Below are 48,921 nucleotides of genomic sequence, written 5' to 3' on the forward strand. Positions count from 1 at the left end.
AAGACGTCCAGACCGACCTCCTCGGCCTTCAGCGCGATGGCGACCATGGCCTTGATCCGCTCGCGCTCGGTCGGCGTACGGCCCGTGGTGGGGTCGAGGGTCACGTCACCGACGGTGAAGATGCCGAACTGCATCCGTCCTCCCCTCCAAGAGGTTGACGTTTCAACTACACCCCTGCAACAGGGTCGCCCCCGCGCGTATTCCGCTGCCCGGCCGAGGTCGGCGGCCTGCACCGCCCGCACGGCCCGGCCACGCCCCCGCGGCCCCGTACCGTCACCCGCCCGGCCCGCCCCGATGGCTGCCGTCCGGCCCGTACGCCAGGGTTTCGAGCAAGAGCCCGGTGCCGACGCCGAAGGGACCAGTGATGCGCCGCTGTCCGCCCCTCGCCGAGCGGGGTCCCGCCGCGTGCCCGCAGACCCGCGCGCCGGTCTCCTCCCGATCCGCGCCCGGCCCCCTGTGCTCTCCCCCGCCCGACTCGCCGGACGTCCTCCCCGCTCACCACACGGTCGGGCACCTGCCACGCCGGAGAGGCAGTCGGGGAGCGTGCGGGGCGTCTCGCGGCGGACGCGCAGTGCCAGACAGGCCCTAGGACCGGCGATGTCGTCGCCGTACGACAGCGAGGACCTGTCGGCCACCGTGCTGGAGGCGTTGTTCACCCAGGCCCCCATGGGGCTGTACGTGTTCGACGAGCAGGTGCGGATCGTGCGCTACAACACCGCGGGCCGCGCGGTGCGCGGACTGCCCGGCGACGCGGTGCTCGGGCGGCGGCTCGACGAGATCGCGGAGGGCTTCCACGATCCGGAACTGCTCTCGCTCGCCCGTCAGGTGCTCGCGGGAGAGGCACGCGTGCGGGGCCGCCTGATCCGCGGCCGGCCCCCTGGTGACCCGGGCCGGGAGACGGTGCTCTCGGTATCGGTCTTCCGGGTCCGTCCGGGTGACGGGCCCGCCCTGGGCGTCGCCGTCGTGGAGGACGTCTCCGCGCGGCAGCACACGGCGGACCGGCTGGACATCCTGCACGACGCCCATCACGCCATCGGCACCAGCCTGGACGTGCGGGACACGGCGGACGCGCTGGCCGAGGTGGTGGTGGGCCGGTTCGCGGACGCGGTCTCGGTGGACGTGGTGGACGAGGCCGTGCGCGGCGCCGCGCTGTCCGCGGGCCCGGTCGACGCGGACGTACCGCTGCGCCGGGTCGCCTTCCGCTCGGTGAACGACCCCGCGCGGAAGGGCCCCTCGGGCACACTGGACACCTTTCCCTTCCCCACGCCCTTCAGCCGGAGCCTGCAGGACGCCTCACCCCGGCTCGTCGCGCACCTGACGCCGGACGAGCCGTGGCTGGCCACCGACCCCGAGCGGGCCCGGCTGCTGACCGACGCGGGCGTGCACTCGCTCCTGATCACCCCGCTGGTGGTGCGCCACACCGTCCTCGGGGTCGTCTGCTTCTACCGGCACCGCGACCCTCGGCCGTACGACGAGGACGATCTCTGCCTGGCCGAGCAGCTCGCCCAGCGCACGGCGCTCAGCATCGACAACGCCCGCAGCTACGCCCGCGAGCGCACCATCGCGACCGGCCTGCAGCGCCATCTGCTGCCCCGCACCCCGCCGCGGCTGACCGCGGTCGACACCGCCGCCCTCCACCTGCCCGGCACCCGGGGCGGCGGCGGGGACTGGTACGACGTCATCCCCCTCTCCGGCAGCCGGGTGGCCCTGACCGTCGGCGACGTCACCGGCAGCGGCATCGAAGTGGCCGCCGCCATGGGGCAGTTGCGCACCGCGCTGACGACCCTCGCGGTCCGGGACCTGGCGCCGGAGGAACTGCTCACCTGCCTCGACGAGACCACCGCCGCGCTGACGCGGGACGCGGGCGGGCCGGTCACGGCGTCCTGCCTGTACGCGGTGTTCGACCCGGTGACCCGCGCCTGTACGGCCGCCAGCGCGGGGCACGCGCCCCCGGTGGCCCTCGGCGCGCTCGGCGACCCCCTGGTCCTCGAACCGCCCGCCGGCCCGTTGCTCGGCACGGGGCGCTGCGAGTACGAGGCGGTGCGCGTCGAACTGCCCGACGGCAGCCTGCTGGCGCTGTACACCAACGGTCTCGTGCGCGCGGCGGCGAACGCCCGGCAGACCCTGCTGCGCGTCCTGAGCCATCCCGGCCGCCCCCTCGGCCGCCTCGCCGACGACGCGGTGTACGCCCTGCTGCCCGGCCAGGGCGAGGACGACGCCGTGCTGCTGCTCGCCCGCACCCGCGGCCTGGCGGAGGACCGGCTCGCCGAGTGGACGCTGCCCAAGGACCCGGCCGTCGTCGGCACCGCCCGCCGGCTCGCCGAACACCAGCTCGCGGCCTGGGGGTTGGCGGACCTGGCCTTCACGACCGCGCTGATCGTCAGCGAACTGGTCACCAACGCCATCCGGTACGGGAGCCCGCCGATCCGGCTGCGCATGATCCGCGACCGGACCCTGATCTGCGAGGTGTCCGACGGCAGCAGCACCGCACCCCACCTGCGCAACGCCCGCGCCATCGACGAGGGCGGCCGGGGACTGGCCCTCGTCGCCCGGCTCGCCGTCCGCTGGGGCACCCGGTTCGGACGGCGGGGCAAGACGATCTGGTGCGAGCAGGAACTGGACGGCGGCTGAACACCGGGGCCGTTCCGAGCCACCGTGGCCGGTCGGTACCGTACCTGCCCGGGGGGTCCCGTGAACCGGAGGTTCCGGCAGGCGTACGGCATGCTCCGGCGGGAAGGACCCGAACAGCGCGCCCGGGTACGGGGCGCGAGGGGTACGGACGGGGGAAGGGAGCGGGCGCATGCGTGCGACCGTGCTGGATGTGGTGCGGGACGTCGTCGACCGGCACGCGCCGGACGAACGGCCGCTGGCCGACGACCTCGCGGGCCTGGACTACGGCCTGATGGTGCGGCGGATCCGGCAGGCGTCCTCCGGCCAGCGGTCCGACCCGCTGGGCTTCGGTCTCGACACCGTCACGGCCGTGGTGACACCCGTGGTCCTGCTGGCGGTCGACGAGGCGTGCCGCGCCGCCGTCGCGGAAGGCACCGGGCGGCTGGTGAACCGGGCCGCGGCCGCCCTCGGACGGCTGCGCCCGTCCGCCCGCCGCCCGGCCGCCGCGCCCGAGGTGCCCCACCTCTCCCCCGCGCAACTGGCCTCGGTACGACGGCGGGTGCGCGAGGAGGCGGCCCGGCGCGGCTTCGCGGACGCCGACGGCCTCGCGGACAGCGTGGTCGCACGGCTGGCCCTGGCCGGCGCGGAGGACCCGGGCGACGACCAGCCGGACGAGCCGGGCGAGGGCGAAGGCCGTCAGGAGGACGGGGCGGTCCGGTGAGCGGAGCCACGCAGGCGGCCGCACCCCGCCCGCCGGCGCCGCCGGCCCCCGACCCGGGCGTGCTGCCCGCCGGGACCTCCTTGCGCTTCCTCGTCCTCGTCGTCGCCATGGCGGCGGCCACGGTGGAGATGCTGACCGGTCTCCTGCGGCCGTACCCCGCCCGCGACGTCGCGTTCCTCTGCGAGTTCGCGGCGGGCTACGACCCGGGCGGCAACGTCATCGACAACGTGACGCGGAGCAGCGCCCACGCGGAGGCGATCAAGGAGTGCGCCAAGGGCGCCCCCGTGACGCCGGAGTGGTACGGCCTGGCCGGCAGTGCCGTCGTCCTGCTGGTGGCCGCGGCCGTGTACCTGCTGCTGCCGCTCCTGCGGCGGCGGCGGCACGGTCTGGTGCCGCTGCACGGCCGGGACCCGCGGGGCGAGATCCGGGCCGAGATCGCCCGGCTGGCCGCGGTCGCCGGCGTGCGCGCCCTGCCCGACCTGGTGGTCGACCTGACGGCTTTCGGCGCCGGCGCCGTCGTCTTCGGCCGGGCGGGCAGGCGCACGCTCTGCCTCGACAACGGCCTGCTGCACGTCCGGCGCTCTGACCCGGCCCGGTTCCAGGCGGTGCTCCTGCACGAACTGGCCCATCTGCGCCACCGGGACGTGGACATCGCGTACGCCGTGACGGCACTGTGGCGGGCCTTCCTCGTCCTGGCCGCCGTCCCGTTCACCCTGGTGCTCGGCGGGAGCCTCGTCGCGGCGCAGTTCGGCTGGTTCATGGGCGCCGACGCCGTCTTCTGGCCCGCCTCCCGGCCGTACCTGGTCCGGGAGATCGCGACCGCCGGGTTCCTGTTCCTGCTGGTCGTCCTGGCCCGCGCCGACACCCTGCGCCACCGCGAGCTGTACGCCGACCGGGGGGCCGTGGCGCTGGGCGCCGATCCCGGGGTCTGGCGGGCGCGGGCCGAGGGAGCCGGGGCCCGGGGCCGCCCGGCGCGGAGCGTCCCGGCGTTGTGGCGCAGTCACCCGTCCTGGGCGGAGCGGCGGCGCGCGCTGGAGGACCCGGCGGCCCTGTTCGCGCTGACGGACGTGCCGTTGTTCCTGCTCGGGGCGGTCACCCTGGTCTCCTGCAACGCGCTCGGCGACCAGTGGGACGCGCTTCCCGCCGCCTGGGTCGTCGGGGGCCCGGCGGCGGCCCTCCTGGCGGTCTCCGTCTGGCGCGCGGCCCTGTACGCCGCGCACCGGGGCGTTCCGGGCCCCTCGGGTGTGCGGGCCGGCGCGGTGCTCGGACTGGGCCTGGTCTGCGGGGAGTTGCTGTCCGGATCGAGCATCGGTCCGGGCTGGTGGCCCGCGCACCCCGAACCCCTGCTCTTCCCGTTCCTCGGCGGCGTGGCCTACGTCTGCTGGCTGGCCCGGTGCGCCCGGCTGGGCCTGCGGGACACCCCGGGCACGCGGCGCGCGCTGCGCACGGCGGTGCTGGTCGCGGCCGTCGCGGGAAGCGTGGTGGCGGCGGCCGGTCTGAGCTGGTGGCTGGGGGCGGGCAAGCTGTGGCTGGCCGGGGACCTGTACCGGGCGGGCGGTCTGGAGCAGGACATCCGCCAGCTGTTCCCCGGCCCGTGGGGGACGCGGCAGTACGCGGCCGTGCTGCCCTGGATCGCCTCGGTCCTCACGAGCCTGAGCGTCGCGGGCTCGACCCCGGTGGTCGCGGCGGCCGCGGTGGTGCTGTGGGCGTACCCGGCCGTGCTGCTGCTCAGGCGGCCACGAGCGACGGGACTGCGCTCCACGCTCCTCGCCGGCCTCGCCGGGGGCGTGCTCGGGGTCGCCGCGGTCGCGGTGGCGATGGCGTACGTCCACTCCTGGCGCCCTCCGCTCGGCGAGCGGGGCACGGCCTTCGGGGTCGTCTCCCTGTGGTGGCGGACCGTCGCCCTGTGGGCCGGCGTGACCGTGACGGCGGCCGTCGTCGCCGTCACCACCCGCGCCCACCGGCTGCCCCGCGCCCTGACCGCGGCCGGCATCGCCCAGGTCCTGGCGCTGGCGGGGCAGTTCCTGCTCCAGTCCGCCGACGGCTGCCTGGGGCCGCTGCGGGTCATGGGCGACACCTGCCACTGGCTGCCCGGGGCGTCCTGGTCGCTGACCGGACTCCTGGTGGCGACGACGGCACCGGCGACGTTCGGGGCCGTCCTGGCCGCCGCGCTCCTGTCCCGGGTCCCCCGCGCCCCGGTGCGTTCCACGCCCGCGGAGGACGTACGGCGGTCCTGGCCGGCCCGCGCCGCCGTGGGCGCCGTCGCGGTCCTGGCCGTGGCGTCGTCCGTCGTGGCCGTGCGTTCGGTGACCGGCCCCGGCACGGCCCTGGCGGTGCCCGCCCACCCACCGGCCGCCGGCACCGACGCACGCGTGCGCGGCTTCCAGCTGCTGGCCTGGTTCAAGACGAGCGGCCAGGCCGACATCGTCGCCGTGACCGCTCGCTACACCGCGTTCGCGCAGTGGTTCAAGGAGTCGACGGACGCCACGACCGGTGCCGTGGACGGTGACAGCCTGCGCCCCGTCTGCGCCGGCCTCGCCCGCGACACGGCCACCGCCCAGCGCCATCTGGGCGTCCCCGACCCCGAGCTGGGCCGCGCGTGGTCCGCCCTGCTGTCCAAGGGCCGGGACGCTGCCCGCGAGTGCATGTCCGTGCTCGACTCGGACACCGACGACGTGCGGCGCACCACGAAGATGCTGGAAGACCTGGTCGCCGCCTACGAACAGGCGACGAAGACCGTCCCGCCCCTGACGGAACGCGTCACCACCGCGCTGGAGCAGTGGCCGCAGTGGAAGAGGACCGGCTGACCGGCCCGCCACGGCACCAGCCCCACGGGGCGGCTCGTCGCACCGGAGGCCCGCGACGGCCCCGGTCGCCGGGGCCGTCGCGCGTGCGGTTGTCGTCCGCAGTCCGGCACGGGATGCTGAGGGAGCACGGAGGGAAGCGGTGCCATGGATCGTTTTCCGCATGCCGCCGACGTCGACTTCCACAGTCCGCTGGACCTCTCCAAGGCCGCCGCCGCGGTACTGGACGCCGAAGGCCGCGTTTCCGGATGGGGATCCGCGGCCCAGCGCATGCTCGGGCATTCCCCCGAGGACGTGCTCGGGCAGCCGGCCGCCCGGCTGCTGGCGGCGGCCCCCGGACAGCGGCTGTCCGCCCTGTGCAAGCTCTGCAAGGGGCCCGGGCCCCGCAGCACCGTCGTGGACCTGTGCCGCCGGGACGGACGGACCCTGCGCACGGCCGTGACCTTCAGCCCGCTCGCGCACCGGGGCGCCGCCGCGACCGTCGTGGTCGCGGCCGACCTGGACGCGCTGCGCGGCTGGGAGGCGCAGCTGGCGATGCTCCAGGGGCTGACGACCGAGTCCGCCGTGGGTCTCACCATCTTCGACACCGACATGCGCGTCGTCTGGGGCAACGTCTCCACCGATCTGGAGCTGGCGGGGATCGCCCAGTACATCGGCCGGCCGGCCGCGGATCTCTTCCCGGAGGGCGAGTTCATCTCCCGCCACCACCCTCCGGACGAGGACCAGATCATGGAGCACGTGCTGACGACGGGCGAGCCGATCCTGGGCATGCACTACCGCGGGCGCGCCCCCGCCGACCCGGTGCGCGAGCACGTCTGGTCCTGCTCGTACCACCGGCTGGTGGACGCCCGGGGCGAACTGCTGGGGGTCTTCGAGGAGTCCCTGGACATCACCGACCGCTACCGCGCCCAGGAACGGCTGTCGCTGCTCGTACGGGCGGGCAAGCGCATCGGCGCCTCCCTGGACGTGCGCCGTACGGCCGCCGAGCTCGCGGACGTGGCGGTACCGCAGCTGGCCGACGAGGTGCTGGTGGACCTGCCGCCGGCGGTCATCGAGGGCCGGCAGCCGCCCACGGGCTCGGCGCCGGGGCACGGCCTGCTGCGGATGCACGGCCGGACGCCGGAGGAGTTCCGCACCAGTCCCGTCTCCTACCCGCCCTCGTCGCCGCAGGCGCAGAGCCTGGCCACCAGCCGCCCCGTCGTCTCCACCGACGCGTCCGGGACACCGGACGGGCCGGGACCGGCCGCCTCGCGCTGCTGCCTCTTCGTCCCGCTGCTCACCCGCAACGCGGTGCTGGGCCTCGCCACCTTCCGGCGCAGCAGCAACCCCGACCGCTTCGGGCCCGAGGAGCAGACGCTCGCGGTGGAACTGGCCGAGCGGGCCGCCGTCGGCATCGACAACGCCCGCCGGTACACCAGTCAGCACGCGGCGGCCCTGGTACTCCAGCGCAGCCTGCTGCCCCGGCACCTGCCCGAGCAGAGCGCGGTCGACGTGGCGTACCGCTACCTGCCCGCCGACAGCCGCGTGGGGGTGGGCGGCGACTGGTTCGACCTGATCCCGCTGTCCGGCGCCAGGGTGGGCCTGACCGTCGGCGACGTGGTGGGCCACGGGGTGCACGCGGCCGCGACCATGGGCCGGCTGCGCGCCACCGTACGGACCCTGGCCCTGCTGGACCTGGACCCGGCCGAGCTGCTCACCCGGCTGGACGGCCTGGTCGCGCAGGACTCGGACTCCGACGCCGACGACGGGCTGGGCGACGAGACGCTCGGGGTGACCTGCCTGTACGCGATCTACGACCCGGTCGGCGGCCGGTGCGTGTGGGCGAGCGCGGGCCACCCCCCGCCGATCGTGGCGGATGCGAGCGGCTCGGTGGCCTTGTCGGCGCTGGCGCCGGGACCGCCGCTCGGGCTGGGCGGCCTGCCCTACGAGAACGTCGAGCTGAGTCTGTCCGGCGGCAGCGTGGTGGCGTTGTTCACCGACGGGGTCGTGGAGGACCGGCACACCGACATCGATACCGGCATCGACCGCCTGGCCCAGGTGCTCACCTGGCAGCGGTGCCCGCTGGAGGAACTGTGCGACCGCGCGCTCACGGCCCGGCCGCCCGGTCCGCAGACCGACGACGCCACGCTGCTGCTCGTGCGCACCCGGCGGCTCGGCGACGACCGCGTGGCGGACCTGGAGCTGCCGCCGGACCCCGCCATGGTGGCGCGGGCCCGTACGGGTACCGAGCGCCAGCTGGCGGACTGGGGCCTGTCCGAACTGTCCTTCGGCGCGGCGCTCGTGGTGAGCGAGCTGGTCACCAACAGCATCCGGTACGCCACCGGGCCCGTCGTACTGCGGCTGATCAGGGACCGCTGCCTGCTGTGCGAGGTGTCCGACAACGCCCACACGGCACCCCACCTGCGGCGGGCGCGCCGGGACGACGAGGGTGGCCGCGGCCTCTTCCTCGTCGCGCAGATGTCCCAGCGCTGGGGCACGCGCTACACCGCGTCCGGGAAGACCATCTGGGCCGAGCTGGCCATTCCCTAGGAGCTCCCAGGAGCGCCGTGCCGCGGCGTACGGCTGTCCCACAGTGGTGTTATCAAGGGTGTATGGAGGTATTTTCCGGGCGTCCTCGGACCCCGGAACGACATCCGCCCCCGGGCCGCCCGCGTGAACGCAGCGCTTCCCTGCTGGACGTGCGCAGTGCGGCCGGTCAGGTGTTCCTCCTCCAGGTCGTCATCGTGGTCCTGCTGGTCGTCGCCACGGTGGTGGGCATGATCCTCCAGGCGGCGCGGGACGCCCTGCAGCAGGGGCGGCGCGAGTCGGTGATCGCGGCCCAGTCCTTCGCGAGCGCGCCGGGCACGGCCGCGGCGCTGCGGAGCCGGGACCCGTCGGCGGTGCTCCAGCCGCGGGCCGAGGCGGCGCGCAAGCGCGCGGGCATGGATTTCGTCATCGTCATGAGCACGACGGGGATTCGCTACACATACCCCTACCCGGGGGAGATCGGGAAGAAGTTCGTCGGCACCATCGCGCCCGCGGTGCGGGGCCGTACCGTCGTCGAGCAGGCCGGCGGGCCGCCGCTGCCCGCGGGCAGGGGGACGGACGTGCAGGCCGTGGTCCCGGTGACCGACCCGCGCGGCACGGTGGTCGGCCTGGTCTCCGCCGGGCTCACGGTCAGGAACGTCGCCGCACTGTGGCTGCCGCAGCTGCCGATCATCCTGGGCAGCGGCGTGGCCGCGCTGGCGCTGGCCACGGCCGGCACGACGCTGGTGTCGCGGCGGCTGCGGCGGCACACCCGCGGTCTGTCTCCGGTGGAGCTGGCGCGGTTGTACGAGCACCACGACGCGGTCCTGCACGCGGTGCGGGAGGGCGTGCTGATCACCGGTGACGACGGTCGGCTGCTGCTGGCGAACGACGAGGCGGCCCGGCTGCTCGGGCTGCCGGAGGACGTGCAGGGGCGCCCGGCGCAGGAGCTGGGACTGCCGGAGCCGGTCATGCGCCTGCTGTCGTCGCCGGAGGCGGTCACCGACGAGGTGTACCGCGCGGGGAACCGGTTGCTGGCGGTGAACAAACGGCCGACGTACCCGCGGGCCGGCCGGGGAGGCAGCGTGGTGACCCTGCGGGACACCACGGAACTGGCGGCGGTCTCGGGCCGCGCCGAGGTCGCGCGGGAGCGGCTGGACCTGCTGTACGAGGCGGGGGTGAGGATCGGCACAACGCTGGACGTGCAGCGTACGGCGCAGGAGCTGGCCGAGGTGGCGGCGCCGCAGTTCGCCGACCTGGTGACGGTGGATCTGCTCGACGCCGTGCTGCGCGGGTGGGAGCCGACCGCCGAGGGCTGGCGGCGACTGCGCCGGGCGGCGATCGGCGGCGCGCAGCGGATGATCCCGGTGTATCCGCTGGGCGAAGTGGTCGCCTTCTCCCTCCGGAGCCCGCAGATGCGGACGCTCCAGGAGGGACGGGGCGTGCTGGAGGCGGACCTGCGGCGGGCCCACGGCTGGCTGGAGCAGGATCCGGAGCGCTCCCGGACGGCCCTGGCGAGCGGGCTGCGGTCGCTGGTCACCGTGCCGCTGCGGGCGCGGCACGTGGCGCTGGGGGTGGTGAGCTTCTACCGGACGGCGGGATCCCCGGCGTTCGAGCCGGAAGACCTCGCCTTCGCGGAGGAACTGGCCGTACGGGCGGCGGTGGCCATCGACAACGCGCGGAGGTTCACCCGGGAGCACGCGATGGCGGTGACGCTCCAGCGCAGTCTGCTGCCGCGCGGGCAGCCGGACCAGGACGCCCTGGAGGTGGCCTGGCGGTACCTGCCGGCGGAGGCGGGCGTGGGCGGGGACTGGTTCGACGTCATCCCGCTCCCGGGGGCCCGGGTGGCCCTGGTGATGGGCGACGTCGTCGGGCGCGGCCTGCACGCGGCGGCGACGATGGGCCGGCTGCGCACCGCGGTGCACAACTTCGCCGTCCTGGACCTGCCCGTGGACGAGGTGCTCGGCAACCTCGACGACCTGGTCGTCCGCATGGACGACGAGGAGCGCGCGGGTGATGCCGCGGGAGAACACGAGGGTGTGGGCGTGACCGGGGCGACCTGCCTCTACGCGGTCTACGACCCGGTGGCGGAGACCTGCACCATGGCCCGCGCGGGACACCCGGAACCGGTGGTGGTGCGCCCGGACGGAACCGTGGGCTGCGCCGGGGTGCCGGCGTCGGCGCCCCTCGGTCTGGGCGGCTACCCGTTCGAGACCGCCGAGCTGTCCCTGCCGGAGGGGTCCCAGCTGGTGCTGTACACCGACGGCCTGGTGGAGGACCGCGCCCAGGACATCGACGCCGGGATGGAGCGGCTGCGCCGTGCGCTGGACGGGTCCGGGGACCGCACCCCGGACCAGACGTGCCAGGCGGTGATCGACGCGCTGAAGCCGTCGCACTCCTTCGACGACATCGCCCTGCTCACGGCGCGTACCCGCGCGTTCCCGCCGGCGCGCGTGGCCGAGTGGGACGTGCCGTCGGACCCCGCGCTGGTTCCCTCGGTGCGCGCGTGGTGCGGGGAGGCGTTGCGGACATGGGGGCTGGAGGAGGCCGGATTCGCCACGGAGCTGATCGTCAGCGAACTGGTCACGAACGCGATCCGGTACGGCTCGCCGCCGGTGGGCGTGCGGCTGCTGCACGGACGCTGTCTGATCTGCGAGGTCTCGGACGGCAGCGGCACCTCGCCGCGCCTGCGGCGGGCGGCGACCACGGACGAGGGCGGGCGGGGGCTGTTCCTGGTGGCGCAGTTCGCCCAGCGCTGGGGGACGCGGTACACGCCCCGCGGCAAGGTCATCTGGGCGGAACAGGTCCTCCACGACGGCACGTCGGCCGTCCCGCGCCTCGCACCGGTCGACTTCCTCCTCGACCAGTTCGACCCCGACGAGTTCGACGGCCCCGGCTCGTGAGCCGGGGCCGGCCCCGGACACCGCCCTGTCCGGACGTCCTCGGCGCGTCGGCCGCCTCGCGGACGGCGGCCCGCACGGACCATGGGGGCACGCGGGCCGTGGACGCACGCGACACGAAATCCTTCGAGGAGCTTGGAATGATCTTCATCACCGCGAAGTTCCGGGTGCTGCCGGAGCACGCCGGCCAATGGCCGCAGATCTCGGCCGCGTTCACCGAGGCGACCCGTGCCGAACCGGGCTGCCTGTGGTTCGACTGGTCCCGCAGCCTCGACGACCCGACCGAGTACGTGCTCGTCGAGGCGTTCCGCGACGACGAGGCGGGCGCCGCGCACGTCCGTTCCCAGCATTTCCGCGAGGCGCAGCGGACCCTGCCGCCGCATCTCGCCCAGACGCCGCGCATCGTCAACGCGACGCTTCCCCAGGAGGACTGGTCGCTGCTCGCGGAGATGGCGGTACGGGGGCGGGAGTGACCTGGGTGCGCACGCCGGCCGCCCGCAACCGCTGAAGAAGCACCCCGCTGAGAGGAGACTGGGAATCAGGGGCGCCCCCGGCCCGCTCCCGGCAGGCGTGTAACAGGCCAGGGCGTCGTCCGACCAGGGCACCCGTCCCGTCAGACACGAGGTGGCCGACATCATGACGAACATCCGCCGCAGGGTCGCGTCGATCGCCGGCGCGGTGCTGCTGGTGACGGTCGCGGGCACGGCCGGCCCGGGCGCGTTCGCGGCCGTGCCGGGCCCGTCGTCGTCGGGCGCTGCGGTGTCGCACGGGGCCGCCCGGTTCGGCGCCGGCGCGCCGGTTCGCGTCGTCGACTGCCGGGTCGCCAGGTGTGTCGCGCTGACCCTTGACGACGGACCGACCGCGTACACGGCGGCCGTGCTCGGCACGCTCGAGCGCCAGCACGCCGTGGCCACGTTCTTCCTGATCGGACCGCACGCTCTGCGGTACCGGGCGGATGTACGGAGGGAGCAGCGGGACGGCGACGCGATCGGCGACCACACCGTCACCCACCCCCACCTCACCCGCCTCACGCCCGCCCGGATCGACTACGAGCTGGGGACCGCGGCGGCGCAGATCGCCTCCGTCACAGGGCACCGGCCGACCCTGTTCAGGCCGCCCTTCGGAGCGTGGAACGCCAAGGTGCGTGCGGCAGCCGGTGCGGAAGGCCTGTCGGTGGTGATGTGGAACGTCAGCTCGCAGGACTGGAAGTACCACGACTCCCGCCTCATCGAGCGGCGCGTGCTGGCCCGGGTGCGATCCGGCGCGATCGTCGTCCTGCACGACCGGTACGCGACCACCCCGCCGGCCGTCCCCCACCTCGTCCAGGCGCTGAAGGCCCGCGGCTACGTCCTGGTCACCGTCCCCGAGATGTTCGCCGCGACCGGCGGCCTGCGTCCCGGGGTGGTCTACCACCATGGGCCGCGGCCGGGCCCGCGTGCGGCGGCAGCACATTCGAGTCCTGCCGAGCGGCGGCCGGGCACGGCGTGAGCGCCCTGGCCCGCCGAGATCACGGTCCACGGATCACAGCCCCGTGCCGCAGCTCAGCGGCCGGCCGCTGCCTGGGCGACCTCGATGTCCTGGTGGACGTGGAGCGCGCCGGCCGCCGCGGTGGCGCAGGACAGGAGCGCGCAGGCGGCCAGCAGGGCTGCCATCCACGACATGGCCCGCGGGGTGTGCGGGGCGGGGCGGAGGAGGGCGGTCACGCGCTGCGGCACGGGGCCGGAGGTGGCCGCGGGGGTGGCCGCCGGCCGGGAGGCGTCCGCCGCATGGGCCGCCAGGGCGGCGCGGGCGATGGCGCGGGCGATGACGCGCCGGTCGCCGACGGTGGCGGCGGCGGTCTCGTCGGCGGCCCGCTCGGCGGCAAGCCCGATGACCTCGCGGACCGGGCGCAGCGCGGGGTGGCAGTGGGCGGCGAGTTCCGCGGCCAGCAGGAAGTAGTGGTGGCCACCCCGGTTGTGGGCGCGCTCGTGCGCGAAGAGAGCCTCGCGCTCGAGTGCGTCGAGGCTGCGCAGCATGGCGGTGGTGACGACGATGCGGGGCGGACGGCCGGGCAGGGCGTAGGCGTCGGGGCGGGGGGACTCGACGACGCACAGGTCGCCCGCGGCGGGCCGACGGCCGGCCTGGGTCCGGGCGGTGCGCAGCCCGGCGGCCTGCCGTACGGCGGAGCGGCCGACGGCGAGGACGGCTGTCACGAGCAGGCCGGCCGCCAGGGCCGCCAGGAACAGGACCAGTCGCGAGGAGGGCGTCGGCAGCGGGCGCACCAGCTCGGCGAGGACGGCGAACGCCGGAATCCTGAGCAGGCCGGTCAGGGCGAGCGTGCCGAGCGCCGTCACGGTACCGGCCGCGAGGAGCAGCACCGAGAGGGTGAGCGTCCACAGCGCGGCCCGCGGTGAGCAGCGGTCGAGGTGCCGGCCGGCGGGAAGGAGCGCCGCACAGGGCAGGAGCAGCGGCAGGAGCAGCATCAGCAGCGTCACGGGCCCTCCTCCAGCAGCCGGCGCAGCACCTGCTCGTCATCGGAGCTGAGCTGGGCGACGAAGCGGGCCAGGACCGTCTCGCGGTCGCTGTCGCGGTCGAGTTCGCTGTGCATGCGCAGCGCCGTCAGACCGTGCGGATCCTCTGTCGGGCGGTAGGCGTAGCCGCGGCCTTGGCGCTCCCGTCGCAGGGTGCCCTTCTCGTGCAGGCGGGACAGGATCGTCGTCACGGTGGTCCTGGCCAGGCCGCCGGCCAGTCTGGCCTGGACCTGCGCGGGAGTCAGCGGGGTGCCCGCGGCCCACAGCGCGGCCATCACCGCGGCCTCCAGTTCACCCGCCGGTCGGCGTTCGTCCTTCGCCTGGCCCATGGGAACGATCCTCCCCCCGCCATCGTCTACAGTTCCGTAGACCGTCTACGGGATTGTAGACCGTTGGGGGCGCGCATGCCGGGCGCCGTGCGCCCAGTCGTCCGTCCGGAAAGGACCCTTGCCGATGACCACACCTGTGGTTCTGTCGTCGCAGCTCGCGGTGAACCCGCTTGACGCGCAGTCGCTCCTGGCCGCCTTCGGCGTGCTGGGAGTGGGTGCGGTCATGTTCGCCGAGACGGGCCTGCTGATCGGCTTCTTCCTGCCGGGTGACTCCCTGCTGTTCACCGCGGGCCTGCTGTGCACCGGCACCGGGCAGCACGGCGTGAAGCTGTCCCTCGGTCCGCTGCTGGTGGCCGCGGCGGTGGGCGCGCTGGCCGGCGCCCAGTGCGGTTACCTGATCGGGCGGCGCGCGGGCGGTGTCCTGCTGGCGCGCAGCCGTTCGGCCCGGCTGCGTGAGGGAGCGGAGAGAGCCGAGGAACTGCTCGGCCGCTACGGGCACGCCAGAGCGGTCGTCCTGGCCAGGTTCGTGCCCGTGGTGCGGACCGTGCTCAATCCGCTGGCGGGAGCGCTCGGGGTGCCCGTCCGGGTGTTCACCGTGTGGCAGATCGCCGGCGGCCTGGTGTGGAGCCTCGGCCTGACCCTGGCGGGGTACGCGCTGGGCTCCTCGATCCCGAACGTGGACCGCTATCTGCTGCCGCTGGTCGCGCTGATCGTCGTGATATCGCTGGTGCCGCTCGCCGTGGAGTTCTACCGCGGCCGCGGCCGGGCCGGGGCGAAGGGGGCCCGTCGATGATGCTCGCGTTCGACGGGGCGTCGATCGACGGCTCCGCCTATCGGGACGTGACGGATCTCGCGCACCGCTCGCCGGGCTGGCTGGACACCGCGGTGACGCTGTGGTCGGCCTACGGGCTGGCGCTGTTCGCCCTGCTCATGGTGGCCGGCTGGTGGCGTGCCCGGCGGACCGGGGCGACGGCGGCGGTGACCGCGCTGGCCGTTCCGGTGGTCGTGGTGCTGGCGTACGGCGTCAACGCCGTGCTCAAGCTGGCGGTGCGCGAGGACCGGCCGTGCCGGAGCCTGCGGGTGAGCACCCTGGAGGCCTGTCCGGCGCCCGGTGACTGGTCGTTCCCCAGCAACCACGCGGCCATCGCCGCGGCTGCCGCCGTGGCGCTGCTGTTCGTCTCGCGGCGGCTGGGCGCGGTTGCCTGCGTGGCGGCGGCCGCCATGGCGGCCTCACGGGTCTGGGTCGGCGTGCACTACCCGCACGACGTGGTGACCGGGTTGGTGGTGGGCGGGCTGATCGCTCTCGTCACGATGCTCGCTGTCCGGCGCGGTGCTCCGGCACTGGCCCGCCGGGTGGCCGCGTCGGCTCCGCTGCGACCGCTGCTGTCGGCCTCGTGAACCGCAAGGAGGCCGCCGAGCTGGCCGGCAGCGTCGCCCTCGGCGCGTGGGCGGCGTTCGCCGTACTGGCCATGGTCGTCGGCGGCCGGGCCGGCGCTCCGCTCTGGCTCGACCACGGCCTTCACACCTGGGCGGTCGGTCACCGCCCGGAGACGGCCGTGGCCGTGGCGCGGGGCGTGACCGGCACCGGTACCGGCGTCGTTCCCTATCTGCTCGCCGCGCTGGCCGGCGCCCTGATGGGGCGTACGGCGCGGCAGCGGTGGCAGGCCGCCGCGCTCTGCCTCGCCTGCCTCGGGCTCGGGCAGCTGCTGCGCACGGGTGTGATGGAGCTGGTGCACCGGCCGCGCCCACCGCGGCCGGACTGGTCGGCGCACGCCGGCGGCTGGGCGTTCCCGTCGGGGCACACCACGACGTCCGCCCTGGCCGCCGGAATGCTGATCCTCGCGCTGACCCTGCGGGCCCCGCGCGGGGGCACGGCCCTGCGGACGGCCGTCGCCTGCTGGGGTCTGCTGGTGGGCCTGACCCGGATCTACCTGGGCGTGCACTGGTTCACCGACGTCATGGGCGGCTGGCTGTTCGCCGTCGGCTGGCTGGCCACGTGCCTGTGCGCCGCCGCCTGTGTCCCGCCCGCCGCCTTCCTCGACCGCACGACGATTACGGCCGCCGAGCCGACGGAGGACCATGCGCCCCAGGATCCTGGTGGTGGAGGACGATCACGCCCTGCGTGACGTCCTGCGCCGCGGCCTGTACGAGGAGGACTTCGAGCCCGTCCCCGCCGCCGACGGTGCCACCGCCCTGCGGCTGGCGACCGACGGCATCGCGGCGACGGTGCTGGACGTGGGCCTGCCCGACGCGGACGGCCGGGACGTGTGCCAGGCGATGCGCGCCAACGGCTTCCTCGGACCGGTGATCTTCCTGACCGCCCGGCACCGGCTCACCGACCGCCTGTCCGGCTTCTCCGCCGGCGGCGACGACTACCTGGCCAAGCCTTTCCACCTCGCCGAGCTCGCCGCCCGGCTGAGAGCCGCCCTCAGACGGACGGTCACCACGATGGCGGCCCCGGCCGGTGACCTGGTCCTGGACCCGGTGGACCACAGCGCGACCGTGCGCGGCGCCCGCCTCATCCTGTCCCCCACCGAGTTCCGGCTGCTGGCCACGCTCGCCGCCTCGGACGGCGCCCTCGTACGCCGCCGCGATCTGCTGCGGGCCGGCTGGCCCGAGGGCGCGCAGGTCAGCGACAACACCCTGGACCAGTACCTGAGCCGGCTGCGCCGCAAGCTGCGTGAGGCGGGCAGCGGCCTGACGATCGGTACGGCGCGCGGGATCGGGCACCGCCTGTCATGAACCGTGCCCCCCGTGTCCTGCGGCGCCTGACCCCGCGCACCCTTCGCGGCCGGCTCTCCCTGGTGGCGCTGACCACCGCGGCCCTGCTGATGACGGTCCTGACCGTCGTGTTCAACGCCGTGATGGACCGGCACCTTCAGCACCAGGCGGACGACGAACTGCGCAGCCGGGCGGCAGCGGTGGCCGCGACCGTCGACACCACCGGCCGCCGGGTGCGCGTCCTGAAGACCGTCAACGACCGCCTCCTCGACGCCCACGTGTGGATCTACGCCGGCACCCGTCTGCTGGAGAAGCCGCCGTCCGCCACGGCCGGCGACCCGCCGGCCCGGGCCGCCGACCGGCTGGCCGCCCGGCCGGGGGACACCTGCGCGACCGTCCGGGCACACGGCCGCCGGCCCGTCCGGCTGTGCGCCCAGCGCGTCCCCGGCCGCCGCGCCACCGCCACCGTCGTCACCGCCCTGGACCTGACCCCGTACCGCGATTCGGCCGGCACCCTGCTGGTGGGATCACTCGTCCTGGACGCCGTGATGCTCGGCTGCACCTACATCCTCACCCGCCTGGCCGTCGGCCGGGCACTGCGCCCGGTGCGGACGATGACCGACCAGGCCACCCAGTGGAGCGCCGTGGGCTCCGACGAGCGCTTCGGCACGGAGGACCACCCGGCCGAACTCGCCCGCCTCGGGGCCTCGCTCGACGCCCTGCTGGACCGCACACGCACCGTCCTGCGCCACGAACAGCAGCTGACCGGAGAGCTGTCCCACGAACTGCGCACACCGCTCACCCGGATCGTCATGGAACTCGACTGGTGGCGGGCCCGCCCGCGCACGGACGCCGAGACCCGCGCCACCCACGAGGTGATCGCCGAGGCCGCCCGGTCCATGCGCACCATCTGCGACACCCTCCTGAACGACGCCCGTGAGAACGCGCTGCGTCCGGCGACGGTCCCCGGGACGACCGGCGTCCTGCCCGTCCTCGACCGCCTGCTCCGGCGTCTCGACAGCCCGGAGCGGGTGAAGACGGCGGTGGAGACGGAAGCACCGGAGCTGGAGGCGGGTGTCGCCCCCGCCCTCCTCGAACGCATCCTCAGCCCCCTGCTGACCAACGCCGTCCGCTACGCCCACTCCCGGGTGACCGTGTCCGCGCGGCGCGTCCCCGGCGCCGTGCGGATCGACGTCGTCGACGACGGCCCCGGTGTGCCGGAGGCGTTCCGGGACGAGCTGTTCCAGCCCGGCCGGCGCGCCGACCCCGGCGACGGGCACGACGGCGCGGGCCTGGGGCTGCCGCTCGCGCGCCGTCTGGCCCGCGCCGTCGGCGGTGAGGTGGCGTACGACCCCGGGCACACGCCGGGGGCGAGGTTCACGGTCAGTCTGCCCGCCGGGTGACCGGTGCCCGCCCCTCCTGCGCCGACCGGCGTTCCCGCAGGTGGGCGTAGGCCATCAGCGCGAACAGGACGGTGAGGAGCACGGCGGACGAGCCCGCGGTACCCAGGTCGAGGCCGCCCTTGGCGACCGGCTTGGTGAGGAAGTCGCCCGCAGTGGCGCCCAGCGGGCGGGTGAGGACGAAGGCGGTCCAGAACAGCAGCACGTTCGGCACCACGGGCACCTTCATGAGCGCCGCGAGCACGGCCAGCACCCCGGTCACGAGCAGCGCGCCGCCCAGGTAGCCGAGGCCGGAGCTGTCGGAGAGGAAGTCGCCCATGGACGTGCCGAGGGTGTTCGAGACGAGGATCGCCGACCAGAACAGAGCCTCGCCCCGGAAGGTGACGATGTCGCGGATCCGGAACGTCATCCCGCTCAGCTTCCAGACGAGGAAGATCACCAGGAGGACCGAGAGGAGGATGGCAGCCCCCGCGGGGTAGCCCAGGCCCAGACCCTGCGGTCCCCAGCCCAGCTTCGTCGCGCCGTTCGAGAGGTACCTGGCGCTGGCGTCGCGGTTCATGAAGTCGGACATGGTCGTGCCGGCCATGGAGGTCGACAGGATCACGGTCCAGTAGAAGAACGGGTTGTAGTGGCTGGAGCGGAGCTGGACCACCAGCGTCACCACGAAGGCCAGGAACAGCACGACCGTGGTGAGGAAGTAGCCCAGCCTCAGGGTCTGCGCGAAGAGGTCGCCCGCCGTCTCGCCCAGGGTCGTCGCGGCGATCTTCATGATCCAGAACGCCAGCGTGACCTCGGGCAGCTTCTTCATCACCGACGTGGTCGTGCCCGACGTGGCCGCCACGTCGAGGTCGGTGATGACCTCCGGTTCGTCCAAGGCGACTCTCCTGTCCGGTCGTACGAGAATGCCTGATCGCCTCCTGAACGCCTTGCGCGTGGCAGGTCAGGCCGCGTGTCGCGCGGAGGGCTCGGGTCCGGCGACGTCCTTGCGCGTCACGCTCAGGCGGCGGCCTCGCACCCGGCTCGGTGCGACCCGGATCGTAGTACCCCGGTACCACCCGTCCGGCCTGGTTCACCCCCCGGTACCACCGGATACGGCAGGTCACGGCCCTAGCGTGAGAGGGGAGGCGCCGGGCGGCACGGGCGCTGAAGTCCGAGGGAGAACGTGAATGATCGAGGCACAGCAGCTCACCAAGAGGTACGGGGAGAAGACAGCCGTCGACGGTCTGGACTTCACCGTGAAGCCGGGCACGGTGACCGGTTTCCTGGGACCCAACGGTGCGGGCAAGTCCACGACGATGCGCATGATCGTCGGGCTGGACGCGCCGACCAGCGGCTCCGTCACGGTGAACGGACGGCGCTACGCCCGCCACGAGGCCCCGTTGCAGGAGGTGGGCGCGCTGCTGGAGGCCAGGTCGATCCACCCCGGCCGCTCGGCCCACAACCACCTGCGCGCCCTCGCCCTCACCCACGGCATCCCGCGCCGCCGGGTCGACGAGGTCGTCGAGCTCGCCGGTCTCGGCAGCGTCGCGAAGAAGCGGGCCGGTGCCTTCTCCCTCGGCATGGGCCAGCGGCTCGGCATAGCGGCCGCGCTGCTCGGCGACCCGCGGACCGTGATGCTGGACGAGCCCGTCAACGGGCTGGACCCCGAGGGCGTCCTGTGGATCCGCAACCTGCTCACCTCCCTCGCGGCCGAGGGGCGCACGGTGTTCGTCTCCTCGCACCTGATGAGCGAGGTGGCGCTGGTGGCCGACCACCTCATCGTCGTCGGGCGGGGGCGGCTGCTGGCCGACACGACCGTGCGGGACCTGGTCCGCGAGGCCGGCGGCGACACCGTGCGCGTCGCGACGGACGACCCCGCACGGCTGCGGGACGTGCTCGCCGGGCCGGGCGTGGAGATCACCGGCCGCATCGGCTCGGAGGAGCTGCAGGTGACCGGCGTCTCCGCCCGGGAGATCGGCCTGAAGGCGGCCGAGCACGCCATCCCCCTGTTCGAGCTGACCACCAAGGCGGTGTCGCTGGAGGAGGCGTTCATGGAACTGACCCGGGACGCCGTGGAGTACCACGGCTCCACGACCGGCACCGAGACCTCCGGGAGCGCGGCATGAGCACCCTCACGGCAACCCCGAAGACCCCTGAGACACCCGGGAGCGCCACGGCCGCCGCGTCGCGGCCCGCCTACCGGGTGACCGGACGGCGCGTGCTGGCCTCGGAGTGGGCCAAACTCTGGTCCCTGCGCTCCACCTGGATCACCCTGGGACTGGGCCTGCTGTTCCTCGTCGCGTTCGGTGTCATCGCGGCGAGCCACTACCGCTCCGCCGTCGGCTCCGGCCGGCACCTGGACCGCGACTTCGCCACCGCGACCGCCGTGAGCCTGTCCCTCTTCGGCACGAACTTCGCCCAGCTGGCCCTCGGCGTGCTCGGCGTGCTGGTCACCGCAGGCGAGTACTCCACGGGCATGATCCGCTCGACCTTCGCGGCCGTGCCGCGCCGTCTGCCCGTGCTCTGGTCGAAGGCCGCGGTGCTCGGCGCGGTCGCGCTGGTGATCGCGACCGCCGGCGCGTTCGTCGCCTTCCTCATCGGCAGCCGGATCGTCTCCGGCACGCCCGCCGCCCTGGGTCTCGGTCACGCCGGTGTCGTCCGCAGCCTGCTGGGCGCCGGGCTCTACCTCGGTCTGGTCGGCGTGATCGGCACCGCCCTCGGCGCGCTGCTGCGGTCCGTGGCCGGCGGCATCTCGGTGCTCGTGGCCGCCCTCATGCTGGTCCCGGGACTGGTCTCCCTGCTGCCCACCTCGTGGCAGGGGCACATCGCCCCCTACCTTCCCAGCCACGCGGGCGAGTCGGTTTTCGCCCTGACCCATGACTCGACCGCCCTGTCGCCCGGCGCCGGCCTCGCGGTCTTCCTCGGCTGGACAGCGCTGGCACTCGCCGGCGCGTCGTACCGGCTGCTGCGCAGCGACGTCTGAGCGCGGCCACCGCATCATGGGCTGGTGACCTCCGTGACCACCGAAGAACTCAGCGGGATGGGGCCGCTGGTCGCCCGGCTCGGCCGGGCCGGCCAGCGGCTCCGGTGCGCCGACCGGGCCCGCCCGTGGGTCCTGGACAGCGCGGTGGTGGTGCTGATCCTCGTGGTGTTCTGCCTGCCCGACCTGCTGCACGCGGCCGGCCTGGCCGGCGGGGACGGCGACGGTGACGGACCACACCGCTTCCGGGTGGCGTTCACCCGGTTGCCCGTCGCCGGGGTGCTGGCCTTCCAGGCCGGGCTGGTGCTGCCGCTGCTGTGGCGGCGCCGGGCGCCCGCGGTGGCCTTCGGCGCGGTGACGGCCGTGTTCGCCCTCCAGTGGGCTGTCGGCGCCGCCCTCCGCGCGGACGTCGCCCTCCTCGTCGCCCTGTACAGCCTGACCCTGCACGGACGGCTACGGCAGCTGCCGTGGGCCTGCGCGGTGACAGCGGGGGCACTCGGCCTGGTCGCGGCCAGGCTGTCGGCGGCGGTCCCGGTCGCGGACGCGCTCTTCTTCCTGCTCAGCACGGCGACCGCGGCCCTCGCGCTCGGTCTGACGATCCGTATCCGGCGGGCGCAGCTGGCCGGGCTGCGGGACCGCGCGGCCCGGCTGGAGACCGAACGCGACCAGCGGGGCCGGCTCGCCGTCGCGGCCGAGCGGGCGCGGGTGGCCCGCGAGATGCACGACATCGTCGGCCACAACCTGTCCGTCATCATCACACTCGCCGACGCGGGCGCCTACGCCACCGCCGCCTCCCCGGAACGGGGAAGGGAGGCCCTGCACCTCATCGGCGACACCGGCCGCCAGGCCCTGGGCGAACTGCGCAGGGTGCTCGGCGTCCTGCGCGAGCCGGACGGCCCGCCCGGGGAGCCCGAACTCAGCCCCCAGCCCGGTCTCGCGGACATCGGCGCGCTGTGCGAGGCGGTGCGCGCCGCCGGCCTGGAAGTCGTCTACCGTACGGCCGGTGACGTCGACGCCCTCGACAGCGGGGTGCAGCTCGCGGTCTACCGCATCGTGCAGGAGGCGCTGACCAACACCCTCAAGCACGCCGGTGCGGGCGCCCGTGCGAACCTGGCGGTCGTCGTCGAGGACACACAGCTGACCATCACCGTCCAGGACTCCGGCCCGTCCGCACCGGCCGGCCGTCCCGGCCCGGCGAACGAGGAAGGACACGGCCTGGTGGGCATGCGGGAACGAGCGGCTCTCTACGGCGGACACGTGAGCGCGGGCCCGGCCGGTGGCGGCTGGACGGTGTGCGCCGCCCTCGACCTCGCTCCCCGGGCCGGCGTCCGATGACGACCGTGCTCATCGTGGACGACCAGCCGCTCCAGCGATACGGCTTCCGCATGCTCCTGGACTCCGTGCCCGAGACGGAGGTGCTGGGCGAGGCCGCGCACGGAAGCGAGGCCGTCCGCAAGGCCGCCGAACTGCGCCCCGACGTCGTCCTCATGGACGTACGCATGCCGGGCATGGACGGCATCGAGGCCACGCGCCGCATCGTCGCCTCCGGCGACCGTTCCCGGGTCCTGGTCCTGACCACCTTCGACGTCGACGAGTACGTCTACGCGGCCCTGCGCGCCGGAGCCAGCGGCTTCCTCCTCAAAGACGCCCGACCCGAGGAACTCCTCGCCGGCATCCGCGCCGTGGCCGTCGGCGACGCGGTGATCGCGCCTGCCCTCACCCGCCGCCTGCTGCACGAGTTCGCCCGTCTCGTGCCCCCCGGCGGGGCCGGCTCCGCCGAGGATCCGCGCCTGGGCGCCCTCACCGACCGCGAACGCGAGATCCTGGTCGCCATCGGCAAGGGCTGGTCCAACGGCGAGATCGCCACGCGTTTCGTGCTGTCGGAGTCCACGGTGAAGACCCACGTCGGTCGCGTGCTGTCCAAGATCGGCGCCCGCGACCGCATCCAAGCGGTGATCTTCGCCTACGACCACGGTCTGGCCCGGCCTCACACGGGCTGAGCCCGCGGCACCGGCGAGGGACGCGTCCCCCTCGCGGAGGAGGCGGAGCGCCGCCTCGGGCCGCTGTCGCGGTCAAGGGTCAGGGCGTGGGATCGGCCAGGGTCTTGAAGCAGGGGTCGAGCAGCTCGATGATCCGCTCCGGCCGGGTGTCGCGCAGGGGTTCGAGTTCGAGCAGGTGCTTGCCGACGACGACGCCCAGGTGGGCCATGATCAGCAGTGCCGCCCGCAGCTCGACGTCCTCCCCCTCCATGACCGCGGAGACCTGCTTGATCTGGCGGTCGAACGTCTCGCGCATCTCCGCGGCCATGTCCGGGTGGGTGAGCATGGAGCGGAGCATGGCCAGCGAAGGGGCCGGCATGCCCGCGAGTTTCACGCCGAGGCCCGCCATGAGCTGCGCGATGAGCGGGTCGGCGGTCTCCGGGGCGGTCTCCGCGGCGTCGAGCCGGACGACCTGCCTGAAGAGGTTCTCCTTGTTGTCGAAGTACTGCATCACCAGGGCGGGGTCGACCTGGGCCGCTTTGGCGATGCTCCGGATCGTCGCACGGTCGTAACCGAGCTCACCGAACAGCTGACGCGCGACGTTCAGGATGCGCTTCTCGGTCGAGCGGCGTCGCTCAGCTCGCGAGAGCGGGGGCTCTTCGGTACTCACACACCTATGCTAACCGCTTCGCTCAACACGAGTTGACCGTAAGTACCGCTTCACTCTACGCTCGTTGAGTGAACGCGCGGCCGGCGGTATTTCCCGCTCCGGCTCTTCGGCGTCGTCGACAGCGCGCGGCCCCCATCGCCCCGGTCCTCCAAGGAGCAGCATGTCCAACCAGAACACCGTCGGCTCGCCACCCGCCAAGGACGAGCCGGGCGCACCGGGGCAGCCGGCGAGCTCACCGTTACGGCCGAACCGCTCCGCCCTCACCCTCACGGTCATCGTGACCTGCTACCTGATGGTGGCCATCGACTCCACGATCGTGAACATCGCGCTGCCCAGCATCCAGAAGGCCCTGGGCTTCTCCCCCGTCGGCCTGTCGTGGGTGATCAACGCCTACCTGCTCGCCTTCGGCGGCCTCCTGCTGCTCGGCGGCCGCATGGGCGACATGTTCGGCCGGCGCCGGGTGCTGGTCGTGGGCACCGTGATCTTCACGGTGTCCTCGCTGCTCGGCGGCATCGCCGGCACGCCGTGGCTGCTGGTCACGGCCCGGGCGCTGCAGGGAGTGGGCGCGGCGATGGCGGCACCGGGCACCCTCGCCCTGATCGCCAGCAACTTCGAGGAGGGCGCGCCCCGCAACCGGGCCCTGAGCATCTACTCCGCCACCGCCGCCACCGGAACCTCGCTCGGTCTGATCCTGGGCGGCATCCTGACCTCGCTGGCGTCCTGGCGGTGGATCCAGTTCGTCAACGTACCCATCGGCCTGGCGGTGGCGGTGCTCGCCCCGATGTGCATCCGGGAGACCCCCTCGCACTCGGGCCGCTTCGACTTCGCCGGGACGATCACCGGCACCGCCGGCGTCACGGCCCTGGTGTACGGGCTCATCCGGGTGCCCTCCGAGGGCTGGGGCAACGCGGTGTCGCTGACCTGCTTCGCGGCCGCCGTGGTCCTGCTCGTGTCGTTCCTGCTGGCCGAGCGCCGGGCCGCGCAGCCCATCGTCCCGCTCCAGCTGTTCTCGGAGCGCACCCGCACGGCCGCCTACACCAACATGCTGATGTTCACGGCGACCATCCTCAGCCTGTTCTACTTCCTCAGCCAGTTCATCCAGAACGTCCTGGAGTTCTCCCCGATCCAGGCCGGCCTCGCCTTCCTGCCGATGACCCTGGGCATGTTCGTCGTGGCGCGGGCGGTGCCGAAGATGCTGCCCAAGCACGGCGCCAAGCGGTTCATGGTCGTCGGCGCGCTGCTGATGACCGTCACGGCGGTCTGGCTCAGCACCATCTCGGTCTCCGACAGCTACCTGACGGGCGTGCTCGGTCCGATGCTGCTCTTCGGCGTCGGCGCGGGCTGCTGCCTGATGCCCACGAACGTGACGGTGCTCAGCGGCGTCCCCCAGCAGCTCGCCGGCGCGGCCTCGGGCGTGCTGCAGACGATGATGCAGCTGGGCGGTGCCCTGGGCCTGGCCATCCTGGTCACCGTGTACGGCACGTCCGCCGACGACGCCGCCAAGCACGCCGGCACGGGCGTCGACGCGGTGCACAAGGTGGTGACGGAAGGCGTCCGCAGCGCCTTCACCGGCAGCATCGTCTTCGTCGGCTGCGCCCTGGCCGTCGCCCTGCTGGTGATCCGCGTCCCCAAGCCCTCCGCCAAGGCGTGAGCACTCTCCCCCGGTGCTCCGCACCGGCTGGGGCGTCCCCGAGGCAAGGGGCGCCCCAGCCGGCGTTTTCCGAGCCGTACGCGGCCGGCCGACTTTAAGGGTGGCTTTAGTGCGCGACGCGAGCATGCGGAGCGTCACACACCGTTCACGGACCGAGGGAGAGTACCGTGGCCGAACCGGCGCCCGACGCGGGCTCCACAGCATTTCCGATCCTCCGGGAGTGCCCGTTCAAGCCCCCCGCGGAGTACTCCGCGATCCGGGCGCAGTCGCCGATGACCCGGGTTTCTCTGAGCGGCGGCCGGACCGCCTGGCTGATCACCAAGCACGAGTACGTGCGTCAGCTGCTCGGCGACCCCCGGGCCAGCTCGGACCCCATGCGCCCCGGCTTCCCCTCCCTGGTGGAGGGACAGCAGGCGGTCGACAAGAAGGGCGTGCTGCCGTGGCTCGACCCGCCGGAGCACACCACGTACCGGCGCACGGTGGTCAGCGAGTTCACCTTCCGGCGGGTCAAGAGCATGCGCCCGTACATCCAGGAGGTCGTCGACGAGTGCGTCGGCCGCATGCTGTCGGGCCCCCGTCCGACCGACCTGGTGCAGCAGCTCAGCCTGGTGCTGCCCTCCCTCGTGATCTGCGAGCTGCTGGGGGTCCCCTATGCCGACCGGGACATGTTCCAGAAGCGTGCGCGCACCGTCGTCAGCCGGACCGCGAGCGCCGAGGAGTGGGCCGGCAACCTCGCCGGCATGCGGGTCTACCTCGGTGAGCTGGTGGACGCCAAGGCGGACACTCCCGAAGCGGACGACCTGCTGAGCAAGCTGGTCCTCAGGTTCGACGAGAACGGCCTGACCGACCGCGAGCACCTCGTCGGCCTGGCCCTGCTCCTGCTGATCGCCGGGTTCGAGACCACGGCGAGCCTCATCTCGCTGAGCACCGTGTCCCTGCTGACCCATCCGGAGCAGCTGGCCCTGTTCAAGGCCGACCCCTCTGTCGCCCCCGCTGCGGTGGAGGAGCTGCTGCGCTTCGTCAGCCACGCCGACCACGTCACCAACCGCGTGGCCACGGCGGACATCGAACTGCCGGACGGGGTCATCCGCGAGGGCGAGGGCATGCTGCTGTCCACCGCCGCGGCCAACCACGACCCCGACGTCTTCGCCCACCCGGACCTCCTCGACCTGCGCCGCGAGGGCCGCCCCGGTCACCTGGCCTTCGGGTACGGCATCCACCAGTGCCTGGGCCAGAACCTCGCCCGCCTGGAGGTGGAGGTGGCACTGAGCACCCTGTTCGCCAGGATCCCCGGTCTGCGCCTCGCCGTGCCCGTCGAGGAACTGCCGTTCACCCGTGAGACGTTGATCTACGGCTACGACTCGGTGCCGGTCACGTGGTGACCGGCGGCCCGGGCGAGGCGGACACCGTGACCACGGTGACGGTCGACGCGGCACGGTGCGTCGCCGGCGGGCAGTGCGCGCGGCTCGTCCCGGACGTCTTCGACCAGGACGAGGACGACGGCACCTCCGTCCTGCTGCGCCCCGAGGTGCCCGCGGCCCGTCTGGCGGCCGTGCAGGAGGCCGTCGCCCTCTGTCCCGGCGCCGCCATCCACCTCCGCACGAGCCCCTGAAACACACCCCCCACCGCCGGCCGGCATCACCCACGATGCCGGCCGGCGGCGTTGTCCCGGACGGCGCTCCCGCCCCTTTGCGAAAGACCGGCGAAAGGGGGCCTTTAGCGCCCGACTCGACCATGGACGTGGTTCCAGAAGTGCCGTTGTCCTGCCGACCTCAGGGAGTGCCATGGAGAACATCGTCATCGACAACGTGACGGAGAAGACCGTCAAGTACCACTACATCGGCCAGAACGAGCCGCTCCCCATCCAGAAGGTCGGGGACGCCATCGTGTACTTCGACGAGATCTACGACGCGGACGGCGCGACGATCGGGCACACCGTGGGCATGGTGACCGCCACGCACGTCGCCCCGAACGGGCACCTGATGACCCACTACGACGAGGCGATCGAGCTGCCCGACGGCACCCTGCGCTCCAGCGGGACCATCGACCGGCAGCTCATGCTCGGCGGCGAGTGGGCGCGGTTCCCGGCCATCGGCACCGGCGGCAAGTTCCTCGGGCTGACCGGCACCCGGGAGTGGGGCCTGATCCTGCCGGTGTCCACCATGACCGTCAACCTGCGCATCCACCTGCACGCCTGAGCCGCACGACGAAGGCTGCGGAGGCGGTCCGCCTCCGCAGCCTTCGTCGTGTCCGCCGCGGCTCAGCTCGGCTTGCCGCCCGTCACCAGCACATGGCCGGCGGTGCCGAAGGGCCGCGCCGTGACGCCCTCGAAGCCCGCCTCGGTGAGATAGCCACGGCACTCGGACTCCAGGTACTCGGAGCCGCCGCCCCGCGTGGCCAGGAACATGCTGAGGCTGGCGATGAGCTTCGCCTTGTCGGAGCGCCCGTCGTCCATCATCCGGTCGAACACCAGCAGCGTTCCCCCCGGGTTGACGGCCTGCGCCGCCTTGCGGACCAGCATGCGGCGGACATCGGGCGACCAGTTGTGCAGGACGTCGCCGAAGATGACGACGTCCGCCGCCGGCAGCGCGTCGGTGAAGAAGTCGCCGCCGTAAAAGCGCGTGCGCTCCGACACTCCCCTCTTGGCCATCAACTCCTCGAAGTGCGGCCTGAGCTGCGGCAGGTCGAAGACGCCCACCGACAGGTGCGGGGCGACCTGGGCGATGTGCGAGGCGTGATGACCGCGGGCACCGCCGACGTCGAGGACGCTGCCGTACCCGGACCAGTCGACCGCCTCGGCGAGAAGCCGCCCCGGAACGGAGTTGTAGGAGTCCAGCCCGTCGAGGAAGTCCTCCAGGGTGCCCCGGTCGCCCGCCACCGAGGCGTAGAACCCACTGGTCCAGTGGTCGCCCCGGGGCGCGTCGCCGCTCCCGTCCGCCGTGCCCCGCAGCGCTCCCGCGACCGTGCCCCACGACGGGTACATCAGGCGGCTGTAGTACCCCAGCGAGCTGCCCAGGTAACCGGGCTCCCCCTCGACCAGGAAGCGTTCCGCGGCCGCGCTGTTGCGGAACTTCTCGCCGTCCTTGTCGAGGAGACCGAGGGCGATCAGCAGGTGCAGGAAGTCCGCCGCCGGCCGCGGGTCCAGCTCCAGCCGGCGGCACAGCTCGTCCGCCGTCGCCCCGCCCCCGCGCAGGGCGCTGAAGAGTCCGAGTTCCACGGCGGCCAGCAGCGCCTGTGCCTCGGCGAAGCGATTGGCCAGGTCGAGGATCTGCTGCGGGTCGTCGTTGGACAGTCGCTGAGGGGTCATCTGCCGTGCTCCTTCTCTCGACGTGACACCGCCCTCGGACGGCGTCCTGAAGTCGTCATATGGCGTTGTCCGGCTGAGCGGTGCCGTCCGTCTGCGACCACAGCCGGCGGAACAGCATCCGCTCGGCCTCGCTCTCCGTGCCCGGCGGGCACAGCCGCTCGGGGTGGCCCGGCGGGGGCCCGGTCAGGACCGGGGGCGGGGGCGGAACGTGGCACCAGCACTGGCCGAGGGCGACCAGGGCGTCGTAGAGAGACCGGAGGCAGCGGCCGATGTGCGGGGACATGGCAGCACTGTGCCGAAGCGCGCCAAACTCCCTCTGAAGCGGTACGCCGGAGCGGTTCAGGCCGTCGCGAACCCGGCCGGGCAGGGGCCGAACCAGCGGTCCAGCGCCGCGGCCGGCGCGTCGTGCTCGCCGCCGTGGTCGCGCGCCCAGGCGACGTAGCCGTCCGGGCGGACGAGCAGCGCGGCCACCTCCGGGTGGCCGGGGCACCGTCCCTCGGCCCAGCGGACGTCGTCGCGCGACCGCGCGATTTCGCGCAGGCCGGCCGCGTCCGCGGCGCCCACCAGCAGACCACGGCCGTCCGCGAGAGCGACGGCCGGCCCGGGGCCGCTGTCCGCCCCGGCGGTCACCGGCTCCGGCAGGAACGTACCGACGAGCGGATGCCCGCCGTCATTGCCGTAGGTGATGTCCAGGGCGTGCACCATGCCGATCAGCAGCGCCTTGGCCTGCGGGAGTTCCGCCAGGTCCGTGAGGAGTTCGCGCAGGGCGTCCACCTCCGGCCCGTACCGCAGCAGGGCCGCCTGCGCGCGCGAGTTGCGCAGCACCCGGGCCGCCACGGGGTGCCGTTCGGCGGTGTAGGTGTCCAGGAGTTCCGCCGGTGCCGTGCCGCGCGCGACCCGGGCCAGTTTCCACCCGAGGTTGGCCGCGTCCTGGATGCCGAGGTTGACCCCCTGCCCGCCGAACGGCGAGTGGACGTGCGCCGCGTCACCGGCCAGCAGTACCCGGCCGCGCCGGTAGGCCGAGCTCTGCCGGGCGTTGTCGCTGTAGCGGAAGGGCGCGCCGACGGAGGCCACCATGACGTCCGTTCCGCTCACCCGGCGCAGCACCGTCTGGAGTTCCTCCCGGGTCACCGGTGCCAGTCGCGCGGCGGGCGGTGCGTCGTACTCCAGGGCGACGATCTGGCCGGGGACGACGTCGACCATGAGGACCCCGCGCGGCGTCCTGGTGAAGCCGTGCGGCAGCTGCCCCGGGCCGAGCAGGGTCACGTCCTCGCCGCCGACGGCGAACAGGGTGGGATCGGTGCCGGGGAAGTCGAATCCGGCCAGGCGTCGCACCAGGCTGCGCCCGCCGTCCGCCCCCACCAGATAGCGGCCCCGGATCCGCTGCCCGTCCTCCAGGCAGGCGGTCACGCCCCGCGGGCCGGTCACCAGGTCCGCGACGGCACGCCCCCGGACGATCTCGGCGCCGTGCCGGACGGCGCGCTCCGCGAACACCTCGAGCAGCGCGGCGTACGGCACCGGCAGCAGGGCCACCTCGGCGAAGTCACCGGCCGGATCGGTCAGCGGCACCATGCCGAAGTGCCCCTTGGTGGCCCCGCCGCTGCCGAGGGTCGTGGAGGTGACCTGGCCGTCCACCGGCCGGGGCGGCCCCTGCCGCGCGTCCCGACCGCCCGCCCGGCTGATCAGCCCGCGCAGGGCCTGCTCGGCGGCCTGGGCGACCGGCCGGTCCAGCCCGCGCAGGCCGAGGGTGCGCATCGTGCGCGTGGTGATTCCGCGCAGTGCGGGACTGTCGGCGCGGCCTGGCAGGCCGAGCTTCTCGACGACCACCACCGAGGCGCCGGCCAGCCCGAGTTCGGCTGCCAGGAACAGCCCGACGGGCCCTCCTCCGACCACCACCACATCGGCGTCGACCTTCATGTCAGCGGCATCCACGGTCCCCGTCACTCCCTTCCCGGCCGTCCTCGGCGGCCTTGCGGCCGAACCCGCCCTGTGCGTCCTTCCGCGTCCTTCGGCTCGGCATGATTCAGGCCGCTCTCACGCCCTCGAACGCCGCGTGCAGGTAGCCGGCGAGCGCCGACGGACTGGGGTGCTCGTAGATCTCCGACAGCGGCAGCTCGATGCCCGTGATCTCGACGAGCCTGCCGCGCAGTTCGAAGGCCGTGAACGAGGTGAGCCCCAGGTCCACGAAGGCGACGTCCTCGGGCACGGCGTCGACGGTGCTGTGCCCGAGCGCGAACGCGGTGCTCCTGCGCACCAGTGACAGCAGCGCGCTGTGGCGTTCCTCGGCCGGCAGTCCGTGCAGGTGCGTGGTGAGCCGGTTGCGCTCGCCCGCGGCACCGGGATCGCGGTCGGCCGGTGCCGGGTCGAACAGGTCGCGCAGCAGTGGGTGCGCCGACCGTCCCGCGTACTCGGTGAGCAGCTGGGTGAGCGGGACGGCGGCGACCACGAGGGAGGGCTCGCGGCCGGCGAACGCGCGGTCCAGCGCGGCCGTCAGGTCGGACCCGGCGTCGTCCGCCGGCCTCCAGGCGACGCTGACCCCGGACGCCCCGGCCGCTCGGCGCCGCAGTACCCGTGCGTCGTGGACGGCGTGCAGGAGCGCGTCCTCGATCCGGCTGCCCCCGTCGAGCGGGCTGCCGAACCGGGAGAACAGCACGAGGTGCGCGGGCGGGCGGTCCCGCGTGAGGTCGTCCAGATGGCGCGCGGCGTCGGCCGCGGCCCGTACGCCGGCGTCCTGGCCGGCCGGGTCCCACGCGTCGCCGGCCGGGCCGAGGTGGAGGATCGCGCCGAGGGGGTGCTCGGACGGTACGGCCGCGAGGGCGGCGGCCAGCCGGGACCGGTCGGCGGGATCGCAGGGGACGACCGTGGTGGGGCGGCCGTGCGTCAGGGCGGCCGGATCCTGCGCGGGGGCGAAGGGCCGGCCGGGCCGTGCGAGCACCAGGATGTGGCCGGCGCCGCGTTCCGCCGCCCAGCGTGCCGCCGCCCCGGTCAGCCGGGCACCCCCGTCCGTGATCACGACGGTGCCCGTCAGGGCCGGTACCGTGGCCGGCGGCGACGCCGTGTCGCGGGCGAGGCGCCGCACCCGGACACCGCCGGGACGCAGGGCCACGTGGTCCGGTCCCGTCGGGTCGGCCAGCACCGCGGTCAGCCAGTCCAGTTCGCGCCGGGTGGGCGTCTCCGGCAGGTCGACGAGCCCGTACCACGGCGTCCTGGCGGAGCGCCGGGTCTCACCGAGCGCCCACAGGAGGGCGGCGGCGGTGCCGGGCCGGTCGCCGTCGGGGGCGACGGCCGCCCGGGTGACGCACCACAACGGCACGTCCAGGCCGGCCTCCGCGAGGGCCGCGTCGAGGCGACGGGCCGTCAGGAGGTCCGCCGGGACGGCCTCGCCGGGGTCCTCGGCTCGCGCGTGGCAGGCGGTCAGCGAGAGGACGCCGGCCACGTCCGGGGTCTGCGCGCCCGCCCGCGTGACGGTGCCGAGCGCGGCCCGCAGAGCGCCGGCCACGTCCCCGTCGTCGTCGAGGACGACGGGGACGACCTCCGCGCCGGCGCGGGTCAGGGCGGCGGTGACCGCGGAGAGGTCCGGCTGCCGCGCGCCGTTCGGGGGCAGCACGGCGAGCCAGCGACCGGTCAGCAGCGGCACGCCGGGCACGGCCGTCCACGGCCAGACCGTCCGGTGCACGACGCCGTCGGCGGACGCGGCGGTCTGCGGGCGTCCGCGCCAGGCGGCGAGGCCGGCGACGAGGTCGGCGAGGGTGCGCGGACGGTCGTCGTCCGTGCCCAGGATCCGGGCGACCTCCCCGACGTCGCCGCGGTCGACCGCCGTCCAGAACCGCTCCTGCGGCGGACGGTCCTCGGCGGGGGCCGAGGGGAGCCAGTAGCGCTTGCGCTGGAAGGGATAGGTCGGCAGCTCGGCGGGCTCCGGGTCGGTCCCGCCGAAGGCGGGGCTCCAGGAGACGTCGGTTCCCTCGACGTGGAGCACGGCCAGGGCGGTGAGCAGGGTCTCGGGCTCCGGCCGGTCGCGGCGCAGCAGGGGCGTGACCACCCGCACCGCGCCCGGCCCGGCCTGCGGGTCCGCGGGGGCGGTGACGGACGTGGTCCGCTGGACCAGCGACGCGAGCACACCGTCGGGGCCGACTTCCACGTACGCCTCGGTGCCCAGTTCGCGCAGCCGGGTTAGACCGTCGTGGAAGCGCACCGTGCCGCGCAGGTGCTCCACCCAGTACTCCGGCGAGCGCAGCCGTTCGTCGGCGCTCGCCCCGGTGGCGCCGCAGACGATCGCGATGCGGGGTTCCTGGAAGTCGGCCTGGGCGACGACCCGGCGGAAGTCGTCCAGGACGGGGTCCATCAGCGGGGAGTGGAAGGCGTGGCTGACGGTGAGGCGGCGGACCTGGCGGCCCTGGACGCGCCACCGCTCCGCGATCCGCTCCGCCTCGGCTGCCGCCCCGGACAGGACGACGGCCCGGGGACCGTTGACGGCGGCGATGCCGAGCCGGTCCTCCAGGCCGTCCACGGCCTCGCGCGCCTCCTGCTCGGTGGCCTCCACGGCGATCATCGCACCGCCGTCGGGCAGGGCCTGCATCAGCCGGCCGCGGGCCGCGACCAGCGTGGCGGCGTCCTCCAGCGAGAGCATGCCGGCGCAGTGCGCGAGGGCCAGCTCGCCGACCGAGTGTCCGATCAGGTGGTCCGGGTGCACGCCGAAGGCCGCCAGCAGCCGGAACAGGGCGACCTGGAGGGCGAACAGGGCGGGCTGGGCGTACTCGGTGCGGTCCAGCAGGCCGGCGTCCGGCCCGTTGCCCGACGCCCAGAGGACGTTCCGCAGCGGCCGCGGGAGGTGCCGGTCCAGGGCCTCGCAGACCTCGTCGAAGGCGGTCGCGAAGGCCGGGTAGGCGAAGTGGAGTTCCCGGCCCATGCCGAGGCGCTGGCCGCCCTGGCCCGAGAACAGGAACGCCGTGCGGGGCGGCGCCCCGGCGGTGCCCGTGCGCAGCCGCGGCGAGGTGCCGTGCTCGCACAGCGCGCGCAGGCCGTCGGCGAAGGAGGCGTGGTCCGTTCCGACGACCACCGCGCGGTGTTCGAGGGACGAGCGGGTCGACGCCAGGGTCCTGCCGATCCGTGCGGGCGTCTCCTCGGGCCGGGTCCGCAGGTGGTGCAGCAGCCGCCTGGCGCTGTCGGCCAGGGCGGCCTCGGTACGCGCGGAGAGGATCCAGGGCTGGGTGCCGGGCTCGCCGGTGCCGGGCTCCCGGGGGGCCGGCTCCGGCTCGGGGGCCTGTTCGACGATCACGTGGGCGTTGGTGCCGCTGATGCCGAAGGAGGAGACGGCGGCCCGGCGCGGACGGTCCACCGCGGGCCAGGGGGCCTCCTCGGTGAGCAGCCTGACCGCGCCCGCCGACCAGTCCACGTGCGGCGACGGCACGTCGACGTGCAGGGTCCGCGGCAGGCGGCCGTGGCGCATGGCCTCCACCATCTTGATCACGCCGCAGACCCCGGCCGCCGCCTGGGTGTGTCCGAGGTTGGACTTCACCGAACCGAGCCACAGCGGCCGGTCGGCCGGCCTGCCCTGCCCGTAGGTGGCGAGCAGCGCGTCGGCCTCGATGGGGTCGCCGAGCGGGGTCCCGGTGCCGTGCGCCTCCACGGCGTCGACGTCGGCGGTGAGCAGCCGGGCGTCGGCCAGCGCCTGGCGGATCACCTGTTCCTGGGCGGGGCCGCTGGGGGCGGTCAGGCCGTTGCTGGCGCCGTCCTGGTTGACGGCGCTGCCGGTGATGACCGCGTGCACCGGGTGGCCGTTGCGGCGGGCGTCGGACAGCCGCTCCAGCAGGAGCACCCCGGCGCCCTCGGCCCAGGCGGTGCCGTCGGCGGCGGCGGCGAACGGCTTGCAGCGGCCGTCGGGGGCCAGGCCGCGCTGCCGGCTGAACTCGATGAATCCGCGGGGGCTGGGGAGCACGGTGGCGCCGCCGGCGAACGCGAGGGCGCAGCCGCGGTTCCGCAGCGCCTGCACGGCCAGGTGGATCGAGACGAGGGAGGAGGAGCACGCGGTGTCCAGGGTGATCGCGGGCCCTTTGAGACCGAGGGTGTAGGCGATCCGCCCGGAGGCCACGCTGGTCTGGTTGCCGACGGCGAAGCCCTCGATGCCGGCGGGGACGCCGTGCGGGGTGACCGGGCCGTAGTCCTGGGCGATGACCCCGACGTACACCCCGGTGTCGCTGCCCTTGAGCGCGGCCGGATCGATGCCGGCCCGCTCGGCGGCCTCCCAGGTGACCTCCAGCAGCAGCCGCTGCTGGGGGTCGGTGGCCAGGGCCTCGCGGGGGCTCATCCCGAAGAAGGCGGCGTCGAAGTCGCCCGCCTGGTGCAGGAATCCGCCGCGGTCGACGTAACTGGTGCCGGCGTGCTCCGGGTCGGGGTGGCAGACCTGCTCGATGTCCCAGCCCCGGTCGCGCGGGAACGGTGTGATGGCGTCCGTGCCGGCGTCGACGAGGTGCCACAGGTCCTGCGGGGACTGGACCCCTCCGGGGTAGCGGCAGGCCATGCCGACGACGGCGATCGGTTCTTGGCGTTCCGCCTCCAGGTCCTGCACCCGCCGGCGCGTCTTGATGAGGTCGGCGGTGACGCGCTTGAGGTATTCGGTGAGCTTGCCTTCTTCGGTCACGGCTGGGCCGCCCCTCCCGGTGGTGTGGTCTGCGCGGTCCCCGCTCACCGTCCGAGCTCCCGGTCGATCAGGGCGAAGATCTCCTCCGTCGCGGCGCTGTGGATCTCCGTCTCCGGTTCCCCGGGCCCGGCCGCCTCCGCCGCGTCCGGGCGCAGTCGCCGTGCCAGCGTCTCCAGACGGGTCAGGAGTTCGTCCCGTACGGCGGCTCCGGGTTCCTCGGTGGCGAGTCTCGCCTCCAGGTCGCCCAGGCCGGCGAGCAGCGCCTGGTCCGCGGACTGCGGGGCGAGTTCGCCGAGCAGGTGGTCGGCCAGTTCGGCCGGGGTGGGATGGGCGAAGACGACCGTGGCCGGCAGGCGCAGCCCCGTGACCCGGTTCAGCCGGTTGCGCAGTTCCACCGCGGTCAGTGAGTCGAAGCCGAGTTCCTTGAACGGCTGGGTGACCAGGACGGCGTCCGCCGCGTCATGGCCGAGGACGAGCGCCGCGTTCTCCCGGACCGCCTCCAGCATCAGGCGCCGGCGCTCGGCCGGATCGGCGGCGTTCAGGCGGGGCAGCAGGTCCTCGGGTGCCGCCGTGGTGCCGGTGGCCCGCCTCGGGGTGTGACGGACCAGGTCACGCAGGACCGGGTGCAGCATGCCGCTCTCGGCCTGCCGGCGCAGTGCCGCGGTGTCGAAGAGCGCCGGGACGACCGTCGCGTGGCCGTGGTCCAGGGCGGTGTCCAGCAGGCGCAGTGCGGTCTCCTCGCTCAGGGGCAGGACACCGGTGCGCCGCAGCCGGGCCTGGTCGCCCCCGTCGAGGTGGCCGGTCATCCCGGAGGCTTCCGCCCACAGGCCCCACGCCAGGGAGTGCGCCGGCAGCCCGCGGGCCGTCCGGTGCTGGGCCAGCGCGTCCAGGAACGCGTTCGCGGCGGCGTAGTTGGCCTGTCCCGGTGCGCCGACGGTCGAGGCCAGGGACGAGAAGAGGACGAAGGCGGAGAGGTCCAGGTGTGCGGTGAGCCGGTGCAGGTTCCACGCCGCGTCGGCCTTGGCGCGCAGCACGGAGTGCAGCCGGGCGTCGGTGAGGTTGGGGACGGTGGCGTCGTCGAGGACCCCGGCGAGGTGCACCACGGCGGTCAGCGGGTGGGCGGCCGGTATGTCCGCCAGCAGGGCCGCGAGCTGCCGGACGTCGGCGGCGTCGCAGGCGGCGACGGTGACGTGCGCGCCGAGCCCGGTCAGGTCCCGTACCAGCTCGGCGGCGCCGGGCGCGTCGGGTCCCCGGCGGCCGGCGAGGACCAGGCGGGTGACGCCGCGGTCCCGTACGAGGTGCCGGGCGACGATGCCGCCCAGGGTGCCGGTGCCGCCGGTGAGCAGCACGGTGCCGTCGGCGCCGGGCGGTCTGGGCAGCGCGAGCGCCAGTTTCCCGGTGTGCCGTGCCTGGCTGAGGAAACGCAGGGCCTCCCGCGCCTGGCGGACGTCCCAGCTGTGCACCGGGAGCGGCGTGAGCACGCCGTCGGCGAAGAGCCGGGCGAGGTCGGCGAGCATCTCCGCGATCCGCTCCGGGCCGGCGTCGAGGAGGTCGAACGCCTGGTAGCGGACGTCGTGGTGGTCGCGGGCGACGGTGCCGGCGTCGCGGATGTCGGTCTTGCCCATCTCCACGAACCGCCCACCGGGCCGCAGGCAGCGCAGGGAGGCGTCGACGAACTCCCCGGCCAGCGAGTTGAGGACGATGTCCGCTCCCTGTCCGCCGGTCCGCTCGGCGACCATGGCCTCGAAGCCGAGGTCGCGGGAGGAGGCGATGCGTTCGTCGGGGACGCCGAGGCGGCGCAGCACCGGCCACTTGCCGGGGCTCGCGGTGGCGAGTACGTCGAGTCCCCAGTGCTCGGCGAGTTGCAGGGTGGCCATGCCGACGCCGCCGGTCGCCGCGTGCAGCAGCAGCCGTTCCCCCGGTCGTGCGCCGGCGAGGTCGCGCAGCCCGTAGTAGGCGGTGAGGAAGACGATGGGGACGGTGGCGGCCTGGGCGAAGGACCAGCCGTCGGGCATGCGGGTCAGCAGGCGGTGGTCGGTGACGGTCACCGGGCCGGTGCCGTGGGTGACGAGTCCCAGCACGCGGTCGCCCGGCCGCAGGCCGGTCACCCCGGGGCCGGTCTCCAGGACGACGCCCGCGCCCTCACCGCCCATCCGTCCGTCGCCCGGGTACATCCCGAGGCCGATCAGTACGTCGCGGAAGTTCAGTCCGGCCGCCCGCAGCGACAGCCGCACCTGTCCGGGTCCGAGCGGCTGCCCGAGTTCCGGGCCGGCGGCGAGCACGACGTTGTCGAGGCTGCCGCGTTCGGAGAGGTCCAGCCGCCACGGCCGTCCGTCGTCGGGGACCGCCAGGTCGGGGTGGGGTCCGGTGTCACGGGCCAGGCGGGGACGCAGCGGTGTTCCGGCGCGCAGGGCGAGCCGCGGCTCTCCGGTGGCGAGGGCGGCGGGGACGGCGTCCCAGGAGGCGTCGTCGACGTCGAGCAGCGCGAACCGGTCGGGGGTCTCGGCCAGCGCCGCCCCGACCAGGCCCCAGACGGCGGCTCCGGCGAGGTCGGGGGCCGGCTCCCCGGCGCCTGTGGTGACGGCCCCGCGGGTGACGAGCACGAGCCGGGCGTGGGCGTGCCTCTCGTCGGCCAGCCACTGCTGGAGCAGGCCGAGCACGGCGGCGGTCAGTGCGTGGGTGTGCTCGACCGGGTCGGCCTCCGGGGCGCTCGGCAGCACGGTCAGCACCGTGTCCGGTGCGGGGGCCGCGGTGCCGGTCGCGGCCCGCACGGCCGGCAGGCCGGAGTGGCACGGGGGCGGTCCAGGGCTCGTGGTGAGGCCGGCGATCCGCAGCGCGGCCTCCTCCGCCGCGGCCTGGCCGCCGGCCACGGGTGCGGCGACGACGGCCCAGCCGGGCGGGGCGGGCCGGGCGGCCCCCTGGTCGGGCAGTGCCGTCCAGCCCAGGTGGAACATGCCGTCCCCGGCCTGCTGCGCGGCCGTGGCGAGCCCGGCGGGGTCCATGCGGCGCAGCGTCAGTGCGGCGGCGGTCAGCACCGGGCGTCCGCCGGTGTCGACGGCCAGCAGGGCGAGGGAGTCCTCTCCCACGGGGCTGAGCGTGACCCGCAGTGTGCGGGCGCCGGTGGCGTACAGGCGTACGTCCCGCCAGTGGAACGGCAGCCGGATGCCCTCGGCGGTGTTCTCCTCGGTGAGCAGGGAGTGCAGACAGGCGTCGAGGAGGGCGGGGTGGACGCCGTGGCCGGCGACGTCGGTCTCGGCGGGCAGTTCCACTTCGGCGTACAGGTGGGTGTCGTCACGCCACAGGGCGCGCAAGCCGCGGAAGGCGCCGCTGTAGTGGTACCCGAGGTCGGCCAGGCGGTCGTAGGCGTCCGTCAGGTCGACGGGGCGGCTGCCGGGCGGTGGCCAGGCGGCGCCCGGGCCCGCCGCGTCCGTTTCCTGTGCGGGGTCCTCGGCCAGCAGGCCGGAGGCGTGGCGGGTCCACCCGCCCGCGTCGTCCTCCCGCGCGGGCCGGGAGTGGACGGTGACGCGGCGCCGTCCGTCGGCGTCGGTGGTGACGGCCACCTGGATGCCGACCGCGCCGTCCTCGGGCAGTACCAGCGGCGCTTCCAGGGTGAGCTCCTCGACCCCGGCGCCCCCGGTCTCCGCGGACGCGTGCAGGGCGAGGTCGAGCAGGGCCGTCCCGGGGAGCAGCACGGTGCCGGCGACGGCGTGTCCGCCCAGCCAGGGGTGGGTGCTCCGCGCGAGCCGGCCGGACAGGACCGTGGCACCGGTCTCGGCGGTACTCAGGGCGGCGCCGAGCAGGGGGTGCGGCGTGTCCCGCAGGCCCAGCGCGGGGGCGTCGACGGCACCGTCGGGGGTGTCGATCCACAGGCGGCGCCGCTGGAAGGCGTACGTCGGCACGGGCGCGTGCCAGGGCGGCGCGGCGCACTGCACGGCGCGCCAGTCGACGTCGGCGGCCTGGGTGTGCAGTTCCGCGGCGGAGGTGAGGAACCGGCGGGCGGCGGGCTCGTCACGGCGCAGCGTGCCGACGGTGAAGACGGCCGCCCCGGCCGCCTCGGCGGTCTCCTGGACGGCGGTGGTGAGGACCGGGTGCGGGCTGGACTCCACGAACACGCCGTAGCCGTCCTCGGCGAGCCGTCGCGTGGTCTCCTCGAACCGGACGGGCTGGCGGAGGTTGCGGTACCAGTACTCGGCGTCCAGGGTCGTCGTCCCGACCGGGCCGGCCTCGACGGTCGAGTAGAACGCGGTGTGGGCGGCCCGGGGGGCGAGGCCCGCGAGAGCGCCGGTGACCTCGTCCCGGATGACCTCCACGTGCGGGGAGTGCGAGGCGTAGTCGACGGGGATCAGCCGGGCCTTCACACCGGCCGCCCGGTACTCCTCGACCAGCGCGGCGACGGACTCGGGGTCGCCCGCGACGACGGTGGCGGACACCCCGTTGACGGCGGCGATCTCCACTCCCGGCCGGCTCTCGGCCGCCGTCCGGGCGACCTCGGCCGGGGGCAGGGGCACCGACGCCATCGCCCCCGTGCCGGCGAGCCGGGTCAGGGCGCGGCTGCGCAGGGCGACGACCCGGGCCGCGTCGCCGAGGTCGAGCGCGCCCGCGACGTGGGCGGCGGCGATCTCGCCCTGCGAGTGGCCGACGACCGCGTCGGGCACGATGCCGACCGACCGCCACAGCCTGCTCAGGGCGACCATCATCGCGAAGAGCGCGGGCTGCACGACGTCCACGCGTCGCAGCAGTTCCGACCGGCCCCCCTCGCGCACGACCTCGATCAGCGACCAGTCGGTGTGCGGGGCCAGTGCCTCGGCGCACTCCTCCAGGGCCTCACGGAAGACGGGCGAGCGTTCGAGCAGGTCCCCGGCCATGCCCTCCCACTGGGTGCCCTGGCCGGGGAAGACGAACACGGTGCGTCCGGCCGGGGTGACACCGCCGGCGGTCAGGTACCGGCTGCTGCGGCCGGCGCCGAGGGCGTCGAGGGCCTGCCGCATCCGGTCCCGGTCCTCGCCAAGGAGGACGGCGCGGTGCTCCAGCAGGGACCGGCCGCCCGCCAGGACGGCGGCGATCTCGGCGTCGCCCGCGGTGGCGCCGCCGTCCAGCCAGGTGTGCAGCCGCCGGGCCTGGTCCCGCAGGGCGGCCTCGGTGCGGGCGGACAGGATCCACGGCGGCACCTCGGTGGTGACCACCGGCCGAGGCGGGGCGGCGGCCGGTGCGGCGGGCGGCGCCTCCTCGATGACGACGTGGGCGTTGGTGCCGCTGATCCCGAAGGAGGACACGCCCGCCCGGCGGGGGCGCTCGCCGCGGGGCCAGGGCCGCTGCTCCGTCAGGAGACGGACACCGCCCGCGGACCAGTCGACGTGCGGCGAGGGCTCCTCGGCGTGCAGCGTGCGCGGCAGCAGGTCGTTGCGCAGGGCCATGACCATCTTGATCACGCCGGCCACTCCGGCCGCGGCCTGCGTGTGGCCGATGTTGGACTTGACGGAGCCCAGGCCCAGCGGGGTGTCCGCGTCCCGGCCCTGGCCGTAGACGCTGATCAGCGCGCCGGCCTCGATGGGGTCGCCTAGGGTGGTGCCGGTGCCGTGCGCCTCGACGGCGTCCACGTCGGCGGGGGTGATGCGGGCGTTCGCCAGCGCCTGGCGGATGACCTGCTGCTGGGCCGGCCCGTTGGGGGCGGTGAGCTGGCTGCTGGTGCCGTCCTGGTTGACGGCGCTGCCGCGGACCAGGGCGAGAACGGGGTGTCCGTTGCGTACGGCGTCCGACAGCCGTTCGAGGACGAGGAGCCCTCCGCCCTCGCCCCAGGCGGTGCCGTCGGCGTGGGCGGAGAACGGCTTGCACCGCCCGTCCGGGGCGAGACCGCGCTGGCGGCTGAACTCGACGAAGGTGTCCGGGGTGGCCATGACGGTGACGCCGCCGGCCAGGGCGAGGGTGGTCTCACCGCGGCGCAGGGACTCGACGGCGAGGTGGAGGGCGGTCAGGGACGACGAGCAGGCGGTGTCCAGGGTGACCGCCGGGCCGCGCAGGTCGAAGGTGTGGGCGACCCGCCCCGAGGCGACGCTGCCCGCGCTGCCGCTGCCCAGGTAGCCCTCGAAGGTGCTGGGCATGGGCCGCAGCCGGCCCGCGTAGTCGCTGTACATGACGCCGGTGAAGACACCGGTGGCGCTCGACCGCAGGCTTCGCGGCGGGATGCCGGCCCGTTCGAGGGCTTCCCAGGCCAGCTCCAGGAGCAACCGCTGCTGCGGGTCGGTGGCGAGCGCCTCGCGGGGGTTGAGCCCGAAGAACTCCGGGTCGAACAGGTCGGCGTCGTACAGGAAGCCGCCGCGGGTGCTGTAAGTGCGGCCGGGGGCCGTGGGGTCCGGATCGTAGAGGGCGTCGGTGTCCCAGCCGCGGTTCCCGGGGAAGTCGCCGGTGGCGTCGCGGCCGTCGGCGACGAGCTGCCACAGGTCCTCGGGTGTCTGGACGCCGCCGGGGTAGCGGCAGCTCATCGCGACGATCGCGACCGGCTCGTGCCTGGCGTCGTCGAGGGTGCGCAACTCGGCCTTGACCACCTGGAGCTGGCCGGTGACCCGCTTCAGGTACTCGCGGAGCCTGCGCTCGGTCGCGGTCCGCTCCGAGTCCGATGGTTCGGGGGAGGTAGGTGTCGTGGTCGCTTCGGTCGGCACGCTGGTCCGTCCTCTCGGAGGCTCGGAGGGCATTCGGTGGCTCATCAGGAGGCCCCGAGTTCGCGGTCGACGAGGTCGAAGATGTCCTCGTCGTCGGTGTCGTCGAGGATGTCCGCTGCCGCAGTCGCGGCATCGCGGGGGGCGGCCGGCCGGTCGAGTGCCAGCAGCAGTCCCCTGAGCCGTTCCACGGCGGACGCGCGGACGGCCTCGTCGTCGGTCAGTTCCGGCAGGGACCGGGCGAACTCGTCGAGCGGGGCGAGCGCCCGGGAGGCCGGTGCGGGGTCGTCGGGCCCGCTCAGCGCCAGCAGGTGGTCGGCGAGCGCTTCCGGTGTCGGGTGGTCGAACATGACGGTGGTGCCGAGCCGGAATCCGCTGAGCCGTTCCAGATCGTTGCGGAACTCCACCGCCGTCAGCGAGTTGAAGCCCATGTCCAAGAAGCCCCGGTCGGCCCGCACCGCGTCCGGGCCGGTGTGTCCGAGGGCCGCCGCGGCCCCGCGGCGGACCGCGTCGAGCAGGATGCCGCGCCGCTTGGCGGGGTCCGCTCCCGCGAGCCGGCGGCTGAGCGTCTCGGCGCCGTCGGGTGCGGGCCGGGTGTCGCGCCCGGCCGCGGCACGTGCCGGCCGGGCGGGCACGAGGCCGTGCAGGGCGGCGGGCAGGGTGCCGGAGCCCGCCTGCTCGCGCAGCGAGCGCGGATCGAGGTGGGCGGCTGTCAGCACCGGGTGGGGCAGCGTCAGGGCGCGGTCCAGCAGGGCGAGCGCGTCGTCGCCGGCGAGCGGGACCACTCCGGTGCGGCGCAGGCGCGCCAGCTGTGTGTCGCTGAGCGTTCCGGTCATCCCGGCGCCGTCGTCCTCGGCGAGCCAGCTGCCCCACGCCACGGAGGTGGCGGGCAGGCCCGCCTCCCGGCGCTGTGCGGCCAGGGCGTCGAGCGCCGCGTTGGCGGCGGCGTAGTTGGCCTGTCCCGCCGAGCCGAGGATTCCCGCGATCGAGGAGAACAGCACGAACGCGCCCAGGTTCTCCTCGCGGGTCAGCAGGTGCAGATGGAGCGCGGCGTCCGTCTTGGGCCGCAGCACGCTGTCGATGTCGTCGGGTGTCAGGGACTCCACGACGCCGTCCGCGAGGACGCCCGCGGTGTGGAACACCCCGGTGAGCGGGTGGCCGGCCGGCACGGTGCGCAGGACGGCCGCCAGTGCCTCGCGGTCGGCGGCGTCGCAGGCCGCCGTGGTGACCTGGGCGCCGGCCGCGGACAGTTCGGCTTCCAGTTCGCTCATGCCCGGGGCCGCGGCGCCCCGGCGGCTGACGAGCAGCAGCCGCCGTGCCCCGTGCCGGTGGACGAGGTGGCGGGCCACCCGGCGGCCCAGCGAGCCGCCGGCACCGGTGATCAGGACCGTGCCGTCGGGGTCCAGCGGGGTGGCCGGCGCGGACGGCGGGGTGTCGCCGGTCCGGGCGACCGGTGCCAGGCGGGGCACGCGGGCGGTGCCGGCGCGCAGGGCGATCTCCGGTGCGTCGCTCCGGCAGGCGGCGTGGAAGACGTCCGGCGCGGTGTCCTGTCCGTCGCTGTCGATCAGCGTGAACCGGTCCGGGTGCTCGCGCTGCGCGGCCCGTACGAAGCCCCGCAGTGCGGCGCTCGGCAGGCCGGCGCCCGGTTCCGTTCCGTGGGTGACGACGATCAGACGGCTCTGCGACAGGCGCTCCTCGGCCAGCCAGGCCTGGATGGTCGCGAGGAGCCCCGTCAGCTCCGTGCGCACGGCCTCCGCCTGCTCCGCCTGCTCGGGTCCGGCCGCGGGGCGTGCCCGGCCCGCGAGCACGACCAGGTCGGGTGCGGCACCGGTGGCGTCGACGGCGCGGGCCAGTGCCGCGACGTCCGGGTAGGCGGCGGTCCCGGCGGGCACCGCGCAGCCGGGGGCGAGCGCCGCCGGGTCGCCCAGCAGGGCCCACCGCTGTGCCCGGGGCCCCTGCGGCAGGGGCGGTTCGCTCCAGTCGATGACGTACAGGTCGCCGGGGGCGGGGCCCGTGACGCCGGCCGCCGGCACCGGCCGGGTGGCGAGGGAGTCGACGCGGGCGACGAACCGGCCGTCGTGGTCCCATGCCTCCAGCCGCAGCCGGTCGGCGGCGAGCGGGGTGATGCGTGCCCGCAGCGAGGTGGCGCCGGTCCGTCCGACCCGCACGCCGCTCCAGGCGAAGGGCAGCACCGATGTGCGGTCCGCGACGTCCGGCTCGGTGAGCAGGAAGCCGTGCAGCGCGGAGTCGAGGAGGGCGGGATGGACCAGGAACTCGTCCGGGCCGGTGGCCCTCGGGAGTTCTGCCTCCACGAGGAGGGTGCCGGCGTCCCGCCAGGCGGCACGCAGCCCCTGGAACGCCGGGCCGTAGTGCAGCCCCATGTCGGCGAGTTCGTCGTAGAACCCGTCCACGGGCAGGGGCTCGGCTCCGGCCGGCGGCCAGTGGCCCGGCTCGGGGAACGGGTCCGGGTCCGCGGTCCCGGCGCCCAGCCGTGCGTGGGCCTGTCGTGTCCACGCGGTGGACGGGCCGGCGTTCTCCGGCCGGGAGTACAGGGTCACCGTCCGGTCGCCGTCCTGCTGGGGTTCGCCGACGACCAGCCGCACCAGGACGTCCCCGCTCGCGGGCACGGCCAGCGGCGACTCCAGCAGGAGCTCGGTCACCTCGGTCAGGCCGACGTGGGCGCCGGCGTACAGCACCATGTCGAGGACGGCCGTGCCCGGCAGGAGCACCGTTCCGGCGACGGCGTGGTCGGTGAGCCAGGCCGGGCTGCCGGCGGCGATGCGGCCCGTCAGGGTCAGACCGGCGGATTCCGGGTGGTCCAGGACCGCACCGAGCAGCGGGTGGTGGGCGGTCTCGAGTCCGGCGGTCGTGACGTCCGCCGTCGCGGCGGCCGGCTCCAGCCAGTAGCGCTCGCGCTGGAAGGGGTAGGTCGGCAGGTCGCGTGCGGCGGGGCCCGCGCCCAGGCAGGCGGGCAGGTCGACGGGGACGCCGTGCACGTGGGCCTGGGCCAGCGCGCGGGCCGCGGCGAGGTCCTCGGGCTGGTCGGCCCGCAGGAACGGGATCACGAGGGGCCACGGGTCCGTGGACGGCCGGCAGTCCAGGGCCATGGGCGTCAGCACGGCGCCGGGTCCGAGCTCGATCAGCACCTCGGCGCCTTCCTCGCGGGCGCACCGCACGGCGTCGGCGAAGCGGACCGTGCCGCGCGCGTGGCGCACCCAGTAGTCGGCCGAGCCCAGTTCCCCGTCCGTGGCGGGTGCGCCGGTGAGCGAGGAGACGACGGTGAGCGCGGCGGGCCGGTAGTCGAGCTGCTCCGCGACGGCGCGGAAGGCGTCCAGCATGGCGTCCATGTGGGAGGAGTGGAACGCGTGGCTCACCGTCAGCCGCTTCGTCCTGCTCCCGGTCCCGGCGAGGGCGCGGGCGACCTCGGTGACGGCGTCCGCGTCCCCGGACAGGACCACGGAGGCGGGGCCGTTCACGGCGGCGACGTCGACGCCGTCGGTGTGGCCCTGGCGTTCGATCGCCTCGCGGACCGCTTCCTCGGTCGCCTCCACGGCGACCATCGCGCCACCCGTGGCGAGCGCCTGCATGAGGCGGCCCCGGGCCGCGACGAGCTTCACCGCGTCGGGCAGGGTGAACACCCCGGCGACGTGTGCCGCCGCGATCTCGCCGATGGAGTGGCCGAGCACCATGTCCGGCCGGACGCCCCAGTGTTCGAGGAGCCGGAAGAGGGCGACCTCCAGGGCGAAGAGCGCCGGCTGGGTGTACGCGGTGGTGTCGAGCAGAGCGGCCTCGGGGGTGCCGGGTCCGGCGAAGACGATGTCGCGCAGCGGACGGTCCAGGTAGGGGTCGAACTCCGCGAACAGCGCGTCGAGGGCGGCGGCGAAGAACGGGTGCGTCTCGTACAGGCCCCGTCCCATGCCGGGGCGCTGGCTGCCCTGCCCGGTGAACATGTGGGCCACCGCTCCGGAGCGGGCGAGGCCGCTGAGCATGCCGGGTGCCGAACCGCCGGCGGCGAGCTGCCGGAGTCCCGCTTGGAAGTCCTCGACGTCGCGGGCGACGACGGCCGCACGGTGATTCCAGCGGCTGCGGGTGGTGGCGAGGGCGCGGGCGACGGCCACCGGGTCGGCGTCGGCCAGGCCGTCCCGCAGGGCGTCGGCGAGGTTGGCGGCCTGTTCGCGCAGGGCGGGTGCGGAACGGGCCGACAGCACCCACGGCACCGGTCCCGCCGGTGCGGGGGACTGCGTCGGACCCGTCCCGGCCTCGTCCGGCGCCGGCTGCTCCAGTACCACGTGGGCGTTGGTGCCGGAGATGCCGAACGCCGAGACCGCGGCCCGGCGCGGACGCTCCAGCCGCGGCCAGGGCGTGTGCTCCGTGAGGAGTTCGACGCCCGCGCCGTCCCAGTCGACGTGCTCGCTGGGCGCGTCCACGTGCAGCGACGCCGGCAGCAGCCCGTGCTCGATCGCCTTCACCATCTTGATCACACCGGCCACGCCGGCCGCCGCCTGCGTGTGCCCGATGTTCGACTTCACCGACCCCAGCCGCAACGGCCACTCCGGATCACGGCTGCGGCCGTAGGCGGCGATCAACGCATGGGCCTCGATCGGGTCACCGAGCCGGGTGCCCGTGCCGTGCGCCTCCACGACGTCCACATCGGCCGGCCCCAGCCCCGCGTCCGCCAGCGCCGAAGCGATCACCCGCTCCTGCGCCGGCCCGTTCGGAGCGGTCAGACCATTGCTCGCACCGTCCTGGTTGACCGCCGAGCCCTTCACCACCGCCAGCACCCGGTGCCCCTTGCGCCGGGCGTCCGAGAGCCGCTCCACGAGCAGCAGGCCCGCACCCTCACTCCACCCGGTACCGTCCGCCGCCCGCGCGAACGGCTTGCACCGCCCATCGGGAGCCAGCCCCCGCTGACGGCTGAACTCGACGAACATCGAGGGGGTGGCCATCAGGGTCACACCGCCGGCGAGGGCCAGGTCGCACTCCCCGCGGCGCAGGGACTGAGCGGCCATGTGCAGCGCCACCAGCGACGACGAGCACGCGGTGTCCACGGTGACCGCGGGCCCTTGCAGACCCAGCTGGTACGCCACCCGGCCCGACGCCACGCTGGCCGAGTTGCCGATGGCCAGATACCCCTCCACCTCTTCGGGTGTCTCGCGCAGGCGGGAGCTGTAGTCGTTGTACATCACGCCGGTGAACACACCGGTCTGACTGCCGCGCAGGCCGCCCGGATCGATCCCGGCCCGCTCCACCGCCTCCCACGCCAGCTCCAGCAACAACCGCTGCTGCGGATCCGTCGCCAACGCCTCCCGCGGACTGATCTCGAAGAACTCCGCATCGAAGTCCGCCGCGTCGTACAAGAACCCGCCCTGCCGCGCATACGACTTGCCCCGCACCTCAGGATCAGGATCGAACAGACCCTCCAGATCCCAGCCACGATCCGCGGGAAACGCACCCATCGCGTCAGTCCCGTCGGCCACCAGCCGCCACAACTCCTCAGGCGAACGCACACCACCGGGGAACCGGCAACTCATCCCCACGATCGCGATCGGCTCGTCCACACCCACCGACGCCACCGGCACCACCGCCACCGGCTCCCCGCGGCCCACCAGCTCCTCACGCAGCCAGGCCGCCAACGCCACCGGACTGGGATGGTCGAACACCACCGTCGCGGGCAGCCGGACCCCGGCCACCGCCTGGAGCCGGTTACGCAACTCCACCGCCGTCAACGAATCGAACCCCAGATCCTTGAACGGCCGGCCGTGATCCACCCGGGACGCCTCGGAGTGCCCCAGCACCACGGCGACCTGACCGGCCACCAGCTCCAGCAACACCCCCTCCTGCTCCGCCACCGCCAACCCAGACAGGCGATCGGCGAGGGAGTCGGTGCCCTGCGGGGAGGTGCCGGCGGTGGCGCGTCGCCGTACGACGGGTGCGAGCCCGAGCAGCAGCGGGGAGACGGTCCGGGAGGCGGCCGCCGTGCGCAGGGCCGCGGTGTCGATCCGGGCGGTGACGAGGAGCGGTTCCGGCCGGGTGACGGCGGTGTCGAAGAGGGCGAGACCGAGTTCGTCGGACATGGGTGCGATGCCGGCGCGGGCCATGCGGGCGCGGTCCGCGTCCCCCAGATGCCCCGTCATGCCACCGGCCTGCTCCCACAACCCCCACGCCAACGACGTACCCGACAACCCCCGACCACGCCGCCAGGACACCAACGCATCCAAGAACACATTCGCCGCCGCGTAATTACCCTGCCCCGCCGTCCCCAACGTCCCCGCCACCGACGAGAACACCACGAACACCGGCACATCCCCCGCCACCAGATGCAAATTCCACGCACCCGCCACCTTCGGACGCAACACCCGCCCCAACGCCCCCACCGTCAGGTTCTCCACCGTCGCGTCATCCAGCACCCCAGCCGCATGCACCACCCCCGACAACTCCACCCCCTCCACCACACCCGCCAACGACCCCAGATCAGCGACATCACACGCCGCCACATCCACCACAGCACCCAACGCCCGCAGCTCACACGCCACCGACACCAACCGCTCATCCGCCCCACCACGCC

The 48,921-nt window shown here is 74.6% G+C and carries 29 protein-coding genes and 2 pseudogenes; 20 read left to right on the forward strand and 11 right to left on the reverse strand.

All coding sequences use genetic code 11. The features are described from left to right. Positions 1-134, reverse strand: a pseudogene (locus ACZ5DC_RS38765) (5,10-methylene tetrahydromethanopterin reductase); the annotation flags it as partial. A 463-nt stretch (positions 135-597) separates the two neighbouring features. On the opposite strand from ACZ5DC_RS38765, the gene ACZ5DC_RS38770 reads away from it, so the two are divergent. The 7 genes from ACZ5DC_RS38770 to ACZ5DC_RS38800 all read left to right on the forward strand — a co-directional run bounded on the left by ACZ5DC_RS38770 (position 598) and on the right by ACZ5DC_RS38800 (position 13,028). Beyond that, entirely contained in the window at positions 598-2,631 is a 2,034-nt protein-coding gene (locus tag ACZ5DC_RS38770; protein WP_468660890.1) for a SpoIIE family protein phosphatase, read from the forward strand. Positions 2,632-2,800: 169 nt separating this feature from the next. After that, positions 2,801-3,331, forward strand: a complete 531-nt coding sequence (locus tag ACZ5DC_RS38775) for a hypothetical protein (protein WP_468660892.1) — start codon at positions 2,801-2,803, stop codon at positions 3,329-3,331. Next, complete coding sequence (locus ACZ5DC_RS38780; protein WP_468660894.1) at positions 3,328-6,138, forward strand: M48 family metallopeptidase; 2,811 nt, start codon at positions 3,328-3,330, stop codon at positions 6,136-6,138. The genes ACZ5DC_RS38775 and ACZ5DC_RS38780 overlap by 4 nt, the downstream gene beginning before the upstream one ends. A gap of 144 nt (positions 6,139-6,282) precedes the next feature. Then, positions 6,283-8,664: a SpoIIE family protein phosphatase gene (locus ACZ5DC_RS38785; protein ID WP_468660896.1), complete on the forward strand. Its 2,382-nt coding sequence runs from the start codon at positions 6,283-6,285 to the stop codon at positions 8,662-8,664. 62 nt (positions 8,665-8,726) lie between these two features. Continuing rightward, on the forward strand, positions 8,727-11,543 hold the full coding sequence (locus tag ACZ5DC_RS38790) for a SpoIIE family protein phosphatase (RefSeq protein WP_468660898.1): 2,817 nt from the start codon (positions 8,727-8,729) through the stop codon (positions 11,541-11,543). A 137-nt stretch (positions 11,544-11,680) separates the two neighbouring features. Continuing rightward, a complete protein-coding gene (locus tag ACZ5DC_RS38795) occupies positions 11,681-12,013 on the forward strand; it encodes a putative quinol monooxygenase (protein ID WP_468660900.1) in 333 nt (110 codons plus the stop codon). Between the two features lie 163 nt (positions 12,014-12,176). After that, positions 12,177-13,028 (forward strand): polysaccharide deacetylase family protein, encoded by an 852-nt coding sequence (locus ACZ5DC_RS38800; protein ID WP_468660902.1) that lies wholly within the window; start codon positions 12,177-12,179, stop codon positions 13,026-13,028. Positions 13,029-13,081: 53 nt separating this feature from the next. Here ACZ5DC_RS38800 and ACZ5DC_RS38805 read toward each other — a convergent pair whose 3' ends face one another. Both ACZ5DC_RS38805 and ACZ5DC_RS38810 read right to left on the reverse strand, forming a co-directional pair. Then, on the reverse strand, positions 13,082-14,002 hold the full coding sequence (locus ACZ5DC_RS38805; RefSeq protein WP_468660940.1) for a M56 family metallopeptidase: 921 nt from the start codon (positions 14,000-14,002) through the stop codon (positions 13,082-13,084). Positions 14,003-14,010: 8 nt separating this feature from the next. Further along, positions 14,011-14,379, reverse strand: a complete 369-nt coding sequence (locus ACZ5DC_RS38810; RefSeq protein WP_468660904.1) for a BlaI/MecI/CopY family transcriptional regulator — start codon at positions 14,377-14,379, stop codon at positions 14,011-14,013. A 124-nt stretch (positions 14,380-14,503) separates the two neighbouring features. On the opposite strand from ACZ5DC_RS38810, the gene ACZ5DC_RS38815 reads away from it, so the two are divergent. Genes ACZ5DC_RS38815 through ACZ5DC_RS38835 form a run of 5 tightly spaced genes read left to right on the forward strand, consistent with a single transcriptional unit; the run spans position 14,504 to position 18,503 of the window. Beyond that, positions 14,504-15,172 carry a DedA family protein gene (locus tag ACZ5DC_RS38815; RefSeq protein WP_468660906.1) on the forward strand — a complete coding sequence of 223 codons (669 nt, stop codon included), beginning with the start codon at positions 14,504-14,506 and terminating at the stop codon, positions 15,170-15,172. Beyond that, positions 15,169-15,777: a phosphatase PAP2 family protein gene (locus tag ACZ5DC_RS38820; RefSeq protein ID WP_366755155.1), complete on the forward strand. Its 609-nt coding sequence runs from the start codon at positions 15,169-15,171 to the stop codon at positions 15,775-15,777. The genes ACZ5DC_RS38815 and ACZ5DC_RS38820 overlap by 4 nt, the downstream gene beginning before the upstream one ends. Beyond that, entirely contained in the window at positions 15,774-16,505 is a 732-nt protein-coding gene (locus ACZ5DC_RS38825; RefSeq protein ID WP_468660908.1) for a phosphatase PAP2 family protein, read from the forward strand. The genes ACZ5DC_RS38820 and ACZ5DC_RS38825 overlap by 4 nt, the downstream gene beginning before the upstream one ends. Further along, positions 16,459-17,121, forward strand: coding sequence for a response regulator transcription factor (locus ACZ5DC_RS38830; RefSeq protein ID WP_468660910.1), 663 nt, complete (start codon positions 16,459-16,461; stop codon positions 17,119-17,121). The genes ACZ5DC_RS38825 and ACZ5DC_RS38830 overlap by 47 nt, the downstream gene beginning before the upstream one ends. Next, complete coding sequence (locus ACZ5DC_RS38835) at positions 17,118-18,503, forward strand: sensor histidine kinase (protein WP_468660912.1); 1,386 nt, start codon at positions 17,118-17,120, stop codon at positions 18,501-18,503. The genes ACZ5DC_RS38830 and ACZ5DC_RS38835 overlap by 4 nt, the downstream gene beginning before the upstream one ends. On the opposite strand, the gene ACZ5DC_RS38840 is transcribed toward ACZ5DC_RS38835, so the two are convergent. Continuing rightward, positions 18,484-19,374: a COG4705 family protein gene (locus tag ACZ5DC_RS38840; protein WP_468660914.1), complete on the reverse strand. Its 891-nt coding sequence runs from the start codon at positions 19,372-19,374 to the stop codon at positions 18,484-18,486. The two genes, ACZ5DC_RS38835 and ACZ5DC_RS38840, sit on opposite strands and share 20 nt — an antisense overlap. Positions 19,375-19,666: 292 nt before the next feature. Between ACZ5DC_RS38840 and ACZ5DC_RS38845 the strand changes: the two genes are divergently transcribed. From ACZ5DC_RS38845 to ACZ5DC_RS38860, 4 genes are read left to right on the forward strand one after another with little or no spacing between them, the layout of a single operon-like run. After that, positions 19,667-20,605 (forward strand): ATP-binding cassette domain-containing protein, encoded by a 939-nt coding sequence (locus ACZ5DC_RS38845; RefSeq protein WP_468660916.1) that lies wholly within the window; start codon positions 19,667-19,669, stop codon positions 20,603-20,605. Continuing rightward, on the forward strand, positions 20,602-21,462 hold the full coding sequence (locus ACZ5DC_RS38850) for an ABC transporter permease (RefSeq protein WP_468660918.1): 861 nt from the start codon (positions 20,602-20,604) through the stop codon (positions 21,460-21,462). The genes ACZ5DC_RS38845 and ACZ5DC_RS38850 overlap by 4 nt, the downstream gene beginning before the upstream one ends. A gap of 57 nt (positions 21,463-21,519) precedes the next feature. Beyond that, on the forward strand, positions 21,520-22,794 hold the full coding sequence (locus ACZ5DC_RS38855; protein ID WP_468660942.1) for a sensor histidine kinase: 1,275 nt from the start codon (positions 21,520-21,522) through the stop codon (positions 22,792-22,794). Next, positions 22,791-23,459: a response regulator gene (locus ACZ5DC_RS38860; protein WP_468660920.1), complete on the forward strand. Its 669-nt coding sequence runs from the start codon at positions 22,791-22,793 to the stop codon at positions 23,457-23,459. Before ACZ5DC_RS38855 ends, ACZ5DC_RS38860 begins: the two co-directional genes overlap by 4 nt. A gap of 79 nt (positions 23,460-23,538) precedes the next feature. On the opposite strand, the gene ACZ5DC_RS38865 is transcribed toward ACZ5DC_RS38860, so the two are convergent. Further along, positions 23,539-24,108, reverse strand: coding sequence for a TetR/AcrR family transcriptional regulator (locus tag ACZ5DC_RS38865; protein WP_468660922.1), 570 nt, complete (start codon positions 24,106-24,108; stop codon positions 23,539-23,541). 160 nt (positions 24,109-24,268) lie between these two features. Here ACZ5DC_RS38865 and ACZ5DC_RS38870 point away from each other — a divergent pair, with 160 nt between their 5' ends. The 4 genes from ACZ5DC_RS38870 (at position 24,269) to ACZ5DC_RS38885 (ending at position 27,957) form a co-directional block, all read left to right on the forward strand. Next, positions 24,269-25,759: an MFS transporter gene (locus tag ACZ5DC_RS38870; RefSeq protein ID WP_468660924.1), complete on the forward strand. Its 1,491-nt coding sequence runs from the start codon at positions 24,269-24,271 to the stop codon at positions 25,757-25,759. Between the two features lie 167 nt (positions 25,760-25,926). Further along, positions 25,927-27,141 carry a cytochrome P450 gene (locus ACZ5DC_RS38875; protein ID WP_468660926.1) on the forward strand — a complete coding sequence of 405 codons (1,215 nt, stop codon included), beginning with the start codon at positions 25,927-25,929 and terminating at the stop codon, positions 27,139-27,141. A gap of 26 nt (positions 27,142-27,167) precedes the next feature. After that, positions 27,168-27,371, forward strand: a complete 204-nt coding sequence (locus tag ACZ5DC_RS38880; RefSeq protein WP_468660928.1) for a ferredoxin — start codon at positions 27,168-27,170, stop codon at positions 27,369-27,371. Between the two features lie 172 nt (positions 27,372-27,543). Further along, positions 27,544-27,957: an allene oxide cyclase barrel-like domain-containing protein gene (locus ACZ5DC_RS38885; protein ID WP_366755143.1), complete on the forward strand. Its 414-nt coding sequence runs from the start codon at positions 27,544-27,546 to the stop codon at positions 27,955-27,957. 62 nt (positions 27,958-28,019) lie between these two features. Here the strand turns inward: ACZ5DC_RS38885 and ACZ5DC_RS38890 are convergent, their stop codons facing one another. The 6 genes and pseudogenes from ACZ5DC_RS38890 to ACZ5DC_RS38915 all read right to left on the reverse strand — a co-directional run. Then, positions 28,020-29,066 carry a methyltransferase gene (locus ACZ5DC_RS38890; protein ID WP_468660930.1) on the reverse strand — a complete coding sequence of 349 codons (1,047 nt, stop codon included), beginning with the start codon at positions 29,064-29,066 and terminating at the stop codon, positions 28,020-28,022. Positions 29,067-29,121: 55 nt separating this feature from the next. Beyond that, entirely contained in the window at positions 29,122-29,349 is a 228-nt protein-coding gene (locus ACZ5DC_RS38895) for a DUF6059 family protein (RefSeq protein ID WP_468660932.1), read from the reverse strand. 56 nt (positions 29,350-29,405) lie between these two features. Then, positions 29,406-30,998, reverse strand: a complete 1,593-nt coding sequence (locus ACZ5DC_RS38900) for an FAD-dependent monooxygenase (protein ID WP_468660934.1) — start codon at positions 30,996-30,998, stop codon at positions 29,406-29,408. A 91-nt stretch (positions 30,999-31,089) separates the two neighbouring features. Further along, positions 31,090-35,691 (reverse strand): annotated as a pseudogene (locus tag ACZ5DC_RS38905) (type I polyketide synthase); the annotation flags it as partial. A 56-nt stretch (positions 35,692-35,747) separates the two neighbouring features. Then, complete coding sequence (locus tag ACZ5DC_RS38910; protein WP_468660936.1) at positions 35,748-42,359, reverse strand: type I polyketide synthase; 6,612 nt, start codon at positions 42,357-42,359, stop codon at positions 35,748-35,750. A 44-nt stretch (positions 42,360-42,403) separates the two neighbouring features. After that, positions 42,404-48,921, reverse strand: a 6,518-nt coding sequence (locus tag ACZ5DC_RS38915) for an SDR family NAD(P)-dependent oxidoreductase (RefSeq protein ID WP_468660938.1), incomplete at its 5' end; no start/stop codon positions are given.

The organism is Streptomyces sp. NPDC031445, from assembly GCF_055581365.1.

What these genes read in the sequence shown, in the direction of transcription:
- ACZ5DC_RS38770 (WP_468660890.1), top strand. Translation starts at nt 598, where the DNA reads ATGTCGTCGCCGTACGACAGCGAGGACCTGTCGGCCACCGTGCTGGAG.
- ACZ5DC_RS38775 (WP_468660892.1), top strand. Translation starts at nt 2,801, where the DNA reads ATGCGTGCGACCGTGCTGGATGTGGTGCGGGACGTCGTCGACCGGCAC.
- ACZ5DC_RS38785 (WP_468660896.1), top strand. Translation starts at nt 6,283, where the DNA reads ATGGATCGTTTTCCGCATGCCGCCGACGTCGACTTCCACAGTCCGCTG.
- ACZ5DC_RS38790 (WP_468660898.1), top strand. Translation starts at nt 8,727, where the DNA reads ATGGAGGTATTTTCCGGGCGTCCTCGGACCCCGGAACGACATCCGCCC.
- ACZ5DC_RS38795 (WP_468660900.1), top strand. Translation starts at nt 11,681, where the DNA reads ATGATCTTCATCACCGCGAAGTTCCGGGTGCTGCCGGAGCACGCCGGC.
- ACZ5DC_RS38800 (WP_468660902.1), top strand. Translation starts at nt 12,177, where the DNA reads ATGACGAACATCCGCCGCAGGGTCGCGTCGATCGCCGGCGCGGTGCTG.
- ACZ5DC_RS38805 (WP_468660940.1), bottom strand. Translation starts at nt 14,002, where the DNA reads ATGCTGCTCCTGCCGCTGCTCCTGCCCTGTGCGGCGCTCCTTCCCGCC.
- ACZ5DC_RS38810 (WP_468660904.1), bottom strand. Translation starts at nt 14,379, where the DNA reads ATGGGCCAGGCGAAGGACGAACGCCGACCGGCGGGTGAACTGGAGGCC.
- ACZ5DC_RS38815 (WP_468660906.1), top strand. Translation starts at nt 14,504, where the DNA reads ATGACCACACCTGTGGTTCTGTCGTCGCAGCTCGCGGTGAACCCGCTT.
- ACZ5DC_RS38820 (WP_366755155.1), top strand. Translation starts at nt 15,169, where the DNA reads ATGATGCTCGCGTTCGACGGGGCGTCGATCGACGGCTCCGCCTATCGG.
- ACZ5DC_RS38830 (WP_468660910.1), top strand. Translation starts at nt 16,459, where the DNA reads ATGCGCCCCAGGATCCTGGTGGTGGAGGACGATCACGCCCTGCGTGAC.
- ACZ5DC_RS38835 (WP_468660912.1), top strand. Translation starts at nt 17,118, where the DNA reads ATGAACCGTGCCCCCCGTGTCCTGCGGCGCCTGACCCCGCGCACCCTT.
- ACZ5DC_RS38845 (WP_468660916.1), top strand. Translation starts at nt 19,667, where the DNA reads ATGATCGAGGCACAGCAGCTCACCAAGAGGTACGGGGAGAAGACAGCC.
- ACZ5DC_RS38850 (WP_468660918.1), top strand. Translation starts at nt 20,602, where the DNA reads ATGAGCACCCTCACGGCAACCCCGAAGACCCCTGAGACACCCGGGAGC.
- ACZ5DC_RS38855 (WP_468660942.1), top strand. Translation starts at nt 21,520, where the DNA reads ATGGGGCCGCTGGTCGCCCGGCTCGGCCGGGCCGGCCAGCGGCTCCGG.
- ACZ5DC_RS38860 (WP_468660920.1), top strand. Translation starts at nt 22,791, where the DNA reads ATGACGACCGTGCTCATCGTGGACGACCAGCCGCTCCAGCGATACGGC.
- ACZ5DC_RS38870 (WP_468660924.1), top strand. Translation starts at nt 24,269, where the DNA reads ATGTCCAACCAGAACACCGTCGGCTCGCCACCCGCCAAGGACGAGCCG.
- ACZ5DC_RS38885 (WP_366755143.1), top strand. Translation starts at nt 27,544, where the DNA reads ATGGAGAACATCGTCATCGACAACGTGACGGAGAAGACCGTCAAGTAC.
- ACZ5DC_RS38890 (WP_468660930.1), bottom strand. Translation starts at nt 29,066, where the DNA reads ATGACCCCTCAGCGACTGTCCAACGACGACCCGCAGCAGATCCTCGAC.
- ACZ5DC_RS38895 (WP_468660932.1), bottom strand. Translation starts at nt 29,349, where the DNA reads ATGTCCCCGCACATCGGCCGCTGCCTCCGGTCTCTCTACGACGCCCTG.